The sequence below is a fragment of the Uliginosibacterium sediminicola genome (genome assembly GCF_039631295.1).
GTDB classification, from domain to species: domain Bacteria; phylum Pseudomonadota; class Gammaproteobacteria; order Burkholderiales; family Rhodocyclaceae; genus Viridibacterium; species Viridibacterium sediminicola.
Window position 1 is genome coordinate 167228 of sequence record NZ_JBDIVE010000001.1, and the last position, 55778, is coordinate 223005.

Annotated in this window: 54 protein-coding genes, 1 pseudogene and 1 riboswitch (2 of these 56 running past the window's edge); of the genes and pseudogenes, 23 read left to right on the forward strand and 32 right to left on the reverse strand. The window is 61.8% G+C overall.

Annotated elements, in window-relative coordinates:
* The 5 genes in view from ABDB84_RS00815 to ABDB84_RS00835 are tightly spaced (at most 8 nt apart) and all read right to left on the reverse strand, a layout consistent with a single transcriptional unit that may run on beyond the window.
* On the reverse strand, positions 1-1979 hold the 5' portion of the coding sequence (locus tag ABDB84_RS00815) for a type IV pilus secretin PilQ (RefSeq protein ID WP_345917765.1). The gene continues 157 nt to the left of window position 1, outside the view; the window shows 1979 of its 2136 coding nt (coding positions 1-1979); its start codon is at positions 1977-1979; the stop codon falls past the left edge of the window.
* On the reverse strand, positions 1976-2506 hold the full coding sequence (locus ABDB84_RS00820; RefSeq protein ID WP_345917766.1) for a pilus assembly protein PilP: 531 nt from the start codon (positions 2504-2506) through the stop codon (positions 1976-1978). The genes ABDB84_RS00815 and ABDB84_RS00820 overlap by 4 nt, the downstream gene beginning before the upstream one ends.
* A gap of 8 nt (positions 2507-2514) precedes the next feature.
* Positions 2515-3183 carry a type IV pilus inner membrane component PilO gene (locus tag ABDB84_RS00825; RefSeq protein ID WP_345917767.1) on the reverse strand — a complete coding sequence of 223 codons (669 nt, stop codon included), beginning with the start codon at positions 3181-3183 and terminating at the stop codon, positions 2515-2517.
* Positions 3180-3770, reverse strand: a complete 591-nt coding sequence (locus tag ABDB84_RS00830; protein ID WP_345917768.1) for a PilN domain-containing protein — start codon at positions 3768-3770, stop codon at positions 3180-3182. Before ABDB84_RS00830 ends, ABDB84_RS00825 begins: the two co-directional genes overlap by 4 nt.
* Positions 3767-4846, reverse strand: a complete 1080-nt coding sequence (locus ABDB84_RS00835) for a pilus assembly protein PilM (RefSeq protein ID WP_345917769.1) — start codon at positions 4844-4846, stop codon at positions 3767-3769. The genes ABDB84_RS00830 and ABDB84_RS00835 overlap by 4 nt, the downstream gene beginning before the upstream one ends.
* Before the next feature lie 269 nt (positions 4847-5115).
* Here ABDB84_RS00835 and ABDB84_RS00840 point away from each other — a divergent pair, with 269 nt between their 5' ends.
* Entirely contained in the window at positions 5116-7338 is a 2223-nt protein-coding gene (locus tag ABDB84_RS00840; RefSeq protein ID WP_428715063.1) for a penicillin-binding protein 1A, read from the forward strand.
* A 19-nt stretch (positions 7339-7357) separates the two neighbouring features.
* Here the strand turns inward: ABDB84_RS00840 and cyaY are convergent, their stop codons facing one another.
* Positions 7358-7693: an iron donor protein CyaY gene (cyaY, locus tag ABDB84_RS00845; protein WP_345917771.1), complete on the reverse strand. Its 336-nt coding sequence runs from the start codon at positions 7691-7693 to the stop codon at positions 7358-7360.
* Here cyaY and lptM point away from each other — a divergent pair.
* From lptM to ABDB84_RS00865, 4 genes are all read left to right on the forward strand, one after another.
* The gene (lptM, locus tag ABDB84_RS00850) at positions 7692-7880 is read left to right on the forward strand and encodes an LPS translocon maturation chaperone LptM (RefSeq protein WP_345917772.1); all 189 of its coding nucleotides are present in this window, start codon (positions 7692-7694) and stop codon (positions 7878-7880) included. The two genes, cyaY and lptM, sit on opposite strands and share 2 nt — an antisense overlap.
* A complete protein-coding gene (gene lysA / locus ABDB84_RS00855) occupies positions 7877-9148 on the forward strand; it encodes a diaminopimelate decarboxylase (RefSeq protein ID WP_345917773.1) in 1272 nt (423 codons plus the stop codon). Before lptM ends, lysA begins: the two co-directional genes overlap by 4 nt.
* Complete coding sequence (locus tag ABDB84_RS00860; protein ID WP_345917774.1) at positions 9145-9531, forward strand: RNA-binding S4 domain-containing protein; 387 nt, start codon at positions 9145-9147, stop codon at positions 9529-9531. The genes lysA and ABDB84_RS00860 overlap by 4 nt, the downstream gene beginning before the upstream one ends.
* Positions 9532-9664: 133 nt before the next feature.
* Positions 9665-10111 (forward strand): CBS domain-containing protein, encoded by a 447-nt coding sequence (locus ABDB84_RS00865; RefSeq protein WP_345917775.1) that lies wholly within the window; start codon positions 9665-9667, stop codon positions 10109-10111.
* Here the strand turns inward: ABDB84_RS00865 and ABDB84_RS00870 are convergent.
* Positions 10079-10492 (reverse strand): hemerythrin domain-containing protein, encoded by a 414-nt coding sequence (locus ABDB84_RS00870; RefSeq protein ID WP_345917776.1) that lies wholly within the window; start codon positions 10490-10492, stop codon positions 10079-10081. The two genes, ABDB84_RS00865 and ABDB84_RS00870, sit on opposite strands and share 33 nt — an antisense overlap.
* A 129-nt stretch (positions 10493-10621) precedes the next feature.
* Here ABDB84_RS00870 and queC point away from each other — a divergent pair, with 129 nt between their 5' ends.
* The gene (queC, locus tag ABDB84_RS00875) at positions 10622-11302 is read left to right on the forward strand and encodes a 7-cyano-7-deazaguanine synthase QueC (protein WP_345917777.1); all 681 of its coding nucleotides are present in this window, start codon (positions 10622-10624) and stop codon (positions 11300-11302) included.
* A gap of 24 nt (positions 11303-11326) precedes the next feature.
* On the opposite strand, the gene ABDB84_RS00880 is transcribed toward queC, so the two are convergent.
* On the reverse strand, positions 11327-12517 hold the full coding sequence (locus ABDB84_RS00880; protein ID WP_345917778.1) for an acetate/propionate family kinase: 1191 nt from the start codon (positions 12515-12517) through the stop codon (positions 11327-11329).
* A gap of 182 nt (positions 12518-12699) precedes the next feature.
* Between ABDB84_RS00880 and glmU the strand changes: the two genes are divergently transcribed.
* Positions 12700-14058 carry a bifunctional UDP-N-acetylglucosamine diphosphorylase/glucosamine-1-phosphate N-acetyltransferase GlmU gene (gene glmU, locus ABDB84_RS00885; protein ID WP_345917779.1) on the forward strand — a complete coding sequence of 453 codons (1359 nt, stop codon included), beginning with the start codon at positions 12700-12702 and terminating at the stop codon, positions 14056-14058.
* A gap of 194 nt (positions 14059-14252) precedes the next feature.
* Entirely contained in the window at positions 14253-15920 is a 1668-nt protein-coding gene (amt, locus tag ABDB84_RS00890) for an ammonium transporter (protein WP_345917780.1), read from the forward strand.
* Positions 15921-16057: 137 nt separating this feature from the next.
* On the opposite strand, the gene ABDB84_RS00895 is transcribed toward amt, so the two are convergent.
* The 6 genes from ABDB84_RS00895 to ABDB84_RS00920 all read right to left on the reverse strand — a co-directional run bounded on the left by ABDB84_RS00895 (position 16058) and on the right by ABDB84_RS00920 (position 21387).
* The gene (locus ABDB84_RS00895) at positions 16058-16555 is read right to left on the reverse strand and encodes an acyl-CoA thioesterase (protein WP_345917781.1); all 498 of its coding nucleotides are present in this window, start codon (positions 16553-16555) and stop codon (positions 16058-16060) included.
* A 37-nt stretch (positions 16556-16592) separates the two neighbouring features.
* A complete protein-coding gene (locus ABDB84_RS00900) occupies positions 16593-17327 on the reverse strand; it encodes an ABC transporter ATP-binding protein (protein ID WP_345917782.1) in 735 nt (244 codons plus the stop codon).
* Positions 17320-18090, reverse strand: a complete 771-nt coding sequence (locus ABDB84_RS00905; protein ID WP_345917783.1) for an ABC transporter ATP-binding protein — start codon at positions 18088-18090, stop codon at positions 17320-17322. The genes ABDB84_RS00900 and ABDB84_RS00905 overlap by 8 nt, the downstream gene beginning before the upstream one ends.
* The gene (locus tag ABDB84_RS00910; RefSeq protein WP_345917784.1) at positions 18087-19211 is read right to left on the reverse strand and encodes an ABC transporter permease subunit; all 1125 of its coding nucleotides are present in this window, start codon (positions 19209-19211) and stop codon (positions 18087-18089) included. The genes ABDB84_RS00905 and ABDB84_RS00910 overlap by 4 nt, the downstream gene beginning before the upstream one ends.
* Positions 19212-19244: 33 nt before the next feature.
* Positions 19245-20177, reverse strand: coding sequence for a branched-chain amino acid ABC transporter permease (locus ABDB84_RS00915; RefSeq protein ID WP_345917785.1), 933 nt, complete (start codon positions 20175-20177; stop codon positions 19245-19247).
* Between the two features lie 106 nt (positions 20178-20283).
* A complete protein-coding gene (locus tag ABDB84_RS00920) occupies positions 20284-21387 on the reverse strand; it encodes a branched-chain amino acid ABC transporter substrate-binding protein (protein ID WP_345917786.1) in 1104 nt (367 codons plus the stop codon).
* 237 nt (positions 21388-21624) lie between these two features.
* Positions 21625-21735: riboswitch (S-adenosyl-L-homocysteine riboswitch) on the forward strand.
* A 105-nt stretch (positions 21736-21840) separates the two neighbouring features.
* Here ABDB84_RS00920 and metH point away from each other — a divergent pair.
* From metH to ABDB84_RS00940, 4 genes and pseudogenes are all read left to right on the forward strand, one after another.
* Positions 21841-25530: a methionine synthase gene (metH, locus tag ABDB84_RS00925; RefSeq protein WP_345917787.1), complete on the forward strand. Its 3690-nt coding sequence runs from the start codon at positions 21841-21843 to the stop codon at positions 25528-25530.
* Positions 25531-25631: 101 nt separating this feature from the next.
* Complete coding sequence (locus ABDB84_RS00930; protein WP_345917788.1) at positions 25632-26981, forward strand: Fic family protein; 1350 nt, start codon at positions 25632-25634, stop codon at positions 26979-26981.
* Between the two features lie 2 nt (positions 26982-26983).
* Positions 26984-27229: pseudogene (locus ABDB84_RS00935) on the forward strand (vitamin B12 dependent-methionine synthase activation domain-containing protein); the annotation flags it as partial.
* Positions 27230-27551: 322 nt separating this feature from the next.
* Positions 27552-28568 (forward strand): restriction endonuclease, encoded by a 1017-nt coding sequence (locus ABDB84_RS00940; protein WP_345917789.1) that lies wholly within the window; start codon positions 27552-27554, stop codon positions 28566-28568.
* Positions 28569-28678: 110 nt separating this feature from the next.
* On the opposite strand, the gene ABDB84_RS00945 is transcribed toward ABDB84_RS00940, so the two are convergent.
* Complete coding sequence (locus ABDB84_RS00945) at positions 28679-29116, reverse strand: helix-turn-helix domain-containing protein (protein ID WP_345917790.1); 438 nt, start codon at positions 29114-29116, stop codon at positions 28679-28681.
* Positions 29117-29195: 79 nt separating this feature from the next.
* On the opposite strand from ABDB84_RS00945, the gene ABDB84_RS00950 reads away from it, so the two are divergent.
* Both ABDB84_RS00950 and ABDB84_RS00955 read left to right on the forward strand, forming a co-directional pair.
* Positions 29196-29708, forward strand: coding sequence for a DUF2938 domain-containing protein (locus ABDB84_RS00950; RefSeq protein WP_345917791.1), 513 nt, complete (start codon positions 29196-29198; stop codon positions 29706-29708).
* Between the two features lie 61 nt (positions 29709-29769).
* Positions 29770-29994: a DUF2798 domain-containing protein gene (locus tag ABDB84_RS00955; RefSeq protein ID WP_345917792.1), complete on the forward strand. Its 225-nt coding sequence runs from the start codon at positions 29770-29772 to the stop codon at positions 29992-29994.
* A gap of 532 nt (positions 29995-30526) precedes the next feature.
* On the opposite strand, the gene ABDB84_RS00960 is transcribed toward ABDB84_RS00955, so the two are convergent.
* Together ABDB84_RS00960 and ABDB84_RS00965 are read right to left on the reverse strand one after the other, a co-directional pair.
* Positions 30527-31288 (reverse strand): Crp/Fnr family transcriptional regulator, encoded by a 762-nt coding sequence (locus tag ABDB84_RS00960; RefSeq protein WP_345917793.1) that lies wholly within the window; start codon positions 31286-31288, stop codon positions 30527-30529.
* A 209-nt stretch (positions 31289-31497) separates the two neighbouring features.
* On the reverse strand, positions 31498-31896 hold the full coding sequence (locus ABDB84_RS00965; protein WP_345917794.1) for a hypothetical protein: 399 nt from the start codon (positions 31894-31896) through the stop codon (positions 31498-31500).
* A gap of 4 nt (positions 31897-31900) precedes the next feature.
* On the opposite strand from ABDB84_RS00965, the gene ABDB84_RS00970 reads away from it, so the two are divergent.
* Both ABDB84_RS00970 and ABDB84_RS00975 read left to right on the forward strand, forming a co-directional pair.
* Positions 31901-33547 carry a rhamnogalacturonan acetylesterase gene (locus ABDB84_RS00970; RefSeq protein ID WP_345918352.1) on the forward strand — a complete coding sequence of 549 codons (1647 nt, stop codon included), beginning with the start codon at positions 31901-31903 and terminating at the stop codon, positions 33545-33547.
* 364 nt (positions 33548-33911) lie between these two features.
* Positions 33912-35435 carry a hypothetical protein gene (locus ABDB84_RS00975; protein ID WP_345917795.1) on the forward strand — a complete coding sequence of 508 codons (1524 nt, stop codon included), beginning with the start codon at positions 33912-33914 and terminating at the stop codon, positions 35433-35435.
* Positions 35436-35448: 13 nt separating this feature from the next.
* Here ABDB84_RS00975 and ABDB84_RS00980 read toward each other — a convergent pair whose 3' ends face one another.
* On the reverse strand, positions 35449-36297 hold the full coding sequence (locus ABDB84_RS00980; protein ID WP_345917796.1) for a putative RNA methyltransferase: 849 nt from the start codon (positions 36295-36297) through the stop codon (positions 35449-35451).
* A gap of 206 nt (positions 36298-36503) precedes the next feature.
* On the opposite strand from ABDB84_RS00980, the gene ABDB84_RS00985 reads away from it, so the two are divergent.
* A complete protein-coding gene (locus ABDB84_RS00985) occupies positions 36504-36794 on the forward strand; it encodes a putative quinol monooxygenase (RefSeq protein ID WP_345917797.1) in 291 nt (96 codons plus the stop codon).
* 59 nt (positions 36795-36853) lie between these two features.
* Here the strand turns inward: ABDB84_RS00985 and ABDB84_RS00990 are convergent, their stop codons facing one another.
* From ABDB84_RS00990 to ABDB84_RS01030, 9 genes are all read right to left on the reverse strand, one after another.
* Positions 36854-37945 carry a lactonase family protein gene (locus ABDB84_RS00990; RefSeq protein ID WP_345917798.1) on the reverse strand — a complete coding sequence of 364 codons (1092 nt, stop codon included), beginning with the start codon at positions 37943-37945 and terminating at the stop codon, positions 36854-36856.
* 50 nt (positions 37946-37995) lie between these two features.
* Complete coding sequence (locus tag ABDB84_RS00995) at positions 37996-38880, reverse strand: 2-hydroxy-3-oxopropionate reductase (RefSeq protein ID WP_345917799.1); 885 nt, start codon at positions 38878-38880, stop codon at positions 37996-37998.
* Between the two features lie 51 nt (positions 38881-38931).
* The gene (locus ABDB84_RS01000) at positions 38932-39732 is read right to left on the reverse strand and encodes an aldolase/citrate lyase family protein (protein ID WP_345918353.1); all 801 of its coding nucleotides are present in this window, start codon (positions 39730-39732) and stop codon (positions 38932-38934) included.
* A 21-nt stretch (positions 39733-39753) separates the two neighbouring features.
* Positions 39754-40554: an ABC transporter ATP-binding protein gene (locus ABDB84_RS01005; RefSeq protein ID WP_345917800.1), complete on the reverse strand. Its 801-nt coding sequence runs from the start codon at positions 40552-40554 to the stop codon at positions 39754-39756.
* Positions 40555-40565: 11 nt separating this feature from the next.
* A complete protein-coding gene (locus tag ABDB84_RS01010) occupies positions 40566-41411 on the reverse strand; it encodes an ABC transporter ATP-binding protein (RefSeq protein ID WP_345917801.1) in 846 nt (281 codons plus the stop codon).
* A gap of 10 nt (positions 41412-41421) precedes the next feature.
* On the reverse strand, positions 41422-42318 hold the full coding sequence (locus tag ABDB84_RS01015) for an ABC transporter permease (RefSeq protein WP_345917802.1): 897 nt from the start codon (positions 42316-42318) through the stop codon (positions 41422-41424).
* A 20-nt stretch (positions 42319-42338) separates the two neighbouring features.
* Complete coding sequence (locus tag ABDB84_RS01020) at positions 42339-43379, reverse strand: ABC transporter permease (RefSeq protein WP_345917803.1); 1041 nt, start codon at positions 43377-43379, stop codon at positions 42339-42341.
* Between the two features lie 66 nt (positions 43380-43445).
* The gene (locus tag ABDB84_RS01025) at positions 43446-45047 is read right to left on the reverse strand and encodes an ABC transporter substrate-binding protein (protein WP_345917804.1); all 1602 of its coding nucleotides are present in this window, start codon (positions 45045-45047) and stop codon (positions 43446-43448) included.
* 36 nt (positions 45048-45083) lie between these two features.
* Positions 45084-46238, reverse strand: a complete 1155-nt coding sequence (locus ABDB84_RS01030) for a mandelate racemase family protein (protein WP_345917805.1) — start codon at positions 46236-46238, stop codon at positions 45084-45086.
* A gap of 298 nt (positions 46239-46536) precedes the next feature.
* On the opposite strand from ABDB84_RS01030, the gene ABDB84_RS01035 reads away from it, so the two are divergent.
* Positions 46537-47256, forward strand: a complete 720-nt coding sequence (locus ABDB84_RS01035; RefSeq protein ID WP_345917806.1) for a FadR/GntR family transcriptional regulator — start codon at positions 46537-46539, stop codon at positions 47254-47256.
* A gap of 81 nt (positions 47257-47337) precedes the next feature.
* Here ABDB84_RS01035 and ABDB84_RS01040 read toward each other — a convergent pair whose 3' ends face one another.
* From ABDB84_RS01040 to ABDB84_RS01060, 5 genes are all read right to left on the reverse strand, one after another.
* The gene (locus ABDB84_RS01040) at positions 47338-47910 is read right to left on the reverse strand and encodes a YceI family protein (protein ID WP_345917807.1); all 573 of its coding nucleotides are present in this window, start codon (positions 47908-47910) and stop codon (positions 47338-47340) included.
* A gap of 48 nt (positions 47911-47958) precedes the next feature.
* On the reverse strand, positions 47959-48519 hold the full coding sequence (locus tag ABDB84_RS01045; protein ID WP_345917808.1) for a YceI family protein: 561 nt from the start codon (positions 48517-48519) through the stop codon (positions 47959-47961).
* Positions 48520-48543: 24 nt separating this feature from the next.
* Positions 48544-49092, reverse strand: coding sequence for a cytochrome b (locus ABDB84_RS01050; RefSeq protein ID WP_345917809.1), 549 nt, complete (start codon positions 49090-49092; stop codon positions 48544-48546).
* Positions 49093-49251: 159 nt separating this feature from the next.
* Positions 49252-49863: a 3'-5' exonuclease family protein gene (locus ABDB84_RS01055; protein ID WP_345917810.1), complete on the reverse strand. Its 612-nt coding sequence runs from the start codon at positions 49861-49863 to the stop codon at positions 49252-49254.
* A gap of 83 nt (positions 49864-49946) precedes the next feature.
* Entirely contained in the window at positions 49947-50855 is a 909-nt protein-coding gene (locus ABDB84_RS01060) for a LysR family transcriptional regulator (RefSeq protein ID WP_345917811.1), read from the reverse strand.
* Positions 50856-51053: 198 nt separating this feature from the next.
* On the opposite strand from ABDB84_RS01060, the gene ABDB84_RS01065 reads away from it, so the two are divergent.
* The 5 genes in view from ABDB84_RS01065 to ABDB84_RS01085 are tightly spaced (each overlapping or abutting the next) and all read left to right on the forward strand, a layout consistent with a single transcriptional unit that may run on beyond the window.
* Complete coding sequence (locus tag ABDB84_RS01065; RefSeq protein WP_345917812.1) at positions 51054-52028, forward strand: ABC transporter permease; 975 nt, start codon at positions 51054-51056, stop codon at positions 52026-52028.
* Complete coding sequence (locus ABDB84_RS01070) at positions 52025-52939, forward strand: ABC transporter permease (protein WP_345917813.1); 915 nt, start codon at positions 52025-52027, stop codon at positions 52937-52939. The genes ABDB84_RS01065 and ABDB84_RS01070 overlap by 4 nt, the downstream gene beginning before the upstream one ends.
* The gene (locus ABDB84_RS01075; protein WP_345917814.1) at positions 52939-53931 is read left to right on the forward strand and encodes an ABC transporter ATP-binding protein; all 993 of its coding nucleotides are present in this window, start codon (positions 52939-52941) and stop codon (positions 53929-53931) included. The genes ABDB84_RS01070 and ABDB84_RS01075 overlap by 1 nt, the downstream gene beginning before the upstream one ends.
* The gene (locus ABDB84_RS01080) at positions 53928-54992 is read left to right on the forward strand and encodes an ABC transporter ATP-binding protein (protein ID WP_345917815.1); all 1065 of its coding nucleotides are present in this window, start codon (positions 53928-53930) and stop codon (positions 54990-54992) included. Before ABDB84_RS01075 ends, ABDB84_RS01080 begins: the two co-directional genes overlap by 4 nt.
* Positions 54989-55778 carry the 5' portion of an ABC transporter substrate-binding protein gene (locus ABDB84_RS01085; protein WP_345917816.1) on the forward strand. 260 nt of this gene lie beyond the right edge of the window, so the window shows 790 of its 1050 coding nt (coding positions 1-790); its start codon is at positions 54989-54991; its stop codon lies beyond the right edge, outside the window. Before ABDB84_RS01080 ends, ABDB84_RS01085 begins: the two co-directional genes overlap by 4 nt.

Sequence of the window (55778 nt, forward strand, 5' to 3'; positions counted from 1 at the left end):
TGATAAATCCCGCCCAGCACCACGGTGCCGCCGTTGTCGACCAGCACACGGGTACTGACGTGTTTGGTATCGATGGCCAGGCCCGAGGACGTGGACACCGAGCTGCTGACCGAGTCCTTGTTCACATCCACCGTCATGGCAATCCGGCCATCCGGCGTCACCTGCGGACGAACCTTCATCGACAGCACAGCCTTACGGTAGGAAACCGAGCAACCACTATTGCCCGAACAACTCTGATACGGCACATCCACGCCCTGCTCGATCACCGCTTCGTTCTGGTCAGCCGTCATCACACGCGGACGGGAAACCACCTTGCCACGACCATCAGCCTCCAGGGCGGAGAGTTCCAGATCGACAAAGCGCGTACCTGAGGAGTTATACAAGACCGCCGACAAGACCCCCGCCGACTTGCCATTGATCGAGGGTGCCGCAAGATTGACATTCTGGACGTTGGAGGTGTTCCAGGTGGCCTGGGTCGTGGTCAGCCCTGCGGCATACCCTGTGCCTTCAATACCCGCCCCCACCGTCAGCTTGGAATTGCCGCTGTAGGTATTGCCCAACAAACCCATGAAGCCCAGGCGCACACCCAGATTGCGGGCGAAGCTGTCGGAAGCTTCGACAATCTGCGACTCAATCAAGACCTGCTTGACGGCCACATCGATCTCGGAGAGCAGACGACGCACATCGTCGAGACGCGCCGGCACATCGGAGACGATCAGCTTGTTGGAACGCTCGTCCATCACCACCACGCCGCGCTTGGACAGGATGGTTTTTTCCTTGTCCTTGAGAATGCCGTCGTAAATCGCCTTGGCGCTGTGATAATTGATCTGGAAAGACTCGGTCCGCAACGGCTCGATATCGCCGATCTGCGCTTGTGAATCGAGCTCCAGCTTTTCACGCGCGGCCAGCTCGTCGCGCGGCGCCACCCAGATCACATTGCCGTTCTTGCGCATGTCCAGACCCTTGGCCTGGAGAATGATGTTCAGCGCCTGATCCCAGGGAATGTCCTTGAGGCGCAGGGTCAGCGAGCCGCTGACTGCATCGCTGGTCACGATGTTGAAGTTGGTGAATTCGGCAATCGCCGCGAGCACCGAACGGACATCGATGTTCTGGAAATTGAGCGAGAGCTTCTCACCATTGAACTTCTTGTTGCCGGCGCCTTGCACCAGCTTGTTGGGGTCTTCCTTCAAAGCTTTGACCTCAACCACGAACTGGTTATCGGTCTGGTAAGCATTGTGTTCCCATAGCCCCTTGGGCGTGATCACCATGCGCACCGAGTCGCCTTGAGCGCTGGTCACCACGGTATTCACCGGCGTCGCGAAGTCAGTCACATCCAGACGGCGGCTCAGGCGCTCGGGCACCGTGGTCTTGAGGAAATCGACGACCAGTGAAGCGCCTTGTTGGCGGATATCGATGCCGGCATTCGGGTCGGAGAGATCCACAACAATGCGCCCTTCACCATCCTTGCCACGGCGGAAACTGATGTCGCGCACACTATGCGTGCTGGCCCCCTGCTGTTCAGCGAAACGCGCTGCCGGAGCCGGCTCCTGACTTCTGGCAGGCAGATTGGCCAGCGTAATCAGCACTTCACGGCCATTGACCTGGGTGGTGTAAGTGAGCGGACGCAAGAGGTTGAGCACCACACGCGTGCGATCCGCAACCTGTACGAGATTGGCACTGCGCAAATCCCCCTCATTGAAGGAAACCGAACCCTGAGTGCCGTTGGCCGTGGCCGGAAAATCGATCGCGACCCGTGCCGGATTGGAGACACTGAAGCTGCCCAGGCTGCCAACCAACGGCTCCTTGAGCAAAACCTTGACCACCACATTGCCATTACTCTGGCTGGCCTGAACGGATTCAATCGAGTTCTTTGCCGGGGCTGCTGCCGGAGCCGCCGGCTGCTGTGCGCGAGCCGTTACGCTCGACAAGGCCGCCGCCATACAAAGCAGCACAATCTTTAGTTTTCGTTGGTATGTCATCGCCTTGCCTCCTGCTCCTGCAATTGCATGGAGCCGATACGTTCAACCCAGTCGCCGTTGGCGTCTTCCACCAACTCTTTCAGTGTCAATTCTGCGTCCGAAATCTTGGTGATCTGCCCGAAGTTCTGACCGATGTAGTTGCCGACATGAACCTGGTAGGTGGTCTTGTCTACCTGCAGCAAGGCCACCGGCTTACCCGCCTTGACCATCATGCCGACGAACTTCATGGACTCCAGCGGATAGGCCTCCAGCGGTTCGCGACGGCGATTGGTATCCGGACGGTTGGCAGAGCGCTTTTCCGGATCCAGCTTCGACGCCAGAAACGGATCAACGATCTTGTCCAGATCGAAATCCACGACGGGGAAAGTTTTGATTTGTGGCAGCGGAGGGATGTGGCCGCGCATACCAGCCTGCTCGTTCTGCATCCAGTTCTTGATGTCCTGATGCTCATCGCTGCCGCAGGCACTGAGCAAAGCCACGCCAAGCACCAAAGCACCGGCTCGGACGGCAAATCTAGGCGTTCGCATGGGCGTCCTCACTTCTTGTCCGCCTTTTTGTCATGGCGTTGCTTGGAAACCTCTTCTTCGTCCAGATAACGATAGGTCACCGCCGTGGCATCCATCTTGAGCGTACCCGCTGGCGCCGCTTCAATGGCGATGTCGCGCAGCGAAACGATGCGCGGCAGCTTGGCGACATCTGCCGCAAACACCCCAAGGTCCGCATACGTACCGGTGACGCGCAGGGAAATCGGCAGTTCGGCGTAGAAATCCTTCACGCCTTCGGTACCAGGGCGCCACAGCTCGAACTGCAGGCCGCGACCACGCCCTGCCCGATTGACATCGTCAAGCAGGGACTCCATCTCCGAACGATTGGGCAGCTGCTTCAGCAAAGCACCGAACTGGCGGTCGATATCGGCAAGCTGCTTCTGGAACTCTTCAAGATTGACAGCCTGGCGCTTTTTGAGCACCCACTCATCCTTGAGGCGAACCTCGTCCTGGCGACGCTGATCCAGAGTGAGCAGCTGGTCTTTCCAGTCAAACCACCAGGCGCAGGTAACCAGCACGATGAGCAAAGCCACCAGCATGGCGATCCGTGGCACCAGGGGCCAGACGCCGGGATCATTGGGATCGAGGTCGCGAAAATCATTGAGGACCTGCTGAACATTGATGCCGCGCAGGCGCTGAGTCAGGTTCGGCGCACTCATTTGCCAGGCTCCTTGTTCGTCACCGGTTTGCCATCCTGGTCAAGCGGCGTGCGCTCAATATTGACGAACAGGGTGAAATCGCCAACCCGGCGGCGGTTGAAATCGGCCGCCTTGATCTCGACCAGCTCGGGCTTTTCAAAGATCGGCGAAGCATCCAGATTCCTCATGAACTGCGAGACACGGGCATTCGATTGCGCGTAACCAACCAGCTGGATGCGTCCGCCGTTCTGCTTGATCAGGCGCAGGAAGACACCTTCGGGAACCTGCTTGCCCAGCTCGTTCATGATGTGCACGGTTTCAGCACGATTGCTCTGCAAGGACTCGATCACCTGCTTGCGCGACAACAGCGACTGGGTCTGCTCCTGCAAGCGCTTGATTTCGGCAATCTGCTTGTCCAGCTCGGCGATCTCGCGCTTGAGGAAATCGTTGGAGGAGTCCTGCGCCTCAATGCGCTGGTTGATCAGGGTGTGACCAACAAACCAGATGGCGCCTGCAAACAACGCCACCAGCCCCAGCAAGGTATAGAACTGCTGTCGGCGCTGCTTGCGCGCCTCTTCCCGGTGGGGCAAAAGATTGATGCGGATCATGCGTCAAACCTCCGCATCGCAAGGCCACACGCCACCATCAGGGCGGGCGCGTCGGCAGCCAGATTCTTGGGGCGGATGCGCTGCGAGAGCGTCATGCCGACGAAGGGATTGGCCACCTGGGTCGCTACCTGGGTGCGACCGGCGACGATCTGATCAAGCCCTGGCACGACCGCACAGCCACCCGAGAGGATGATGTAGTCGACCTGGTTGAATTGCGTCGAAGTGAAGAAAAACTGCAGCGCGCGCGACACTTCCAGCCCGAGGCTGTCCATGAACGGGCGCAACAATTCGTGTTCGTAGTTTTCCGGCAGGCTGCCGGTGCGCTTGGCGGCTTCGGCCTCTTCCTGGCTCATGCCGTAGTTGCGCATGATGTCCTGGGTCAGCTGGTAGCCACCAAAAGCCTGCTCACGCGAGTACAGCACCGCATCGTCACGCAGCACCGCGACTTTCATGACATTGGCGCCGATATCCACGGTCGCCACAATCTTGCCCGCGCCAGCATCTTTATCCAGACGGCTGCGCACGAGGTCGAAGGCAGCCTGCGCCGCGAAGGATTCGACATCCATCACGACGGCCTTGAGGCCCGCAGACTCGGCGGCGGCAACGCGGTCTTCAACTTTTTCCTTACGCGAGGCAGCAATCAGCACCTCGACTTCATCCGGATTGTTGGCCAGCGCGCCGAGCACCTGGAAGTCCAGATTGACCTCTTCGATCGCGAACGGGATGTACTGGTTGGCTTCGGACTCGACCTGCACTTCCATATCGAGTTCGCGCAAGCCCGCAGGCAGGGTGATTTTCTTGGTGATGACGGCGGAGGCCGGCAAAGCCAGCGAGACATTCTTGGTATTCGTCCCAAGCCGTTTCCAGCCCTTGCGGATCGCCTCGGCGACGGCTTCCAGGCTGGCGATATTGCCATCGCTGACGGCATCGCGCGGCAATGGCTCGATGGCGTAGCGCTCAAGGCGGTACTGGCCGGAAGTCTCTGAGAGCTCAACCAGTTTGACCGAAGAAGACGAAATATCCAGACCAATCAACGGCCTGGAGCGCCCTCCCAGCAAGGATGCAATGTCAATCACGCGAGGCCGTCCTGTAGAATATCATTTAAAATCCGGCAGTTACGTGCAATACCGCAAAACTACTTTAAATGCTAGCAGTAAGCAGTCAGAAGTGTAAAGCAAACTTGTTGCCAGCAACTTACATACGCTGACTTCAAGACGCGCCGCCTATAATCCTGCGACTACGATAACAGCACTCGGGTCATTTACGACCAGAACCTTCAAAACTCATGGCTTCCCTGCGCAAACCGCTTCTCATCTCTGCCGCACTTATCCTGGCGCTGGGCCTGATGGCCTGCTCAGCGGTCGCCATCGCGGCGGCATTTGCCTGGCCCAAACTGCCCGACCTGGCCGCACTGACCGATTACAAGCCACGCATCCCCTTGCGCATCTATTCTGCCGACGGCGCACTGATCGGAGAATATGGCGAGGAGCGGCGCAGCTATACGCCGATCAAGGCCGTTCCCGATTTACTCAAGCACGCCATCCTGGCAGCAGAGGACGACAGGTTTTACCAGCATGGCGGCGTCGATTTTGCCGGACTGGCGCGTGCCACCGCACTTAACCTGCTGGGCGGCGCTCGTCGGCAAGGTGGCAGCACCATTACGATGCAGGTGGCGCGCAATTTTTATCTCAGCCGCGAGAAAACATTCAGCCGCAAACTTTATGAAATCCTGCTCTCACTGAAGATTGAAAAAAGCCTCAGCAAAGACCAGATTCTCGAAGTCTATTTCAACCAGATTTACCTTGGGCAACGTGCTTATGGTTTTACGGCAGCGGCACAGATTTATTATGGCAAGAGCCTGCCCGAACTGACGGCCGGTGAATGTGCAATGCTCGCCGGCCTGCCCAAGGCTCCCTCGGCCTATAACCCGGTCGTCAATCCCGAGCGCGCCGCACAGCGCCAGCATTATGTTTTGCGACGCATGATGGAGCTGGGTTTCATCGATGCGGCCACACACGAGAAATCACTCAGCGAGCCGGTCAAGCTGGCGATTGGTAAATCACAGCAATCGGTGCAGCCGCTGATTTCAGTGCACGCTGAATTCGTCGCTGAAATGGCGCGTCAGATCGCCTACGAACAATTCAAGGACGAAGCCTATACGCGCGGCATCAAGGTCATCACCACAGTTTTGAAGAATGACCAGGTCGCAGCCTATCAGTCGCTGCGCCGTGGCGTACTCGATTATGAGCGCCGCCATGGTTATCGCGGTGCCGAGGCGCAGCTGGACCTGAGCGATGTAAAAAGCGATCAAGACGAACATCTTGAAGAGCTGATCGACGACTACCCCGATCAGGACGAGATCCGCACCGCCATCGTGCTGCGCGCAGAACCCAAGCTCCTGCATTTGTATCTGCGCGGCGGCGAGCTGGTCGACATCAGCGGCGACAGCCTCAAATACGCGGCGGCGATGATGGCCGCCAACGCCGCGCCGCAAAAGCAGCTGCGCCGCGGTTCGCTGATCCGCGTGGTGAAAACGGCCAAGGGCTGGGCGGTGACACAGCCGCCCGAGGTGGAAGCCGCCTTTGTCTCGCTGGACCCGAATACCGGCGCGATCCGCTCCCTGGTCGGCGGCTTTGACTTCAACCGCAACAAGTTCAACCACGTCACCCAGGCCTGGCGCCAGCCCGGATCGAGCTTCAAGCCCTTCATCTACTCGGCCGCCATCGAAAAGGGCTTCACCCCGGAGAGCGTGTTCGACGATGCGCCGCTGAATTTCTCGGCCAGCGATACGGGCAGCCAGGCTTGGTCGCCGGGTAACTACGACGGCAAATACGAAGGCCCGATGAGCCTGCGCACTGCGCTGGCCAAGTCGAAGAACATGGTCGCCATCCGCCTGCTGCAAGCCATCGGCCCGGCCTATGCGCAGGACTACGTGACTACGCGCTTCGGTTTTGATCCGAACAAGAACCCGCCCTACCTGACCCTGGCGCTCGGTTCCGGTGCCGTCACGCCCTGGCAGATGGCCAGCGCTTACGCCATTTTTGCCAACGGCGGCTATCGCATCCAGCCCTACATCGTCAGCGAGATCCGTGACGAGAAGGACCGTGTCGTGGCGCGCGTCGATCCGGCGGTGGCCGGCAAGCAGGCGGACCGCGTGCTCGACCCGCGCAATGTCTATCTGATGAACTCGATGATGCAGGACGTGGTGCGACGCGGCACCGCAGGCAAGGCGATGGCGCTTGGCCGCAGCGATCTGGCCGGCAAGACCGGCACCACCAATGACTACGTCGACGCCTGGTTCAGCGGCTACAACCCCGGCCTGGTGGGCATCGCCTGGGTCGGCCACGACCAGCCAAAGAAACTCGGCTCAGGCGAAACCGGCGGCGTGCTCGCCCTGCCAATCTGGATCGGCTACATGGACAAGGCGCTCAAGGGCGTGCCCGAGCAGAACATGGAAGTGCCACCCGGACTGGTACGCGTCAAGACGGACAAGGGCACCGAGGATCTGGTGTACGAGGAGAACATCCCCGGCGACAGCTCGGCGACGCCCGCCACGCCGCCCAACTGAGTTGCCGGCGCAGGCGGTCTCAGCGAGCCGGCAGGCGTAAAGTCGTGCCGGCTTGCTCGCTGAGCAGGCGGTTGAGCGCGGCGTAGAGGTCTTCACCGTCACGCGTATTGAGCCAGCGACCGTTTTCGGGGCGATAATGGAAGCCGCCCGAGCGCGCTGCCACCCAGATTTCACGTGCCGCCGCATGGCGATTGATGACCATCTTGCTGCCATTGGGAAATTCCAGCTCCAGAATGCCGCCGGGCCGCGACTCCAGATCCAGGTCGATGTCGGCGTCGTCAGCGGCGCTTTCAATGTCTTGCTCCAGTTGCGCCATCTGTGCGTCGGCGATATCCAGAAATGCGTTCTCGTCCATGAGCGAGCAGCTCCTTGCTAACATTAGGTTTTATTCAAACAACGATACCAGCATGCGCTTGATTCTCTCGATCTGTCTTCTCTCGCTGGCGCTTTCCGCCTGCGGCATCAAGGGCGCGCTGTACCTGCCTGCGCCCGATCATAACAAGCCCACTGGCGAACCGTCTGCAGCGAAAGTGGCGCCATGAGTGTTGCGCCCCTGCCCCATGTCATCCCGACCCTGAGCCAAGGCGCTGCCGGACTGCAGCTGGAACAGGTTGCGCTGAGCGACATCGCCGCACAATTCGGCAGCCCGACCTATGTCTATTCCCGCGCCGCGCTGACGGCTGCCTGGCACAACTGGGTCAGCGCCCTCGAAGGCCGCAACGCCCTCGTCTGCTACGCCGTCAAGGCCAATAGCAATCTGGCCGTGCTGAACGTGTTTGCACGCCTCGGCGCCGGTTTCGACATCGTCTCCGGCGGCGAGCTGGCGCGTGTGCTGGCGGCCGGCGGTCGTGCCGACCGCGTGGTGTTCTCCGGCGTCGGCAAGAGTCGTGCGGAAATGGCGCAAGCCCTGCGCGCCGGCATCCACTGTTTCAACCTCGAATCCGCGCCCGAGCTCGATCGCCTTGAAGCTGTGGCCGCCGAACTGGGCCTGCAGGCAGCCATTGCCTTCCGCGTCAATCCGGCCGTCGATCCGAAGACCCATCCCTACATTTCCACCGGCCTGCGCGACAACAAATTCGGCGTCGCCTTCGAAGATGCGCTAGCGCTGTATCGCAAAGCCGCGGCATCCAAGCATCTGCGCATCAGCGGTATTGCCTGCCACATCGGCTCGCAACTGCTCGATCCGGCGCCGATGGCCGAGGCGGCCGCCAAGGTTCGTGGCCTCGTTGAACAGCTGGAACGCGAAGGCATCCACCTCGATCACATCGATCTGGGCGGCGGTCTGGGCATCCGCTATAGCGATGAAGTGCCGCCGACGGGCCGCGATTATCTCGCCCCCCTGCTCGCCGCCATGGCGGGGCGCCCCGAGCAGCTATGCTTCGAGCCCGGCCGCTCCCTGGTCGGCAATGCCGGCTTGCTGCTGACCCGCGTGGAATTCCTCAAGCCCGGCGCGACCAAGAATTTCGCCATCGTCGATGCCGCGATGAACGACCTGGCGCGCCCGGCGCTCTACGATGCGTATCACGAAATGCTGGCCGTGCAGCCACGCGACACGCCACCGGTCTCCTATGAAATCGTCGGCCCGATCTGCGAAAGCGGCGACTTCCTCGGCCACGAGCGCGCCCTGTCACTCGCCGAGGGCGACCTGATCGCCATTCTCTCAGCCGGCGCCTACGGCATGACCATGAGCTCCAACTACAACACCCGCGGCCGCTGCGCCGAAGTGATGGTCGATGGCGATCAGCTGCACCTGATCCGCCCACGTGAGAGCATCGACAGCCTGTTTGCGACGGAGCGCGTATTGCCGTGAGTGGCGAGGAAGGCGTACGCATCGACAAATGGCTGTGGGCGGCGCGTTTCTTCAAGACGCGCACGCTGGCGACGGACGCCATCGAAGGCGGCCATGTGCAGCTCAACGGGCTGCGCATCAAGCCTTCGCGCAATGTTAAAGCCGGCGACCGCATCGAGCTGGTGGCCGGCGATCAGCAGTGGGTGTTGATCGTGCAGGCGCTGGCAGACAAACGCGGCCCGGCCAGCGTGGCGCGCACGCTCTACGAGGAAACGGCGGAGAGCATTGCAGCGCGGCAGGCACGCATCGAACAGCGGCGCCTGCAGCATGAACCGGCCGACGATCTGCGCGGCCGCCCGACCAAGCGCGACCGCCGCGCCATGACGCGCGTGCGCTGGGACTGATTGCGCTGCACGGAACATCTCCGATTGCGCAGGCTATGCACATGCGCTAGTGTGAGTGCTCGATGTTCTGGTTTGGCTGATGCGTGCGCACAGCCGCTGCCGGACTCATGAACCGCCGCCACGGAGACCAAACATGAGCACCACGACAGTCAAGGAAATACTCGCCGGAAAATCTGCAGAAATCCTCAGCGTCACGCCGGACATCTCGGTCTATGCCGCGCTGGAACTAATGGCCAAGGCCGACATCAGCGCTGTGCTGGTGCTCGAAGGCGAGCGTCTGGTAGGCATCTTCACCGAACGCGACTACGCCCGCAAAGTCATCCTGCGCGGCCGCAGCTCTCGTGAATCAAGCATCGGCGAGCTGATGACGCAGAACCTGCTGACCATCTCGCCCAACCATACGGTCGACGACATCATGTCCATCATGACCGAGAACCGCTTCCGTCACCTGCCGGTGGTCGATCACGGCAAACTGGTCGGCATCGTCACTATCGGCGATGCCGTCAAAGCCGTCATGGAAGAACAGCGCCAGACGATTGCCCAGCTCTCAAGTTACATCGCGGGTGATCTCACCACCTGAGTGGCCGAACACCGACTCCATCAGGTAATCCTCCTTGCGCCCATGCTGGGCCAGCATGGTGCGCAAGCGCAGGGATTCGCCGAGGTAGCTGCTCACATCGCACACGGCCAGTGCGCCCCCCATGTAATCCATCATCCCGTTCATCTGATGATGTTCGCGGCGCATGATCGCCACCGAGGTGGAGTTAGCGAAGGACAGGCGCTCGAAAGCGGGGAACAGCTCGTCTTCTTCCGCTTCGAAATGCGCACGCATCGAAGTGCGGAAGCGGCTATAGGTCTCCTCGGCCTGCGTCCAGTCCTCGCGCTGCACCAGCTTGTCCAGCGTCATCAGCAACTCGTCGCAGCGACGGTGCATGTCTTCGAACAGTTCGGCAACCAGCATGGCTCGCTCCTCGCTTGTATTCTTGAGGCCCCATTCTGCGCCGCCAGACATAGGCTTAATTGAGGCAGATCAAGCCCTCAGTGGGCGATAATCGCTACTTCGAATGTCTGTTCCTTCACGTGCTACACCATGAAATCTGATCGCGCTGTTGTCCTGCTCTCGGGCGGACTTGATTCTGCAACCTGTCTGGCCATCGCTCGCGATGCCGGGCTCGAAACCTATGCCTTGTCGGTCGCCTATGGCCAGCGCCATGCCGCCGAGCTGGACGCCGCGCAGCGCGTCGCGGCCGCCCTTGGGGCGCGCGAACATCGTGTCGCCAATGTCGATCTGGGGCAGTTCGGTGGCTCGGCGCTGACCGACAGTTCGCTGACCGTGCCGGTCGATGGCATCCAGCCGGGCATCCCGATCACCTATGTGCCAGCACGCAATACCGTGATGCTGTCGCTGGCGCTGGGCTGGGCCGAAGTGCTTGAGGCGCAGCACATTTATGTCGGCGTCAATGCGGTGGATTATTCCGGCTATCCGGATTGCCGGCCGGAATTCATCGCCGCCTTCGAGCGCATGGCTCAGCTGGCGACCAAGGTCGGTGTCGAGGGTTTGTCACTGCAGATTCATGCGCCGCTGATCGATCTCTCCAAAGCCGAGATCATCCAGCTGGGCACTGGTCTGGGGGTCGATTACGGGATGACCGTATCGTGCTACAAGGCCGACGCGGCAGGCCGCGCCTGTGGCCAGTGCGACTCCTGCCGCCTGCGCAGCGCAGGCTTTGCCGAAGCCGGACTGGCGGACCCGACGCGCTATCAGGGCTGATCGCGCGCAGGGCCCGAACGCTTGCTACGCCACCAGAGCGGTGGTGTGGTAAGCGATCATCCACTCTTCATTGGTCGGCACCACGGCGACCGTGACCTTGCTCTCGGCACTGCTCACAATCGCCGTCTTGCCGCGCTGCTTGTTGGCTTGCGGGTCAATCGCCGCGCCCAGCCAGCCGAGGTATTGCACGATCTCGGCGCGCACTTCACAGCCGTTTTCACCGATGCCGCCGGTGAACACCAGCGCGTCCAGACCGCCTGCCGCCATCGCCAGCGAACCGATCTCGCGCGCCACGCGATAGCAGAACAGCTCGATCGCCTGACGTGCTTCCGGCGCATCGCTGGCTTCGAGCGTGCGCATGTCCTGGCTGATGCCGGAGACGCCAAGCAGGCCCGATTCCTTGTAGATGAAACGCACCAGATCATCGGCGGTGTAACCGTGTTGTTCGACCATGTACAGCAGCACGCCGGGGTCGATGGAGCCGGTGCGGGTGCCCATCATCACGCCTTCAGCAGCGGTAAAGCCCATCGAGGTTGCCACACACTTGAGGTCGCGCAGCGCCGAGATCGAACCACCATTGCCGAGGTGGGCGATCAGCACCGCACCACGGGCCAGCTTGTCGCCGAGCAGGGCCGGCAGCTGACGCGAGACGAAATCGTAAGAGGAACCGTGGAAGCCGTAGCGCTTGACGCCTTCAGCCGTGATCTTGCGCGGAATCGCGTAGGTCTGCGCCACCCAGGGCTGGGTGCGATGGAAAGCGGTGTCGAAACAGGCCACTTGCGGCAGCTTCGGGTACTTGGCGGCCAGCGTGCGGATCGGGCGCAGATTGTGCGGTTGATGCAGCGGACCCAGGGGAATGAAGGTCTCAAGCTTGGCGAACACCTCAGGCGTCACCAGCACCGGTGCGCTGTAATCCTCGCCACCATGCAGGACGCGATGGCCAACGGCCTCCAGCTCGATATTGCGGCCTTCCACCCATTCGAGCAGATGGTCCAGCGCGATCTGATGCGCGGTTTCAAGATCAGCGCCCGGCGTCGGAATCTCGGTGTCGAGCAGGGTCTTGCCGTCAATGTCCTTGGCGACGAAGCGGATGTCGGCGCCAATGCCATCAATCTGACCGCGGAAGATGGACGGAGCGCCTTCGGTCAAGGGCGTCTCGAACATTGCGAATTTCAGGCTGGAAGAGCCCGCATTGATCACCAGTAGCGCTTTCATCAAAACCTCGAAACCTGTGAGCCGGGTTTCGCCGACATGGCAACCCGGGCATGATTCATTGTAGCTATCGTAAACCCTAGCAATCATGACACGAATCAAAGTACGCGGCAGTGCAGCACGGCACAGGCGCCACGCTGCGCGGTGATAAGATTGCGCGCTCGACGTCGCCAGCGGATCCGTTCATGCAGGTCATCATTCTCGCAGCAGGTCAGGGCAAGCGCATGCACTCGCGCCTGCCCAAAGTCCTTCAACCGATTGCCGGGCAAGCCATGCTCAAGCATGTCATCAATACAGCCCGCGCACTGCAGCCGGAGAGCATCTGCGTGGTCTTCGGTCACGGTGGCGATCAGGTGCGCGCAGCCCTGCCCGATGCCGACCTCGCCTGGGCCGAACAGGCGCAGCAGCTGGGCACCGGCCATGCCGTGCAGCAAGCCATGCCGCACATCGCCGACCACGGCCTTGCGCTGATCCTCTACGGCGACGTGCCGCTGACGCGCGCGGACACCCTGAGCGGACTGGTGCAGGCCAGCGCTGGCGAACATCTGGCCCTGCTCACCGTCACCCTCGAAGAACCCAAAGGTTATGGCCGCATCGTGCGCGACGATGCCGGCAAGGTGTTGGCCATCGTCGAGGAGAAAGACGCCAGCCCGGCGCAGCGCGAGATATGCGAAGTCAATACCGGCATCCTCTGCGTGCCGGTCGCCAGACTACGCGGCTGGCTGGCGCGTCTGTCGAACAACAACGCGCAGGGCGAGTACTACCTCACCGACATCATCGCCATGGCGGTGGCCGATGGCGTGCAGGTCAAAACCTCGCAACCGGCAGCGGTTTGGGAGACGCTGGGCGTCAACAACAAGCAGCAGCTTGCCGAGCTGGAACGCATCCACCAGCGCAACATCGCCAATCGATTGCTCGAAGGTGGCGTGACCCTGATCGACCCGGCGCGCATCGACGTGCGCGGCGAGCTGCGCTGCGCCAACGATGTCGAGATCGATGTCGGTTGCATTTTCGAAGGCACGGTCGAACTGGGCGAAGGCGTGCGCATCGGCGCCTACTGCGTGCTGCGCAATGTCAGCATCGCCGCCGGCACCCAGCTCTCGCCCTTCTGCCACCTCGACGGCGCGCAGGTCGACACGCATTGCAGCATCGGCCCCTTCGCCCGCCTGCGCCCCGGCACCCAGCTGGGTCAGGATGTGCATGTCGGCAATTTCGTGGAGATCAAGAACAGCCACCTGGGCGACGGCACCAAGGCTGGCCATCTGGCCTATGTCGGTGATGCCGAGGTCGGCCGCGAGGTCAATATCGGCGCCGGCGTGATCACCGCCAATTATGACGGCGTCAACAAGCACCGCACCCTCATCGGCGACCAGGCCTTCATCGGCTCGGATTCGCAACTGATTGCGCCAGTCAGCATTGGCGAGGGCGCCTTTATCGCAGCCGGTTCGACCATCTCGCGCAATGCGCCCGAGAAGGAATTGACCCTGTCACGCGCACGCCAGGTCACCCTGCCCGGCTGGAAGCGCCCGGTCAAAAAGAGCTAAGCCCTCAAGGCAGCGGGCACCGGCCGCGTGCATGGCACGCACCCGCTGCACCTTGTCCGCCAGGGCAAGCCAATAAATCCGGGCAAAACAGCACACTCCCGTCAAACCTGAGCGTGGCTTGCTTGTTGCTTGAACACCCCGCCCCAATTCAGCGCGCGCGCTCCGGGGATGGCTTCTTGCAAACGAGGATAGTGATGCTCAGATTGATCCGCTTGTTCGTGCTGATGTGCGCCGCTCTCAGCGGCATCGCATCGGCCGCCAGTTTTCCCGTATCCCGCATCAACTTCGAGAGTGGCAAAGCCGAGCTGACGCTCGAAGCGATGAGCACGCTGAGCAGCCTCGCGGTCTATCTGGCGCAAACGCCGAGCGCCGAAGTCAGCATGTTCAGCTATGCCGCCGACAATGGCAGCGACAGCCTCAACCTGGCACAGCTGCGCGCCGCCAGCATCCGCAACAGCCTCAGCGCAGCCGGCATCAAAGAGCCGCGCGTCAATCTGGTCGTCAATGCCATGGAGGCCGGTGGCAGCGGCGCGGATCAGGTCGAACTCTCCGCCGCACCGGCGGCCAGCGCGCCCGACACCGCGGCGGCGACACCAGCCCTGCCCGACCCCGAAACGCTCAGCGCGCCAGGCACCGTGAACAAGGAGCGCATCAATACCGGCGACACGGCCTGGATGCTCTGCGCCACGGCCCTCGTCCTGCTGATGACGATTCCCGGTCTGGCACTGTTCTACGCCGGCATGGTGCGCAAGAAGAATGTGTTGGCAACGATGATGCAAAGCCTCGCCATCACCTGCCTGGTCACCGTGCTGTGGTGGGCCTGCGGCTACAGCCTGAGCTTCACGCCGGGCAGCGGCCCGTACCTGGGCGGCTACACCCGCGTGATGATGGATGGCCTGGTCTTCATCAAGGATGCCGGGCGTCTGTCGGTCTCGCATCTGGCGCCAAATATCCCCGAGTCGGTGTACGCGATGTACCAGCTGACCTTCGCCATCATCACCCCGGCGCTGATCTGCGGCGCCTTTGCCGAACGCATGAAGTTCTCAGCGATGCTGTGGTTCATGCTGCTGTGGTCGGTGCTGGTCTACGCGCCAGTGGCCCACTGGATGTGGGAGCCCTCGGGCTGGCTGGCCACCATGGGCATGCTCGATTTTGCCGGCGGTACGGTGGTGCACGTCAATGCCGGCATCGCCGCGCTGGCCTGTGTCATTGTCATGGGGCCGCGCCTGGGCTATGGGCGCGAATCGATGGCGCCGCACAACCTGGGCCTGACCATCACCGGCGCCGCCCTGCTGTGGGTCGGCTGGTTCGGCTTCAACGCCGGCTCTGCCGTCGCCGCCGACGGGCGCGCGGGCATGGCCATGCTGGCGACCCAGCTGGCCACCGCATCGGCCGCCCTGAGCTGGATGCTGGTCGAATGGATACTCAATCGCAAGCCGACCGTGCTGGGCATGGCCACCGGCGCCGTAGCGGGTCTGGTGACCATCACGCCGGCCTCCGGCTTCGTCGACCCGACGGCAGCGCTGATCATCGGCGCGCTCGGCAGCGTGGCCTGCTGCCTGGCCTCGACCAAACTCAAGCGCATGTTCGGCTATGACGATTCACTCGACGTGTTCGGTGTGCATTGTATCGGCGGCGCCGTCGGTGCCGTGCTGACCGGAGTCTTCGCAGACAAACAGATCGGCGGCGTCGAGGGCAGCCTGCAGGTGCAGCTGCTGGGCGTGGGCGCAACCCTGGTGTATTCCTTCGTCGTCAGCTGGGTGATCCTCAAGCTGATCGATCTGATCATGGGGCTGCGGGTCGATCAAGGGGACGAACAAGTCGGACTGGATGTCGCCCAGCATGGCGAACAGGTGCTGTAAGCCGGCCTCAGCGCATACCGGGCGAACATTCGCACAGCCCACGTGACAGGGCCGCCGGAAAAGCTGTTGCATAGCTTTATCCGGCGGCCCTTTGATTCCCAGGCTATTCGCCAGCCTTCCCTGCCGCGCAGGCGGCGCTAGGCTGACGCGGCGCTGCTATTGATTTCGCGGTGGCGACGTTCAAGTTCCTGGCGCAGCTGGCGGCGCATCTGCGCGGCTTCGGCACGGCGGCATTCGTCGGGCGTCACGGGCGTAAGCGGCGGCACCTTGGTCGCCTTGCCCTGTTCGTCGACCGCCACCATCGTGAAGAAGCAGCTATTGGCATGGCGTACGACACGGCTCTGGATGTTCTCGGTAATCACCTTGATGCCGACTTCCATCGAGGTATTGCCGGTGTAGTTGATCGAGGCCAGGAAGGTCACCAGCTCGCCGACGTGGATCGGCTGGCGGAACGTCACCTGATCCACCGACAGGGTCACCACATAGCGCCCGGCGTAGCGACTGGCGCAGGCATAAGCCACCTGGTCGAGCAGCTTGAGGATGGCGCCGCCGTGCACATTGCCGGAGAAATTCGCCATATCAGGCGTCATCAGCACGGTCATCGCCAGCTGGTGTGAAGGCAGGTGTTCAGTCATGCGGCAGATTCCGTTTCTTCAGCGTTTCTCAGATTACTCAAGCCGCTTCGCCCAGATAGGCGCTGCGTACTTTGGGGTCATGCAGCAGCGCTTCGCCCGTGCCGGAGAGCGTGATCAGGCCGCCATCCATGACATAGGCACGCTGCGAAAACTTCAGCGCCAGATTAGCGTTCTGCTCGACCAGCAAAACGGTCACGCCTTCGCGCACGACCGATTGCACGACCTCGAAAATCTTCTCGACGAACAGCGGCGCCAGACCCATCGAGGGCTCGTCGAGCAGCAGCAGCTTGGGGCGCGAAAGCAAGGCGCGACCAATCGCCAGCATCTGCTGCTCGCCGCCCGACAGCGTCCCGGCAACCTGATGCAGGCGCTCCTTGACGCGCGGCAGCATCTCGAACACGTGTTGCATATCGGCCTCGATGCCCGCCTTGTCGCTGCGGATGTAAGCGCCCATGCGCAGATTTTCTTCGACCGTCAGCCGCGTGAAGATGCCCCGCCCTTCCGGCACCAGGGCCAGGCCGCGTACGACACGCAGATGCGGCGGCACGCTGTTGATGCGCTCGCCCGCGTAGAGCAGCTCGCCCTCGGCAATCGGCAGGATGCCGGCGATGGCATTGAGGGTGGTGGTCTTGCCGGCACCGTTGGCGCCGATCAGCGAGACCAGCTCGCCGCTGTGCAGCTCCAGATCAATGCCTTTGACGGCCTCGATCTGCCCGTACGAGACACGCAGATTCGACAGGCGCAGCAGGGGTGAAGTGGTGTGATCAGGCATGTGTTCCTGCTCCCAGATAAGCCTCGATCACGGCGGGGTCACGCTGCACCACGGCCGGTACATCCTCGATCAGCAATTGTCCAAAATTCAGTACCGCGACACGGTCGCACAAGCCCATCACGAGCTTGACGTCGTGCTCGATGAGCAGCACCGTCACACCATCGTGGCGGATGGTTTCGATCAGCTTGCGCAGCTGCGCCGTTTCGGTCGCATTCATGCCGGCAGCCGGTTCGTCGAGCGCCAGCAGTTGCGGTTCGGTGGCCAGTGCGCGGGCAATTTCGAGGCGGCGCTGATCACCGTAGGAAAGATTCTTCGACACGGTGTTGGCAAAGCGCTCGATGCCGACGTACTTGAGCCATTCATAGGCGCGCTCGGTGACCACACGCTCCTCTTCACGCACATGCTTGCTCTGCATGAGGATGCCGAACAGTCCGGCATGCGTGCGCGTGTGATGGCCGACCATCACGTTCTCCAGCGCCGTCAGCTCGCGGAACAGACGGATGTTCTGGAAGGTGCGCGCGATGCCACGCTCGACGATCTCGTGCGGCACGCCAAAGGGAAGTTCGGAGCCGCCAAACACGAACTCGCCGGCGTCCGGCACATAGGCGCCGCTGAGCACATTGAAAAAGGTCGTCTTGCCGGCACCATTCGGACCGATCAAGCCATAGACCTCACCCTTGTTGATCGACAGCGACACATCGGAGAGCGCCTGCAAGCCGCCAAAGCGCTTGTTGATGCCACGGGCTTCAAGCAGCTTGATCATGCGGCACCTCCCGACTTTACGTCCGACTCAGCTGCTTTTACCCCCAGCAACTCCGGCCGCGAATAGCGCGAATGCGCAGGGATCAGGCCGGCGGGCCGCAACATCATCATCAGGATCAGCGCCATCGCATGCACCAGCATGCGCAGGATTTCGGGGTCGAGCAGCACCTTGCCGAACAGCGCACTCTGCATCGGGATGGCATAGCTGCGCAGCGCCTCGGGCAACCACGAAAGCACCAGGGCGCCGACGATCACCCCGGCGATATTGCCCATGCCGCCGAACACCACCATCGCCAGCACGGTGATCGACTCCATCAGCGAGAAACTCTCGGGGCTGACGAAGCCCTGGAACGCACCGAACAGGCCACCTGCCACGCCGCCAAAGGTTGCGCCCATGGCAAAAGCCATCAGTTTGAGGTTGCGCAGATTGATGCCGACCGCCTTGGCCGCCAGATCGTCATCACGAATCGCCGCCCAGGCACGCCCGATGCGCGACACCTGCAAGCGCTGCACCAGCAGCACCGAGAGCACGACGAAGCAGAGGAAGACGTAGTAATAGACCAGCAAGGGATGGATCGAGAAATCCTCACCGATGCGGATGCGTTTGGAGACATCGAAGCCGAAGATCACCAGGGAGTCGAGCATGTTGATGCCCTGCGGCCCGTTGGTGATGTTGATCGGGTGGTTCAGATTGTTCATGAAGATGCGCACGATCTCGCCGAAACCCAGGGTGACGATGGCGAGGTAATCACCACGCAGGCGCAAGACCGGAAAGCCGAGAATCACCCCGGCCAGCGCGGCAAAGGCCGCCCCTGCCGGCAGGACGATCCAGAACGGCAGATGCAGGCCGAAGTGCGGACTGGCGAGGAAGGCCCAGGTGTAGGCACCCACCGCGTAGAAGGCGATGTAACCCATGTCGAGCAGACCGGCGAAACCGACCACCAGGTTGAGGCCGATGGCGAGCATCACGTAGAGCAGCGCAAAGTCGAGGATGCGCACCCAGGCAGGCCCGACCGAGATGGCCAGCAGCGGCGCGGCCAGGATCAGGGCGAGCACGATGTAACGCGCCAGCGCCGGATGACGCGTATTGAAGTAAGGAATCAGACTGGCTAGATCGTTCATGATTTTCTTTTTTTAAGTCCCCTGTGCGCCCGCTCAGGCGCGATCCGCAACACGCTCGCCGAGCAGTCCCGTGGGGCGGAAGATCAGCACCGCGCCCAGGATCACAAAGGCGAAGATGTCCTGGTAGCTCGAATTGAAGAAGCCGAAACTGAACTGCTCGATGTAGCCGGCGCCAATCGACTCCACCAGCCCCAGCACGATGCCGCCAAGCATGGCGCCGGCCAGGTTGCCGATGCCGCCGAGCACCGCCGCAGTGAAGGCCTTGAGACCGGGAATGGTGCCCATGGTGCTGTGCGCGATGCCGTAGTTGGAGGCGATCATCACCCCGGCGACGGCGGCCAGGGCCGAGCCGATCACGAAGGTCAGCGCGATAATGCCGTTCGCATTGACGCCCATCAGCGCCGCGATGCGGTGATTCTCGGCCGTGGCGCGCATGGCGCGGCCGATACGCGTCTTGTTCACCAACAGAGTGAGGGCCAGCATCAGCAGGCCGGAAGAGATCACGATGACGATCTGCACCGGCGTGATGAACACCCCGTCGATCAGCTGCAGCGGCGTCGTCGAGATCAGCTGCGGGAAGCTGTAGTAATTGCGGCCCCAGATGATCATCGCCGCGGTCTGCAGCAGGAAGGAGACGCCGATGGCGGTGATCAGCGGCGCCAGGCGCGGCGCATTGCGCAGGCGTCGATAAGCGGCGCGCTCCATCACATAGCCCACAAGCATCGCCGCCGGAATCGACACCGCCATGCCGAAGGCGAGGGTCGGTAGCGCACCGAGATTCGGCCAGGTGTGCTGGGCAAAGCTGATCGCCTGGAGTGCAATCAAGGCACCGACCATGAGCACATCGCCGTGTGCAAAATTGATCAAGCCAAGAATGCCGTAGACCATCGTGTAGCCCAGTGCGACCAGGGCATACATGCTGCCGACGACCAGCCCGTTGATGATTTGCTGCAGTAGGGTTTCCATGCTTGGCTACTCGCAAGAAGCGAGCCCGGAAAAATAAGGGTGGATGAAAGCTGCTCTCAAAAAAATGGCGCGACCAATGCCGCGCCATTTCCCTCGTTGAAACCGCTTACTTGAGCGGCTCCCACTTGCCTGCCTTGAGCGTGTAGACGGTGACCACGCCGTCCTTCAGATCGCCCTTCTCATCGAACTTGATGGTGCTGGTGACGCCCTTGAACTGGATTTTCTTGAGCGCCGGCAAATACTTGGCCGGCTCCACCGAGCCTGCCGCCTTCATCGATTCGATGATCGCCGAAGCGGCATCGTAGGCGTAGGGCGAGTAAGCCTGCACCTCGGCATCAAAGCGCTTCTTGAAGCGCGTACGGAACTGGGTCATCTGATCCAGCGGCACGCCAGGCTGGGTGCAGTAAGCACTGCCTTCGGTGATCGAATCGCCCGCGAGCTTGATCAGCTCGGGCGTACACCCACCGTCCCCCATCAGGAAGGTGGCCTTGATGCCCAGCTGCTTGATCTGCTTGGCCATCGGCCCGCCTTGCGGGTCCATGCCGCCGAAGAAAATGACCTCGGGGTTCTGCGCCTTGACCTTGGTGAGAATGGTCAGGAAGTCGGTTGCCTTGTCGGTCGTGAATTCACGCGTCGTCACCGTGCCACCGCCAGCCTTGACGGCCTTGTCGAACTCATCGGCGAGCCCCTGGCCGTAGGCCGAGCGGTCGTCGATCACGGCGACCTTCTTGCCCAGCTTGCTGAGCGCGAACTTGGCGGCCGCCGGGCCTTGCTTGCCGTCATGCGCCATGACGCGGAAGACGTTCTCGAAACCTTGCTGGGTCAGTGCTGGATTGGTAGCCGAGGGCGAGATCATGACGATGCCGGCCTGGTTGTAAATGCGCGAAGCGGGAATCGTGGTGCCGGAATTCATGTGCCCGACAACGCCCTTCACGCCTGCATCAACGAGGCGTTGCGCGACAGCAGTGCCTTGCTTGGGGTCAGCCTGGTCGTCTTCACCGACCAGCTCGAACTTCACTTTCTTGCCAGCAATCGTCACGCCTTTGGCGTTGTAGTCCTCGATCGCCAGACGCACACCGTTTTCGGTGTCCTTGCCCAGATGCGCCTGAGCACCGGTGAGCGGCGCCGAACTACCAATCTTGACGATCAGGTCTTCGGCCTGCGCCGCGCCCATCGCCAGTACGGATAAAGCAATAATGGTTTTCTTCATGAACACCTCCGCAACACACAATTGAAGTCCGGATAGACCCGCCTAGCTCCTGCGTGCCCCCGAGCTGAAACCTGCAGAGGGATGTTACAGAAATTGCGGCATGAACAGAACGTCGATCACCGCAGCATCGCGCAATTTGCGGCGCCCACTCTTGATCCAGCACCAACTGTATGCACGCGGCACCCACGGGTGCTGCAAAAACTGGCATCGCCAGGCCTGCAAAGGTAGAATGCGCATCTGTCCGAGGAGCGCTGCGAGGCAGGCCGATCGATCATGCGGCCCCACCCCAGGCTCGGACCCCGCCGCACCAAGCTGTGCGACGGCCTGATTCAACGGCGCTCACCGCTTCATGCAGATCATGTGTGGATTGCCGGTGAGCCTGTCATACGCCACCTGTGGCCCCACACCCTTGCCGGTCTGCCTGAGCGCTGAATGCAACGCCCGGAGATACCCATGCAAGCCGACCGCACGACAGAACTCAAGCAGCTCCTCGCCGAACGCATCCTCGTCCTCGACGGCGGCATGGGCACCATGATCCAGCAGTACAAGCTCGGCGAGGCGGACTATCGCGGCACACGCTTTGCGGACTTCCCGCGCGACCTCAAGGGCAATAACGACCTGCTCCTGCTCACCAAACCCGAGGTCATCGGCGAAGTGCACCGCGCCTACCTCGACGCAGGCGCAGACATCATCGAAACCAACACCTTCAACGCCACGCGCGTCTCGCAAGCCGAATACGGTCTCGAAGAAGTTGCCTACGAACTCAACGTCGCGGGTGCCAGGCTCGTGCGTGAGATCTGTGATGAATACACCGCGAAAAACCCGGCCAAGCCGCGCTTTTGCGCTGGCGTCATCGGCCCGACCTCGCGCACCCTGTCGATCTCGCCGGACGTCAACGACCCCGGCTTCCGCAACATCAGTTTTGAAGCGCTGGCCGAGGACTACTACCAGTCCGCCAAGGGCCTGATGGAAGGCGGCGCGGATCTCTTGCTGATCGAGACGGTGTTCGACACGCTCAACGCCAAGGTCGCCGTGTATGCGGTGCAGAAGCTGTTCGAGGACCTCGGCCGTCGGCTTCCGATCATGATCTCCGGCACCATCACCGATGCTTCGGGCCGCACCTTGTCCGGTCAGACCGCCACCGCTTTCTGGAACTCGCTGGCTCACGCCAAGCCGATCAGCTTCGGCCTCAACTGCGCGCTGGGCGCCAAGGAACTGCGCCAGTACGTCGCCGAGATTTCCGGCGTCGCCAACACCTACATCTCGGCCCACCCGAACGCCGGCCTGCCGAATCCGCTCGCCCCCACCGGCTACGACGAAACGCCCGAGCAGCTCGCGGGCGACATCAAGGAGTGGGCCGAGTCTGGCTTCCTCAATATCGTCGGCGGCTGCTGCGGCACCACGCCCGCGCACATCAAGGCGGTGGCTGATGTCGTGGCGAACATCAAGCCACGCGTGATCCCCGACATCGAAGTGCGCCAGCGCCTCTCCGGCCTGGAGTCCTTCACGATCGGCAAGGACAGCCTGTTTGTGAACGTCGGCGAGCGCAACAATGTCACCGGCTCCAAGGCCTTCGCGCGCATGATTCTCGAAGGCCGCTTCGACGACGCACTCGCCGTCGCGCGCCAGCAGGTCGAGAACGGCGCCCAGGTCATCGACATCAACATGGACGAAGCCATGCTCGATTCGAAGGCAGCGATGGAGCGCTTCTTGAAGCTCATCGCCTCCGAGCCGGACATCAGCAAGGTGCCGATCATGATCGACTCCTCCAAATGGGAGGTGATCGAAGTCGGCCTGCAGTGCATTCAGGGTAAGGGCATCGTCAATTCCATCTCGATGAAGGAAGGCGAAGCCGCCTTCCTGCATCACGCTAAGCTGTGCATGCGCTACGGCGCGGCAGCGGTGGTGATGGCCTTCGACGAGAAGGGCCAGGCCGACACCTACCAGCGCAAGATCGAGATCTGCCAGCGCGCCTACGATCTGCTGATGACGATTGGCTTCCCGCCGGAAGACATCATCTTCGACGCCAACATCTTCGCCATCGCCACCGGCATCGAAGAGCACAACAACTACGCCGTCGACTTCATCGAAGCCGTGCGCTGGATTCACACCAACCTGCCCTACGCCAAAACCAGCGGCGGTGTGTCCAACGTGAGCTTCAGCTTCCGTGGCAACGACCCGGTGCGCGAGGCGATTCACACCGTCTTCCTCTACCACGCCATCAAGGCGGGCCTCAGCATGGGCATCGTCAACGCCGGTCAGCTCGGCGTGTATGACGACCTCGACCCGGTGCTGCGCGAGAAGGTCGAAGACGTTGTATTGAATCGTCATCCCGAAGCAGGCGAACGCCTTGTCGAGTTCGCGCAAACCGTGAAGGGACAAGCCAAGGAAAACGTGCAGGATCTTGCCTGGCGCGAATGGCCGGTCGAAGAACGCTTGTCGCACGCGCTGGTCAAAGGCATCACGCAATTCGTCGTCGAAGACACCGAGGAAGTCCGCGCCAAGCTGCTGAGTGAGGGCAAGCCGCCGCTGGCCGTCATCGAAGGCCCGCTGATGGCCGGCATGGCCGTGGTCGGCGATCTGTTCGGCGCGGGCAAGATGTTCCTGCCGCAGGTGGTGAAATCCGCCCGCGTCATGAAATCCGCCGTCGCGCATCTGATCCCCTATATCGAGGAAGAGAAGAAGCGCACCGGCGCCGCCGGCAAGGGCAAGATCATCATGGCCACGGTGAAGGGCGACGTGCATGACATCGGCAAGAACATCGTCGGCGTGGTCTTGAGCTGCAATGGCTACGAAGTCATCGACCTCGGCGTGATGGTGCCGACCGAGAAGATTTTGCACGCCGCCAAGGAACACGGCGCACAGGTCATCGGCCTGTCCGGCCTGATCACGCCCTCGCTCGAAGAGATGAGCTTTGTCGCCAGCGAAATGCAGCGCCAGGGCTTCGACATTCCGCTGCTGATCGGTGGCGCCACCACCAGCCGTGCCCACACCGCAATCAAGATCGCGCCGCACTACGAGCAGCCGATTGTGTACGTGCCCGACGCCTCGCGCGCCGTAGGCGTGGTCACCAGCTTGCTCAGCATCGACGGCCGAGCCAGCTTCGTCGCCGAGATCGCAGCCGACTACGAGAAGGTGCGCCAGCAGCACGCAGCCAAGGCCGGCGTGAAGCTCGTCAGCCTGGAAGCAGCACGCGCCAACAAGTTCAAGTGGAATGCCGACGCGAGTTACGTTCCCGCGAAACCCTCGCGCCCCGGCATCCAGCGCCTGCGCAATATCGACCTCGCTACGCTCGCCGAGTACATCGACTGGGGCCCCTTCTTCCAGACCTGGGACCTCGCCGGCCCCTACCCCGCGATCCTCACGGATAAGGTCGTCGGCGAGACCGCGACCAATGTCTTCAAGGACGCGCAGAAGATGCTCAAGACGGCGATTGATCAGCGCTGGATCGAAGTGCACGCCGTCTTCGGCCTCTTCCCCGCTGCGGCGCAGAACGACACGGTGCTCATCTATGGTGACGAATCACGCGGCGAAGTCGTCGCGCAATGGCACGGCTTGCGCCAGCAACACGAGCGCCCCGCAGGCAAACCCAACTACTGCCTCAGCGACTTCATTGCGGATGCCGACAGCGGCACGCCCGACTGGATCGGCGCCTTCGCCGTGAGCGCCGGCCGTAACCTGGAGAAGCGCGTCGCCGAATACGAAGCGCAGCACGACGATTACCACGCCATCATGCTCAAGGCCATCGCCGACCGCTTCGCCGAAGCCGCCGCCGAATGGCTGCACCAGCGCGTGCGCAAGGAATACTGGGCTTACGCGCCCGACGAAGCACTGAGCAACGACGAAATGATCGCCGAGAAATACCAGGGCATTCGCCCCGCCCCCGGCTACCCGGCCTGCCCGGATCACACCGCCAAGGGCGAGCTGTTCAAGCTGATCAACCCGACGGAAGCCATCGGCCTGGAACTCACCGAAACCTTCGCCATGAATCCGGCGGCGGCCGTTTCAGGCTTCTACCTCGCCCACCCCGAAGCGCACTACTTCGCCGTGAGCAAGATTGCGGACGACCAGATGAAGGACTGGGCTCAGCGCGCGGGGTTCAGTGAGGCGGAGGCGAAGCGTTGGCTGGCGCCTTTGCTTTAGGCCACTTGTAGCGTTTACTATTTTTAGTTCAGATTAGTAGACTTCACTAGAAGGGCCGTGCTAATTTCTACTAATCAATATCATGATTAGTAGAAACCGGCATGCGCATTCCCCGCATCACCCCTTCGTTTGAAGCGCTGCTCAGCAAGCCCGAAACCCTGGGACTGCTTGCCCAGCACGCGAATCCCTTGCCGGCCGGCCGCTATCTCCATCAGGAGGAACTGCGCTATCGCTCCCCCCCGGAAGGCCTCGACCATGAACAATGGTGGGGCGCGACCTGCCTGGGCCGCCTCCCCCTGCTGTGCGAACTCCCGCTCAACGACAAACTCGGGCGCCCCTTCCGCTTCGCCACGCCACAGCCCGTCCTGATCGACCTGCATCACATCGACCGCGATGCAGCAGGCCAGATCCGCGCACCGGAAGGCGCGCCGATCCATGAGAACAAGCAGCGCTATCTACTCGCCTCGCTGATCGAGGAAGCCATCACGTCCAGCCAACTCGAAGGCGCGGCCACCACGCGCAAGGTCGCGGCAGCCATGTTGCGCGAAGGACGAGCGCCCCGCGACCACAGCGAGCAGATGATCTTCAACAACTATCACGCGATGGAACATCTGCGCGAACTACGCAACGAGCCCATCACACCGCAGCACATCCTCGAACTGCACCGTATCCTCACCGTCGACACGCTCGACAACCCCGACGACGCAGGTCGCCTGCGGAGCAGTAACGATGTTGAAGTCGTCGACCAGCGCAATGGCGACATACTGCATACCCCGCCAGGCTTCAGTGAGCTGCCGCAGCGCCTCGAAACGCTATGCGCATTCGCCAACGCAAGCGAACACAGCACCCCGTTCGTGCATCCCGTGCTGCGCGCGATCCTGCTGCACTTCATGATCGGCTACGACCACCCCTTCGTGGACGGCAATGGCCGCACCGCACGTGCGTTGTTCTACTGGGCCATGGCCCGCAGCGGCTACTGGCTGATGGAGTTCGTCTCCATCTCGCACATCATCAAGAAAGCGCCGGCCCGCTACGTGCGCGCCTACCTGCACACCGAAACCGATCACGGCGACACCACCTACTTCCTGATCCACCAGCTCAGCACCATCCGCCGCGCGATTGCAGCGCTGCACGAATACATCGCGCTCAAAACCGCTGAACGGCAGGCCACCGAAAACATGCTTGCGCGAGAAACACCGTTTTTGCGCTTCCGCCTGAATCATCGCCAGATCGCCATCCTGACCAGCGCCCTCAAGCACCCCCAAGATGCCATTCGCATCGACGCGCACCAGAACACGCACGGTGTGGTGTATCAAACTGCACGCGCCGACCTGCTCGACCTCGAATCCCTCGGCCTGCTCATCAAGAGCAAGCGCGGCAATGCCTATGAGTTCTACCCGGCCGCAGACCTGCAAGCGCGCATCAAGAGCCTTGCGGATCAGCAGCTTTAAGGTGCCAGGACCACACGGCCAAGGGCGAGCTGTTCAAGCTGATCAACCCGACCGAAGCGATTGGTCTGGAACTCACCGAAACCTTCGCCATGAACCCGGCAGCGGCCGTGTCAGGCTTCTACCTCGCCCACCCCGAGGCGCAGTACTTCGCCGTGAGCAAGATTGCGGACGACCAGATGAAGGATTGGGCGCAGCGCGCGGGGTTCAGTGAAGGTGAGGCCAAGCGGTGGTTGGCGCCGTTGTTGTGATGTCTTCGCAGGAGGAATGAAACGGGCCGCGATTGCGGCCCGTTTTACATCGGGTGCGGATAGTCGTAGGGCTAAACTACTCCGGAGACTGCGCCAGCCACCAGAAGGCGACTTCACGCGTACATTGATGCAATGGTAGTGCTCAGCCGTGTTTAGTAATTGGGAGGCGAGTGCCAACCATCTCGGCGGCCCCTCCAAGGAGTTCCGCCTAGGCGCTATGCGAACAGGCGGCTAATGTAGGCTTGGTGGGACAATACGACGGAACAACTAGCGTTCCACAAGACCGGAACATCTGGAGCACGTAATCCTTTCGAGGTCACTTATGGGTGCAATCTGGTTTCCAGCGGGAAGATTAGCCGACTGTTTACACGAGCTTGTTGGATACAAGGCCGGTATTGCCGCCTCTCTTCGTAATCTATGCGATCTCCTCGAAGGGACGAGGTATCCCGATATCGTGCTCGAGTCTGAAGAGCGGATGGTTCGCGTCCGTGCTGAGGAATATGAAAATCTATTCTTCACCCTGCTCGAAAGAATTGGGCATACCGATACGAGGCACAACGGAATATTTGACCTTTATGACTTGCTAGATCAGCTAAAGCAAAAACATGGGGAGCAGTTTGTTACCACCCTGACAAAGATACAAACGCAGAGCCTATTCTCCAGACTGGACAACGTCGGCCCCATTGATCCTTTTCCCATTATCGAAGCCGCGAGAAAGAAACTTGGCCCACAAGGCGGCTTAGCGATGATGGAGATTTTTGACATGCATCAGCGAATCAATGAACTAAGCCCCTACACATCCGAAAGATACGTCCAGTGGGATGATGTAATTCCACTGGATGGTTTGTACGAACGGCCATCCAACAAGGCAAACCATGGCGAATTCATTGACCAGAGATTTATCGACTACCTCGCCGCAAATGTCGCTCAACTATATGAAATGCACTGGCGTAGATTTGAAGAGCTCATTGCTGAGTATTTTCATCGAATCGGTTACAAGGTGGAGCTTGGGCCAGGACAAAATGACGACGGAGTTGATATTCGAGTTTGGAGACCAGAGGAAAACGGACAGGGCGTCGGACAACTACATATTGTTCAATGCAAACGCCAACGGGACAAAATTGAGAAAGTAGTTGTGAAAGGTCTTTACGCAGATGTGATGCATGAAAATGCAGCATGGGGCGTAATCGTCACAACCTCCTCCCTTGCAAAAGGAGCAAAGAAAACTATCGAAGCAAGGGGATATCCAATCCAAGAAGTTGACGGCAATAAAGTTGCCGAATGGTTAACCACACTCCGCACACCAGGAACTGGAATCGTCCGACGCTCAAGTTCCTAAGGCCGTAACCCGGAATGCGTGCCCCAATCGTAGGGTGGGTTCGCGAAGCAACCCACCGCTTTCCGATTACTCATGACGGCGGGTTGTCGCTACGAGCCCAGCCTACACCTTCACGTCTTCTGACGCCGTGCAACGCGCGCGGGCACCTTGTCCGGACTGACCACGGCCCCCACCGCAGCCAGGCCCAGCAAGCGCCTGAAGGTCGGGCATTCCATATGACTGGGCGCCTTGCACGCAGCAGCGTGGCGCAGGCCGTCGCGCATTGCGGTGAGGCGACGGATGTTGCGGTCCAGCTCGTCGGCCTTGGTGCGCAGCAGGGCTCGGTCGATCCGGGGGGCGCCATCGGGCGCGAACATCTGCGCGATCTCGTCGAGCGAGAGGCCGGAGGCACGGCCGAGGGCGATGAGTGCAAGGCGTTCGAGCACGTCAGGGTTGAAGAGGCGGCGCAGGCCGCGACGACCGACGGAGACGATGAGGCCTTTCTCTTCATAGAAACGCAGTGTCGAGGCAGGCACGCCTGACGCCTTGGCGACTTCCGAAATATCCATACAAAGCCCTTGACCTCAAGTTGACTTGAACTCCTAAGCTAGCACTACAGCCTCACGGAGGCCAGCTTTGGAGAGATTCATGGACAAGGTATTGCTCGGCGACCTGTTCGCCACCGTGCTCACCGGCATCGGCGCCACGGCGCTGATGGATGTGTGGGGCGTCATCCGCCACCCGCTGCTGGGCGTGCCCGCGCCGGACTATGGCCTCGTTGGTCGCTGGCTGGCCTGGATGCCGCGCGGACGCTTTCACCACACAGGCATCGCCAAATCAGAGCCCATGCGGCATGAGGGACTGATTGGCTGGACGGCGCACTACCTGACCGGCATCAGCTTCGCGAGCTTGCTGGTACTCACCTACGGGACGGACTGGTTGCACGCGCCGCGTCTTGTGCCAGCACTGCTGGTGAGCCTCGTGACGCTCGCAGCGCCTTTCCTGCTAATGCAACCGGGCATGGGCGCAGGCATCGCAGCATCGCGCACGCCGCGCCCGAATGCGGCGCGCCTGCATAGCCTTATCTCGCATCTGGTGTTTGGTGTCGGGCTGTATCTCTCGAGCTGCGCGGTGCAGCGTCTGCAGCCCCTCTTCGTCTGAACGACGCGCGGGCTCACCGGACCCACGCTACAAACTTTTCCCCCACGTACAGGATCATGTCATGCGCATTCCTTCCCGCTTCGCCCCCATCCTCTTCAGCGCCTTGCTGTCGGCCATCATGGTCTGCATCGTGTCGGCCTTCGTACTGGTCGTCTCGCAGGGCATCCACGCTGGTTTGCCTGCTCAGTGGCTGAGAAGCTGCCTCACGACTTGGCCGGTAGCGTTCCCGACGGTAGCCATCGTTGCACCCTGGGTGCGACGCATTGTCGGGCGACTGACCGCGTAGCGCGTAAGGTGGATCCGCGCAGCAAGCCACCGCTTTCCGATCACTCACTACGGAGGGTTGTCGCTGCGCTCCGAACCCACCCTACCCCAACCGTGCAATCTTCTGCGCGGCCAACTCGACATGCGCTTCCAGCGCCGCCACGCAGGGCGCGAAGCGCAGGCTGAATAGTCCTGTCAGCTTCACAGAGTCCATGAATAGATAGTGATATGCCCATTCGCGCTATCTCTTCGCCCATCCTGGTCCCAAGAGCGGTGGCGCCAACTGACATAAACCCGCATCTTCAATGGGTTAGATGACCCGCTGGCACGCATCACTCGGAGAGTTTCCGGGCAAGAGGCTTCGCCTTGAATAGATGTGCGAATGGATACATGAATAGATAAAGCCTGAAATACGAAGCCTGTGTCGACGACGACCGTCTGCCAGTTGGCTCGGCATCGTCAGGCGGCTGAGGGCGTGAGCTGGGTTGGCAAAGCGACACATCGTTTTTCCGGCGCGCCTTATAAGCCACCGCGCGACGACGCCACGCAAGCCCTCAAAGCTTCACAACAGGAATACTGCCCGCATCCTTGATCAGCTGCCGCTGTGGCAGGTAGGGGAGCAGGAGGTCGGTTTCCTTTTTGACTACTTCGTAGCATTCGCAGCTGAGGGCTTCGAGCTTGGCGCGGTCGAGCACGCGGATGGATCCGCGTCCGTAGGAGATGGCGCCGAGTTCGCGCAGCTTCAGCGCGGCCTGGGTGACGCCCTCGCGACGCACGCCGAGCATGCTGGCGATGAATTCCTGCGTCATCGTCAGGTGGTTGTGTGACAGACGATCCATCGACAGCAGCAGCCAGCGGCACAGCTGCTGGTCTATCGAGTGGTGGCGGTTGCAGACTGCAGTCTGCGCGATCTGGGTGATCAGCGCCTGGGTGTAGCGCAGCATCAGGACCAGCAATTGGCCGTGGCGCTGGAATTCTTCTTTCACCCGTGCGCGCGGCAAGCGGTAGGCGTAACCGGCGCTCTGCACCAGGGAGCGGCTGGGCGTGCTCTCACCGCCCATGAACAGGGTGATGCCCAGCAGGCCCTCGTTGCCGACCACCAGGATGGCCGTGGATTCGCCACTCTCCATGACGTACTGCAAGGAGACGATGGAGTCGGTCGGGAAATAGACGTGGCGCATCGCACGCCCGGATTCATACAAGACTGCGCGCAGAGGCAGGGGCACGAGTTCCAGATGCGGGAACAGCCGCCCCTGCACTTCAGGCGACAAAGCCGCCAGCAAATGATTCTGGCTTGGCTCGGGACGTACAGACATGGCAATACCTTGGTAAGCCGGCCTTCAGCAATGGAAGGCCGAAACCCTTGGACCTTACAGGGCATTGCCATGCGGCTCGGTGCGCTAGCACACATAAGCGCCCTGCCCGCCCGCAAAGTCTCGCCTGTGCAGACCCGCTGGGGGCGCGAAGCCAGCCACCGCGCACGCAGGAACCCGTCATTGGGCGGAAGCTCCGGAGGCGTTCAGCCCTACCTGGCGTAGCAGCCGTATTTTTCTCCTTCATCTTTGTCTGTGTGCAAAGAATGGGCTCTGGCGTAAAAAGCACAATTGCGATCAAGACAAGCCAATGGAATCTCCTTAGGGTGTGAAAAGAAACAGGCCGCTTGCGGAAAAAACTGTGCACACCTGGAGGAAGACATGATGCATGAAATGCAAAAGGGATTATGGTGGAGGCTTCTTGGCGCCACTGTATTGGCCGTAACGCTATCGGCGTGCGGTGGCAGCAGCAGCGATGGCACGGCCAGTACGTCGAGTTCAAGCGCGGGCTCGGCGGCTAGTTCAAGCGCAAGCTCAAGTTCAAGTTCAAGCGCCAATGCAAGCAGCAGCGCGAGTGTGAGCAGCGCATCGGGAACGGCGGCGGTCACCATTCATATGATTGGTGACTCGACGATGACCACCTATACGGCAGATCGACGTCCGCAGTACGGCTGGGGCGAGAAGTTTGCGCCATTCTTCAATAACAATGTGACGATCAAGAACTGGGCTGCGGGTGGTCGTAGCTCGCGCAGCTTCTACTATGAATCGGGCATGTGGGATGTGGCCAAGGCGGCCATCCAGAGCGGCGATTACGTGATCATCCAGTTTGGTCACAATGACCAGAAGTACGGGGACACAACATCAACCGGGCCCTACGCGACTTATGGCACTTACGCGATCTGCAGCGATTCGACCGTGACCGACGGCGAGAATTGCACCGGCGGAAGCGATGTGGTTGATACGACGACAACGCGCGAGGAGCACTCGTATTACCAGTTCCTCAAGCGTTATGTGACGGAGGTGCGCGCCAAGGGCGGCATTCCTGTTCTGATGACCTCCGTTGTGCGCCGCTACATGAGCGCTGGCGTGGTGACTGCTGAGGGGCAGCACGATCTGAGTGCGGTCAAGAAAGGCACCGAGGCGAATCCGCGTGGCAACTATCCTGCAGCGATGAAGGCGGTAGCAACAAAATACAATGTCCCAATCGTCGATATCACCGCCGGTACAAAGTCCGTGGTCGAGGCCTATGGCAGCGCTGCAGTGGTAACGCCGTATCTGTTCTATCCGGACGACACGCACCTTAACGGCCTCTATGCCACGCTGGTGGCGAAGATGGCGGTCGATGGGCTCAAGACCAATGGCGTGCTGAGCAGTTATATGCTCAGCAATCCCCAGGTGGTGACGAGTGCGTCGACGGTGAGCTTCTCTGACACCTATGCCAACAACACGAGTTCGCAGTTCTTCAATCTTGCCGGTATGGATCTTTCGCCGGCTGCGGGCACGGTGACGCTGACTGCACCGAGCGGTTTCAAGCTTTCGACGGATCAGACGAGCTGGAGCACTTCGCTCGATGTGAGCTATACCGGCAGCGCCTTCACCAAGACTGTGTATGTGCAGTTTGCGCCCACGGCAGCACAGAGCTACAGCGGCTCGATCGCGATCACACTTGGAGCAAGCTCGATGGGTGCGGTGGCTGTCAGTGGTAAGGGGCTGGCTGCGCTGACCGGAACGGATTCGTCCGGCCTGTGGGCGATGATGAACGCATCGCTCAGCGGCAGCGCGACCGGACTGGCGACGGTGAGCGACGCGGTGGTGTCTGCCAGCATCACCTCTTCGTCGACCACCACGGGGACCATCAACAGCACGAACTACACAGTCAATCGCTACACTGCAACGGGCATTGCTGCAGCCGACAGTACGCGTTACATCGAATTCCTGGTGGCGCCAAGCTCCGGGACGCTCACGGTAACCACGATCTCGTCGTACTTCGGGGGCAGCGGCGGCTCGGGGGTGTACGTTGACATCCTGTATTCGACCGATGGATTCGCGACATCAACTACGCTGGCAAGCAAGGTCAATCCGCCGTCCAACACCAGCTCGGCGGGCTACGTGATGAACCAGTACCCGTACTCCGGGCTGACAATCCCCGTAACATCAGGCAAGACGCTATCGGTCAGGATCTATCCGTATTACAAGGATTCCACCTCGACGAATAAATTCCTCTCGATTGCCAACATGACGATCCAGGGAACGGTGCAATAGGCATTGCAGCGCTATTGATTCAAGGCCGGGCGAGTCCCGGCCTTTTTCGTCAGCTCCTGCAAGAAACCATGTCCTGGCGGGTGCCGGATAAAGTGCGCATCAGCACCCAGGGGGATTCGCACAGCAGCCCCCTGAGCAAACCATGCAAGCCCTCAGCGCTTCACGACGATCTGATGCGGCGCGACCCCTTCGTAGATGACGATTTGAATATCCCCACGGCGAATGATTTGATGCCGCCCCTTTTCGACGCTTGGCCCGCCCTGCCCTGACAAGGCCTGCATGTCTGTAACGCAGCGCTGCAAAAGTGCGATGCGTCCATTTTTGGCGCTAACTTTGTCCAGGGGGCTCGAACATGCGGGTAAAAATGCGAAGTATTGTATTGGTGGCGGTGCTGGCAGGGTTTGCGCCGCTCTCTCAGGCGTGTTCCCGGTTTGACCTCCCGTGCAAGGCGAAGGAGGCTGCTGCGGCTGCCGCTGCCAAAGCGGCGGAGGAGGCCGCTGCGGCTGCGGCGGCGGCGAAAGCGGCGGCAGAAGCCGCAGCAGCCAAAGCGGCTGCAGAGTTTAATGCGGCCATGAATGCCACGAAGTCCGCTTTGCAGGCAGAAGGCATGCAGGCCTTGAGTGATGCGGACAAATTGGCCGATCCGGATTTGTGGATGACGACCTATGCGGCAAGCGCCCTGCCCAAGGTGGCGACGTATTCGGTTCCCGATGCGGCGGAGGCTGCGCGCGTGGCGGTGAATGATTTTCTGGGAACGCCGAGCGCGACGGATCCGTTTGGTGCCGCTGCGGGCGGAAAAAAGCTGTGGACGATCAGCCAGGCGGTGCTGAGCAATTGGCACAAGGCCGGCAGTAGCGTGGCGGCATTTGATCCGACTACTGCAGGGATTGTCAGCAGCACGAGCTATGGCCCGCAGTTGAAAGCCATCTTGCCGTTTGCGGTGCCGGACGGAGCGTATTTTTCCTGGTCACTGGGCGCGAAGGTCTTGGCCGAAGAGCTGGCAGTGCCAATCCCGACAGCGCTTGGCTTGATGGAACTCAAGCAGAACACGGCGATTACCTTCCCCTTTGTGTGGGGTGGCGCGAGCGCGATGAGCAATGCGCTGGAGAAATACAACGCGGGCCGCGTGAACTTCAGTGTGAGTGCTCTGGTTAGCGCCGGCACGAAGAACCCGATCGGGGCGCTGGCGACGAAGCTGGAAAGCGCGCTGGAGGTCAATTTCAACATCAGTTGCGCGACGACGAGCAGCAATTGCCAGTTGCGTTACATCAGCCTGGCAGTACCGAAAATACAGGTGAAAAAGTCGCTGAAGTCGAGTGCGCTTACCGCATTGAAATCCTTGAAAGCCACCCTGGCGAATCCTTTGGCGAAGTATGCGCCTGCTTTGATGCCGGTTCTGGAAGGAGCCATTGCAACAAGCGGAGCATTGGTCAGCTTCCAGAGTCAGGCCTTTGGCGCGCCCAATGCAGCGGCAGCGAGCACGGTAAAGCAGAGTGTGGTCACCAACAGCAAAACGCTGGCGGCGGTGAATGCCAGTGCCACGAAGCTCAATGCAGCGAATGCTTCGAAGTGGGCGCTGACGACGGATTGGTTGGCCACAAATGAGGTTTCGCTGCAGTTGTTCTGGTACAACGACGACGACGCGGCCGGGGTGTTCTCGCGTGGCTGGACGAAGAAGAGCGCAAAGCTTGACATGATTGTCCTCTCGGACACGGCCAAAGTGTATTACGAGGCCAAGCTCTCAACGCGCGTGGCGCCAGCAAGTCTGGCGGCATCATTCCAGGCGCCCGCTGGGGCCACGATCGGAGTGCAATTCCCGATGACAGACAATGGCCGCAAGGTGAAGGAAAAGCTGAGCGAGTACGCCATTTCTGTGACGGGCTCTTAAGACGCCAAGCCATTTAGCCCATGCGCGCAAAGCGGCTGACGAGCACATCCACCGTCAGTGATATTTCCGTCAGCGCCGCGGCTCTGGCGCGGCCTTCGGCGGTGGCGCGGTAGAGGTGCGGGGTCATGCTGAGCAGGTCGGCGATCTGTTCAGCGCCTGCGATATCCACACGACATGAAACGATTTCTCTGGACAAGCGCGTGAAGCCAGCCGGCGCGGCGGCTTCTTCGCTGCGGGCGGGTTTCAGGGTAGGGTAGATGACTTCGCGCAATTCGCGCAGATGGTCCGGCCCGGCGTCGACTTGCAGCAGCACGCCGCCGGGTTTGAGTACGCGCGCGAATTCGGCATACACCGGGAAGCCGAACATGCACAGCAGGCAATCGACTGTGGCGGGCAGCACCGGTAACGCCGCATTGCTGCCGACAACCCAGGCTGTCTGCTTGTCCTGCTTGGCCGCCGCCTGCACGGCCCATTTCGAAATATCCAGACCGAGTAGCGACAATGATCGATCTTCGCGCAGAGCCGCGCTAGCGAGCTGGCGCAGGTAGTAGCCTTCGCCACACCCGGCATCGAGGCCGCTGAGCGTCTGGCCTGCAGTGTGATCGGCCAGCACGGCGCGACTGACTGCATCGGCAATCGGCGCATAGTGGCCGGCGCTGAGATAGCGACGGCGCGCGGCGACCATCTCCTTGCTGTCGCCGGGATCGAGCGAACGCTTCTTTTGCACCGGCAGCAGATTGGTATAGCCCTGACTGGCAATGTCAAAGCAATGCCCGTCAGCACACCTCCAGCTCGCGCCTTGGCGGCGCAATGCTTTGTTGTCGAGCGGACAGGCGAGCGCCTGAAACGGAGTGATGGCCATCGAGCGTGCTTCTATGAGTGGAGACCGGTGATACGGACAGTGCGCCAGATGTTAGCCGAAAAGGCGCCCCTGTCTTGGCCGCGCGATTAAGATCGACGCACCCTGCGCGCCAACAAAACTGCGGCGGCGGACGGCGCGTATAGTGACTTCCCCGGGTGACCGCGCCAGCACGGCCAGATCAGCCCAAACCATTCGCAGGAGCATTCATGAACAGCCCTATCGCCATTGTCGCCACCATTACCACCCAAGCCGAGCATGCCGAGACCGTCGAGCTTGCCTTGCGCAAGGCCGTGCCCCAGGTGCGCGAAGAGCCGGGCTGCGAGCAGTATGTGCTGCATCGCGACCTCGCCGACGCCAATCGCTTTGTCATGGTCGAGCGCTGGCGTGACGGTGCGGCCCTGGTGGCACATGCCCAGGCGCCAGCCTTCCTCGCCCTGGCCAAGGCGCTCGATGGCATCGCCGAGCTGCAGATCAGCAAGCTCTCGCCCCTGGTCTGAGACGAAAAAAAAGCCCACCGGAGTGGGCACAAATTGAGCGCGTGTCGCTTCAACACGGCTCAAGGCAGGTCAATGATCTCCACCCAGTTGGGGCCTTTGCCGGTGGCGTAGCGGCCAAGGCTGCTCAGCTGACCGCTGCCGGCTTCGATGCGGTACACACTGAGTTGATGCGACTTCTGCCCAACGGCGAGCAAGTACTTGCCATCGGGAGAGATGTTGAAGCCGCGCGGCTGCGTCTCAGTCGGCCACTGTCCGATCAAGCTCAGCAAGCCACTCACAGGATCGACGCGAAAGCCCGACAAGCTGCTCGATGTGCGTTCGGAGGCGTAGAGGAACTGCCCGTCCGGCGTGAGGTGCAGATCGGCCGCCGCCAGCTTGCCTTCGACCCCCGGCGGCACCACGCTGAGCGATTGCAGCAGCCGTGCCTCGCCGGTGTCCGCATTGCGCGAGAGCACATGCAGACGCCCATCGAGTTCGCCGAGCAGGTAAATCAGTGGCAGCTTGGGCGCGAAGACGAAGTGACGCGGCCCCGCTCCGCCCGGCAGTTGCAGCGCCGGGCTGGCTGCGGGCTGCAACACGCCTTTCTGCGCATCGAAATCCAGGCGCATCAGCTGATCCGCGCCCAACACGCTAGCATACACATGGCGATTTCGCGGATCAGCGCTGACCTGGTGGGCCATCGGACCGGTCGCCACGATTTGCGTCGCCGGCAATGGCACACCCCGCTCGTCAAGCGGACTCACACTCAGCTTGTTGCCGCCATACGAAGCGGCAAACAGGAAGCGACCACTGCGGTCGAGCGCGATATTGGCCATGTTGTCCGGCAGCGGTGTTGCGCCCTGCTCGCTGAGCAGCCCGCTCTTGGCATCGATTTTCAGCGTTACGACGCGATAGGGGCGCGAGCGCAGCGCCGCATACAGGCGCTGCTTGTCGGCCGCCACATGCATCGGCATCACGGTGCCGCCGACCGGCTGCGTCTGCAAGGGACTGAGTGCGCCCTGCGCATCGAGCGCGAACACTGAGATGTCCTGGCTTTCCGCATTGGAGACATAGACAAAACTCGCCGCCACGGCAGAGGACGCCGACAAGGCTGCCACGATGCTCAAGGCGAGGACTGACGAGAAGCGCAGCAAGACAGGTGTGCCAGACATGATTCTCCTTTGTGAGGTAATGGGTAGACGCGCAAGGAACGACTGTCGGCTTACTGGCCGATCTCGAAATTGGCCATCAGCTCCAGCGCACGCACCATGCCGGAGTGATCCCAGGCTTCGCCGCCATGTGCGGCACAGCTATTGAACAGCTCTTGCGCCGTGGCCGTGTTGGGCAGCGAGATGCCCAGCGCGCGCGCGGTGGACAGCGCAAGATTGAGATCCTTCTGATGCAGGGCGATGCGGAAGCCCGGCGCGAAATTACGCTTGATCATGCGTTCGCCATGCACTTCGAGAATGCGCGAATTGGCAAAGCCGCCCATCAGCGCCTGGCGCACACGGGCCGGATCAGCACCAGCCTTGGAAGCGAGCAGCAGCGCTTCGCCGACCGCCTCGATGGTCAGCGCGACGATGATCTGATTGGCTACCTTGGTGATCTGGCCGGCACCGACCTCGCCCACCAGAGTGATGTTCTTGCCCAGCTTCTCGAACAGCGGACGGGCGCGCTCGAAGGCGGCTTCCTTGCCGCCACACATGATGGTCAGGGTTGCTGCCTTGGCGCCGACATCGCCACCCGACACCGGCGCATCGACGTAATCGGCGCCCAGCGCGGCGATCTTTTGCGCAAATTCCTTGGTCGCCACCGGCGAGATGGAACTCATGTCCACCACCAGCTTGCCCGCCGTGAGCGCGCTGGCCACACCTTGCTCGCCGAACAGCACGGCTTCGACATGCGGCGTGTCCGGCACCATCAGGATGATGATGTCGGCCTGCGCAGCGACCTCGGCAGGCGAGGCGCAGGCGATGCCACCGGCATCGATCAGCGCTTGCGGCACTTCACTCAAAGTGTGCAAGTACGCGGGATAGCCGGCCGCGATGAGGTGAGAGGCCATCGGCGTACCCATGATGCCAAGGCCGATGAATCCGATTTTTTCCATGTCCTGCTCCTGAATCCAGTCTGTAGTGGAATACGTTCTTGAAAAGCCGGCTCAAGCCGCCTCGCCATGTGCCTGAGCAAAATTGGCCTTGAGCGGTGCGAAGCGCGCAGCCAGCTGCTCCGAAGCGCGTGCCAGCAAGGCGATGTCGGCACCGACGGCGGTGAAGGCGCAGCCCCAGGCGATGTACTGACGTGCCTGCGCTTCGTCGCCGGTGAGAATGCCGGCCGGCTTGCCGGCCGCGCGGATGCGTGCAATGGCATCGGCAATCGCGCGCTGCACTTCGGGGTGGCCGGGGTTACCGATGTGCCCCAGTGCGGCGGACAGATCGCCGGGGCCGATGAAGATGCCATCGACGCCCTCGACCGCCGCAATCGCTTCGATTTGCGCCAGCGCTTCGCCGGTTTCGACCTGCACGATCACGCACAGCTCCTCGGCAGCGCGTTGGTGGTAGTCCTTGATACGGCCAAAGCGCGAGGCGCGCGACAGGCCGGTGAAGCCGCGCACTCCACCGTCTGCCGGATAGCGCGTGGCCGCCACCGCTTCGGCAGCTTCCTGCGCGTTCTGCACCTGCGGAATCAGCAGGGTTTGCGCGCCGAGGTCGAGCACTCGCTTGATCAGCACTTTGTCATTCCAGGCGACACGCACCACGGCACTGCTGCCGCCGTCGCTCAGTGCCTGCAGCTGCTGGTGAAGCAGGAAGGTTTCATTCGGCGAGTGTTCGGCATCAAGCACGATCCAGTCAAAACCGGCGCCGCCAATCACCTCGGTACTGACGTGATTGGACAGATGTGACCACAGGCCGATCTGCAATTGCCCGCTGCGCAAGCCGCGCTTGAAACGGTTGGGAATCATTTCCACGATGAGGCTCCTTGCTCAGACGGTGGCAACAGCATTGAGGTCGGCCGCGCCGTGTTCAGCCATCTCGCGGCTGTAGTGACGGCTGGCTTCAACCAGCATGCGGGTATAGGGATGCTCGGGCGCTGCGCCGGCAAGACCGGCACTGTCGACCAGATCGACGATGCGGCCCTGCTGCATCACCGCGACGCGTTCGCACAGATGCGCCACCACACCCAGGTCGTGGGTGACCAGCAGATAGGTGAGGCCTTCACGCTCGCGCAGCTCGGCGAGCAGGTTGAGGATTTCAGCCTGCACCGACACGTCGAGCGCCGAGGTCGGTTCGTCGAGCAGCAGGATGCGCGGCTCAAGAATCAGCGCACGCGCAATCGCCACACGCTGCCGTTGCCCGCCCGAGAGCTGGTGCGGATAGCGGTAGCGAAAACTCGTCGGCAAACCGACCTTGATGAGGATCGCGTCAATGCGCCGGCTCGCATCGCTGATGCCGTGGATCGCCAGGGGCTCGGCCAGCGCGGTTTCCACCGTGTGACGCGGATGCAGGGAACCGTAAGGGTCCTGGAAGACCATCTGCAGCTTGCGGCAGCGCGCTTTGTCCAGCGTGCGGCCCAGCGCTTCGCCATTGATGGTGAGGCGCCCGCTCCAGTGTGTGTATTGACCGGCGAGACAGCGCAGCACGGTGGTCTTGCCCGAACCGGATTCGCCGACCAGGCCGAACGCCTCGCCTTCTGCGACGTCGAAACTGACGTCATGCAAGACCTGGTTGGCTGCGGCACCTTCGCCGAAGCTGAGGTTGAGTGTATCGACTGCAATCATTGCCATGCTGTTTCTCCTCAGGCCGTCAGCCAGGCTTGGTCGCGCTGCAACACCGGCAGACGCGGACGACGCTGATCCACGCTGGGCAGCGCAGCGAGCAGGCCTTGTGTGTAGGGGTGTTGCGCTTTGTCCAGATCCGCCGCGGCAATCGCCTCGACCACCCGTCCGGCATACATCACCAGCACGCGGTCGCAGAAGCTGCGCACGAGGTTCAGATCGTGGCTGATGAAGATCAGGCCCAGACCGCGCTGGCTGACCAGATCATCAAGAGTGGCCAGTACTTGCAGGCGCACCGAGACATCCAGCGCCGAAGTCGGCTCGTCGGCAATGACGATCTCCGGCTCGGTGATCAGCATCATCGCGATCATGATGCGCTGGCCCATGCCGCCCGAAACCTCGTGCGGATACATGCGCGCCACGCGCAAAGGCTCGCGGATGCGCACCGCCTCGAGCATCGCCAGCGTGCGCTGCTCCGCCTCGCGCTTTGACACCTTGTGATGCGCCAGATAGGCCTCGGCAATCTGCTCGCCGACACGCATCACCGGGTTCAGCGAGTACTTCGGGTCCTGCATGATCATCGAGATGCGGCGGCCACGGATGTCCTGCATGGCGCGCTCCGGGCAGGCCAGCAGATCGATATCACCAAAGCGCATGTGGGTCGCGCTGATGCGCGCACTCTGCGGATGCAGACGCAACAGCGCACGGCCCACGGTGGATTTGCCCGAACCGGATTCACCGACGATGGCGAGCTTCTCGCGCCCCAGATTGAAGGACACGCCACGCACCGCATCGACCAGGCTGCCACCGCTCTTGAAGCTCACCCGCAAGTCTTCGACCTGCAGCAGATGCTTGTCTTGATTCATGCCCTGCTCCTTATTCGCTGCGCGGGTCCAGCACGTCGCGCATGCCGTCACCAAAGAGATTGAAGGCCAGACTCACCAGCATGATCGCTGCGCCGGGCATGGCAACCAGCCACCAGCATTCGAGCATGTAGCGGCGGCCCGCCGAGATCATCGCGCCCCACTCGGGAATCGGCGGTTGCGCACCAAGACCCAGAAAGCCCAGCCCGGCGGCGGTGAGGATGATGCCGGCCATGTTCATCGTCAGACGCACCACCACAGATGACAAACACATCGGCGTGACGTGACGCAGCAGGATGCGCAAGCTGGAAGCGCCTTGCAGCTGCACCGCCACGATGTAATCGGCACGCCGCAGCGACAGCGTCTCGGCACGCGCCAGACGCGCAATCGGCGGCCAGGCGGTCAGCGCGATGGCGATCACCGCGTGATCCAGCCCCGGCCCGAGGGCGGCGACGAAGGCCAGCGCCAGCACCAGGCCGGGGAAGGACACGAAAATGTCGGTGACGCGCATGAACACCGTATCCACCCAGCCACCGAAGTAGCCCGACACTACGCCGACCGCCAGGCCCACCGGACCGACGATGATGGTCACCAGGGAGATGATGTAGAGCGTGACGCGCGAGCCATACACGAGGCGGCTGAAAATGTCGCGGCCATATTCGTCGGTGCCGAACCAGTGCTCGGCACTCGGCGCCTTGAGCGTGTTGTAGAGGTCTTGCGTCAGCGGGTTGTGCGTCGCCACCCAGGGCGCCGCCGCGGCCACCAGCAGCAAGGCAAGGATGACCACCAGGCCGGCACAGGAGAGCGGATTGCGCAGCAGCTTGCGCAAGCCCTGAGCGACGTTCTGGCGCAGCGCCTGCAGCGAAGACTGCGGCGCGCCATTGTCATTGGCAACTTTTGGAGCATTCATGGTCATGGTCGCATTCATCATCAGCGGGTCCTGGGATCGAAGACCTGGTAGAGCGCATCGGCCACCAGATTGAGAGTCACGAAAATGATGCCGATCAGGAGCACGCAGCCCATCACGGCGTTCATGTCGCCCAGCAGCAAGCTGCTGGTCAGATAGCTGCCAAAGCCAGGCCAGGCGAAGACGGTTTCGATCAGCACCGCACCTTCGAGCAGGCCGCCGTAGGCCAGCGCAACAATGGTCAGCAGCTGCACGAGGATGTTGCGGAAGGCGTGGTGCCAGACCACCTCGAACTCGGAGAGACCTTTGACGCGCGCGGTGATGATGTATTCCTGATTGAGCTGGTTGAGCATGAAGGAACGGGTCATCCGCGCGATGTAGGCCATCGAGTGCAGGCCGAGGATGCAGGCCGGCAAGGTGATGAAGCGGATGGCGCTGCCGAACACTTCCCACTCGCCAGCGAGGGCGGCGTCGACCAGCAGCAGCCCGGTGCGGCGTTCGACCAGACCGTCATAGGCCAGATCGACGCGACCGGCACCACCGGCCCAGCCCAGCCAGGCGTAGAACACGATCAGGCCCATCATGCCGAACCAGAACACCGGCACCGAATAGCCACAGAGGCTGATCACGCGCACGATCTGGTCGCCCCAGCGACCGCGGCGCGTAGCGGCATACACACCCAGCGGCACGCCAAGGCCGGTGCCGAACACGATGGCCAGGGTGGCCAGTTCGATGGTGGCCGGGAAGACGCGGGCGATGTCGGTGGTCACCGGATTGCCGGTCATCAGGGCGCGGCCCAGATCACCGTGCAGAAGGTCGCGCAGGTAGTACGCGAATTGCATGTAAAGCGGCTGATCGAGCCCCAGCTGGTGATAGACCTGCTGATAGGTCGACTGATCCGCATCCGAACCGACGATGGACAGCACCGGATCGAGCGGCATCACGCGACCGATGAAGAAGGTCAGTGCCAGCAAACCCAGCAAGGTCACCGCCACCACGGTGAGACGACGGCCGATAGCGGCCAGCCGACGGCTGTTCAGCCCCGGCAAAATCAAAGTGCTCATTGGATGACTCCGCAGTGAAGCTTGTCACGACACGCCCTGCGGCGTGCCGTGGCAACGATCAGGATCTCAGCGTTGCTTGTAGACGTCGCGCCAGTGGGTGGTTGCTGAAGGATGCGTGTGGTAGTTGCGCACGTCCTTCTGCAAGACCACGGTGTCGATCATTTGCGACACCGGCTGGATCGGGCCGACTTGCTGGTCGTAGAGCTTCTGCACGTCCTGGTACATGGCCAGCTGCTTTTTCTCGTCCGTCTCGACTTCGGCCTTGTCGATCAGCGCGTTGATCTCGGGGCTGCTGAACGAGGTGCGCCAGCCCTGGAAGTTGGACAGCTTGGCTTCATCGCGGTTGTCCGGGTTGTACACCAGGGAGCGCAGGCTGCTGTGCGGATGCGGCTCGGCGCCACCACCGCCACGACCGACAATGATCTCGAACTGGCGATCACGCATGGCGCCATAGACCTGGTTGCCGGTGCCCGGAATCACGCTCGCTTCGATGCCGCCGAGCGCCAGGGTCGATTGCAGATTGGTGGCGATATTGATGAAGGGCGGATCGGAGAGCACGCGAATGGTGGTCTTGAAGCCATTCGGGAATCCGGCCTCGGCGAGCAACTTGCGCGCGACCGGTACATTGAGCTTGTAGCCGGGCTCCGGCAAGGTTGCCGGCAAGCCCAGTTGCACCGGGCGCTGGTGGAGGATGCCGTAATTGGGCATTACCGTTTTGTTGATGCCCTCGTAATCGATGAGGTTGCGGATCGCCAGACGCACGCGCTTGTCGGCAAACTTCGGATCTTTCACGCTGAGCGCCACGTAATACACATTGCCGCGCTGTACCGATTCGATGGCGATATTGGGGTTCTTCTTGACGGCTTCCACATCCGGCACCGACATGCCATTGGCAATATCGATATCGCCACGCTCAAGCATCAGTCGCAAGGTTTGCGACTCGGTCATGTGACGCAGCAGCACGCGGCGCAGCTTGGGCGCGCCACGCCAGTAGCCGTCGAAGCGTGTCATCGTCAGCACATCTTTCTGCCGCCACTCGTTGAGCGCAAAGGGACCGGAGCCGGCTTCATTGGTGGTCAGCCAGGTGCGGCCGAGATCACCATCTTTCTCGAACTGCAGCACCTTCTTGCTGTCGAGCACGAGTGCGCTGACCGAAGTGCCCAGGGTGTAGATCACCAGCTTGGGGTCGGTTGGCTCGGGCAGATCGATCACCAGGGTTTGCGCATCGGTGGCACGAATCTGCTTGTCGACATTCTGCGCCGTGAAGCCATAGCCCTTCCACACCGAAGCGAGCGCCAGATTGAGCTTGAGCACGCGCTGCAGCGACCAGGCTGCATCCTGCGCCGTCAGCGGATTGCCGCTGTGGAACTTGACACCTTTGCGGATCTTGAAGCTGATGCTGCGCTTGTCGGCCGACACTTCCCAGCTCTCGGCCAGCGCGGGCAGCACTTTGTAGGTGTTCTTCGGATCCAGCTCGACGAGCGAGTCGTAGAGATTGGCATTGATTTCGACAACATCATTGCCGGTTGCCCCTGCGGGGTCCAGCGACAACAGGTTGTTCATGCTCATGCCGACGATCAGCTGATCGTTGGGCGTCTTGGCCAGCGCTGGCGTGCCAAGCATCGACACGGCCAGCGCACAGGCGGCAAGCAGGGTGGGCATCTTCATCACGATTCTCCTTTGGTGATAAACCGGCGCGCTTTATCAGTAGTTTTCTAGCGTGTGCGCGGCGATGTAGTCGAAATTGATGTCCTCGCCGAGCCCCGGCTTTTGCGAGAGGTGAACATAGCCCTCGCTGTCCATCGGGTCGGCCAGGCTGTTGAGGTAAGCCGGCACTTCGTCGTAGTCGAGGAAGGGGTGCAGCAGACCACGCTCGTACCAGGCGCAGTTCTTGATCGCCGCGCAGACGGCGAGATTCGCCGCGCCATTGCCATGCACCTCGCAGTTCATGCCGAAAGCATCGGCCATGTAGGCGACCTTCAGCGTCGGCGTGATGCCGCCGACGCCGGGCACACCGGCACGGGTGATGGTGGCGGCACCAGACTTGATCCACTCGGCGCGAGTGTGATGCTTGCCGCCCATGTATTCGGGGCCGAGGATGGGGATGTCCAGCTGCTGGGTGAGCCAGACATAGGACGACATGCTCTGCTCGTCCATCATCTCCTCGAACCAGGCGAAGTTGAGCTTTTCCAGTGCGCGGCCGATCTTCAGCGCTTCGGTCCGGCTGTACCAGTGATAGCCGTCGAGCATCAGGTCGATGTTCGGCCCGACAGCCTCGCGCACGGCCGCACAACACTTGATGTCCATGTCGACACTCGGCGCGTACGACACCGGCGGCATCCAGGTGTGCAGCTTGATCGCCTTGTAACCGCGGGCAACCAGCTTGAGGGCGAAATCGGCGTATTCCTCAGGCGTTGACAAACCGCCCTTGAGCTCATCGCCACACATGGTGCTGCCGTAGGCCGGCACCTTGTCACGATAGCCGCCGATCAGCTTGTAGACCGGCTGACCAAGCTTGCGCCCCGCCAGATCCCATAGTGCCTGATCGGCCACCGCCATCGCCCGGTCGGTCAGCTGCCCGGCGCTGCCGCGCTGCCAGTGCGCCAGGTCTTGCCAGATCTGTTCGCGCATGAAGGGATCGGCGCCGATCATCACCTTGCGGAAAAAAGCATCCAGCACGTGTTTGCGCACCACCTCGACCGGGCCGAAGGCATGGCCCTGACTGCCATCGTCACAGGTGATGGTCAGCATGGCCATTTTGGCGTCCTTTTCCGGACCCGGATGAGAATGCCCCGCGCTATCGACCAAGCGTTTGCTGGGATAGGTAAAAACGGTGCCGCGTAGACTTTCGATCTTCATGAATGCTCCTGGAAGCGGTGAGCGGAAACGACAGACATCAGTCGTCATACAAGTTGAGCGGATAGTAGTGAGACGACAAAGCCTCTGTCAAATCCACCAAACCCTTAATCGTTAACCCTAATAAAGCTGCAAGCCAATGAATAAAAGCGCTAAATCTGGCTGACTGGCGGCTCGGCAAGCCGCTATGCAAGCACAAGATCACTTGCTAACATGTGTAACAAGAAACAAGTACTCCGCCCGTCCCAGACCGAACTCATCATACAAGCAAGCTCACGCAGGATACGAGTTGAATACCACCATGCAAACGATGCGACGCCGCGAGACCCTGACCGTCCAGCTCACCCGCACCCTGTCCGAGCGTATTGCCGCCGGCCAATACGCCGTCGGTGCGCGCCTGCCCAGCGAAACGGAAATGATCAACGAATTCGGCGTCAGCCGCACCGTGGTGCGCGAGGCCATCGCCAATCTGCGCGCCAATGGACGCGTCACCACCATGCAGGGGGTCGGTGCATTTGTCATGCAGCAGGACAAGAGCGACGGCTTCCAGATCGATACCGCCAATCTCTCGGCCGTGCAGGAGATGGTCTCGGTGCTGGAGCTGCGCATCGCGCTCGAAAGCGAGGCCGCCGTGCTCGCCGCCCAGCGCCGCAGCCCTGAACAGCTGGCCAGCATGCGCGAGGCGCTCGCCGAGATGCAGGCGGCGATCACGCGCGGCGAGGATGCCGTGCAGAGCGACATGAAGTTCCACCGCAGCCTGGCCGAAGCGGCAGGCAACCCGCACTTCCTCAAACTGTTCAATTACGTCGGCGAGTTGCTGATCCCGCGCGCACGCCTGCAATCGGTCAAGCTCGATGCGGTGCCGATGCAGGAGTATCTGGCGCGCATCCAGCGCGAGCATGAACAGATTTGCTACGCCATCGAGAAGCAGGACCCGGAAGCGGCACGTGCCGCGCTACGCATGCACCTCTCGGAGAGCAAATCGCGCCTGCAGCGCAGTATCGCCCAGCTGATCGCGTAAGACAGCGCGCGCAGCACCAAATGAAAAGCCGCCGGATCTGCATCCGGCGGCTTTTTTGTTGCAGCGACTACGGGGGATAAATCAGTTGCTCTTGATCGCCTCGACGACCAGGGTCAGCGTGACTTCGTCCGACACATAGGGCACATAGGCCGCCATGCCGAAATCGCTACGCTTGATCTTGGCCACGGCGACGGCGCCGATGGCATCACGCTTGACCATGCCATTCGGTTGCAGCACGTAGTGGGTGACGGTCAGCGTCACCGGCTTGGTGATGCCCTTGACCGTCAGATTGCCTTCGATCGAAGCCGGCTTGTCGCCATCGAACTTCACTGCAGTGGACTTGTAGGTGATGGTCGGGAACTTGGCGACGTTGAAGAAATCCTCGCCTTGCAGGTGGCCATTGAAGACGTCCCAGCCGGTATTCACCGACTTGGCTTCGATGCTGACATCCACGGCGCCAGTCTTTGCGGCGCGATCCAGCGTGATCTTGCCGCTGGTCTTGTCAAAGCGATGCAGCTGGGTGCTGAAACCCATGTGGTTGTACTCGAAGCGCGGCGCGGTGTGCGTCGGGTCGATATCAAAGGTCTCGCTCGCCGCAAAGCTGGAGAAGGAGAACACCGACAGGGCTGCCACGAGGGCGATTTTCTTGATCATGGGGCACATCCTTTATTGAAATGGTCTGAATGAAAACTGCGGAACTGCTTACTTCTTTGCTGCGGCAACCAGGCGGAAACGGATCTGCACCTCGTTGGCCACGGTGCCGAAATCGGCCCACATGCCCTCGCCGATGCCGAAGTCCGCGCGCTTGATGGGCAAGACGCCTTCAAACACGCCATTGGCGCCATCCTGTTTGAAGCTCACCGGTGCCACCACATCCTGGGTACGCCCCTTGATGCTCAGCTTGCCCGCCACTTCAAAACGGCTATTACCCAGCGGCTTGACCGCGCTCGACACGAACCGCGCCGTCGGGAAGGCGGCGGTGTTGAACCACAGCTTGCCGCCAACTTCGCCATTGCCTTCGGCCGAACCAACGTCAATGCTCGCCACTTCGATGTCGAAAGCCGCGCTGGCCTTGGCCGGCTGGGCCGGGTCAAAAGCCAGCTGTGCCTTGAAGCGCTTGAAGCTGCCCTCGACCGGTACATTCATCTGCTTGTAGGTAAAGCCGAGCGCGCTCTTGTCGGCCAGCAACTGGCTGTATTCAGCCGCGCCGGCGGACAGGGAGACCAGCAGACCCAGCGCGAGCGCTGCACTATGCAATTTCATTTTCGTTCTCCGTAAGGTGGCGAATCAGGACTTCTTGAGGAAGGGCAGCATGCGTGCGAGCACATCGTCGCGATCGATCAGGTGGTGCTTGAATGCGGCACCCGCATGCATCAGCACCAGGCCGAGCATGCCGAAGTTGAGCAGCTCATGCAGTTCGGTGAGGCTGTGGCCCAGCTCCGGGTCCTTGCCGATCAGGTCGGGGATCGGCAAGACGCCGAAGTACACCGTCTGGAAGCCCTTGGCCGAGCTCATCAGCCAGCCCGAGAGCGGAATCGCCAGCATCAGCACATACAGCAGACGGTGCGTCCACTCGGCGGCGGCGTGCTGCCAGGCCGGCATGCCAGCAGGCGCAGCCGGTGCGCCGTGAATGGCGCGCCACAGCAAGCGGAACAGCGCCAGCGCGAAAATCGTGACGCCGGCCCATTTGTGCCAGGAGTAGTACTGCAGCTTGGCCGGCGAAAACGGCAGATCGCTCATGTAGAAACCGAGCGAAAGAGTGCCTGCAATACCGAGGGCCACCAGCCAATGGAGGCTGATCGCAGTGCGGTTATAGGTTTTGGGGCTGGAGGTCATGGCTCAGGGCACAGTGAATTGAACTGAGTGCCACTCTAACCAAACCGCTATTTGAGATTAATAGAGCTCAAAGCAATTAATTATTGCAGTAACCGCATCAAACAAACGGGAACCTTTACAAATCGCCTGCTACAGAAGCCCTGAAACACCCGCGCAAACTCAGGCCTCCAGCAGCTCAGGGCGCGTGCGGCGTAGCGCTTCGAGCACTTTATAGGCGGCGTAGGCGTCGTTGGCGGCATACAGCAGCTGCTGCGCCGACAGCTGCGGCAAAGCCCAGTTGGAAGTGGTCACGTGCTTGGACTTGTGGAAACGCTGCCCCAGCACCAGACCGACCGCCGCGCGCACGCCCATGTCGCCGCTGTAACCGTCCTTGCGGAACAGACTGTCCAGATCGAGCATCGCGGCCGGACGCAGGCCCAGCTTGCGCTGCATCTGGCTACGGTCGGACGACAAACCGAAACCTGCCTTGAGCAAGGATTCGGACTGCAGCAGTTCGAGCAGCGCTTCGCGCCCTTCGGGTCGATGCACCTGGAAGATGAAGGCGCGCTCCGCAATCGCGAACTGCACCACATGCGGTCCCTGGCTGGTCTCGCCCGGCTTGAAGGTCGGCTTCGACTCGGTATCAAAGCCCGTCATGCCCGCCGCCTTGATCTGCGCGCAAGCTGCGGCAAAGTCTTCCATGCTCACAGGTACTTCGATCTGCGCCAGCGTAAGCGCTGGAAAAGGCTCCAGCAATGCAGTTTCAGCCTTCGATGGCCCGGTCTTTTTCATCAGATTTCAATCACCCGGTACGGCTCGCCTGCGCGAGCCTCGTTAATAACAATGATAAAAGCATTCTCAACAGCCGCCCGCACTCAAGGCTGCTCGGCCGCGGAACCCTTCGCCAGCGCCTGCTCGATGCTGTCGATCAGCGCTTGTGCTGCGCGCGACAGCGGCACGCCGGGCAAGGTGATGATGCCGTACTCCGCCGCCGAGTCCGGCAAGAACGGGCGAATGACAATCGACTTTTGACTGAAGTAGCGTGCGATCATCGTCGGCACGATGGCGATCCCCAGACCTTGCGCAGCACAGGCACAGGCGGTCTCGACCGAATGCACTTCCAGCCGGCAGCGATAACCAGACACCTCGCGGCGCAGATTGTGTTCGAGCTCGTTGCGGTTGACGCGCTGGCGCCCGAGCAGGATCAGATCGCAGGCGGCCAGATCAGCCAGCTCGATGCTCGGCCGCGCCGCCAGCGGATGCTTGCGCGGAATCACACAGGAGCTGCTGCTCCGGGTGATCGGCCGACAGCTGAAGCTGCGGTCTTCAGTCGGCAGGCGCACGAAGCCGAAACTGGCCACGCGGTTGTGCACCATGCGTTCGATGTCGGCATACGGGCCGCACAGCACCTCGACGGTCACCCGCGGATGTGCCTTCATGAAGGCGGCGAGCACCGGCGGCAGCATGGTATTGGCCATGCTGCTGGGCAGCGCAGCACGCACCAGCCCCTGTGCAGCGCTGCCCGAGCGCGCATCGCTGATCTTGTTGCGCAAGCGGCTGACGCCCTGGCTGATCTCCTCGACTTCCTCGATCAGCTGGTAGGCCTCGGGACGCGGCACCAGGCGCCCCTTGTCGCGCAGGAAGAGCTGCAGACCGATCTCTTCTTCCAGCGCGCTGAGCTGACGACTGATTGCTGATTGCGAGAGACCCAGGACGTTCACCGCGGCATTGGTGGAGCCCGCTTCCATGATGGTCTTGAAGACTTCGAGCTGTTTGAAATTCATGCTTGCCTGGTGGTCCGGAAAACGCTGTTGCACGCCCGCGCGGCTGCCGGAAAACGCATAGCGCGATGCACTCCACTCATAGTATTGCGCCTGTTCGGGCAATGTATATAGTTTTTCACACCCGCTTCCTCACAGAGAAGATCCGATGAAAACATGCCACCTCGCAAAGTCGAGCATGTATCGGCAGAAAGTAGCGCGATGAGCGTCTTCATCATCCGCCGCTTGCTGCAGAGCCTTGCCGTACTCAGCGTTACTGCCTTGCTGGTCTTCCTTGGTGTATATGCCATTGGCGACCCCACCGAGATGCTCATCGCACCCGATGCCAGCGCGGCCGAGCGCCTACAGGTCATCACCTCGCTGGGGCTGGACAAACCACTCTGGCAGCAATTCATGCACTTCGTGTGGAATGCGCTGCATGGCGATCTGGGCCGCTCCTTCGTGTTCAACCAGCCTTCGATCAGCCTGATCCTGCAGCGCCTGCCGGCCACCCTCGAACTCACCCTGGTCGCGCTGCTGCTGGCGCTGGGTCTGGGTATTCCGCTAGGGCTGATCTCCGGCCTCAAGCCGGGCAGCCGCCTTGATGCCGGCATCATGACCGGATCGATCTTCGGCTTCAGCCTGCCAAGCTTCTGGCAAGGCATGATGCTGATCATGGTGTTCTCGGTGTGGCTCGGTTGGCTGCCCTCGACGGGACGCGGCGAGATCGGCAGCTTCCTCGGCATCCACTCCAGCCTGTTCACGCTCGACGGTCTCTCGCACCTGATCCTGCCCGCCGTCAATCTCTCGCTGTTCAAACTCTCCCTGGTGATCCGCCTCACCCGCTCTGGTGTGCGCGAGACCATGTCGCTGGATTTCATCAAGTTCGCCCGCGCACGCGGCCTCTCCGAGGCGCGCATCGTCGGCGTGCATGTGCTCAAGAACATCATGATCCCGCTGATCACCGTGGTCGGCATGGAGCTGGGCAGCATGCTGGCCTTTGCGGTGGTCACCGAATCGATCTTCGCCTGGCCGGGCATCGGCAAGCTGCTGATCAACTCGATCATGAGGCTCGATCGCCCGGTGGTCGTCGCCTACCTGCTTGTCATTGTCACGCTGTTCATCCTTATCAACCTGCTTGTCGACCTGCTCTATTCGCTGATCGATCCACGCATCCGCCTCGGAGGCCAGCGATGAAGCCCGCTCTCTCATGGTTCGCCCGCCTGCGTAACGGCAATACGCCCAGCGGCCGCATGCTCGCCGGCATCCTCGCTAGCCCGCTGGCCACACTGTCAGCCTGTGTCTGTCTGCTGCTGCTCTTCGCTGCACTCTGCGGGCCCTTTCTGGTGGCGCAGAACCCCTACGATCTGGCCGCGCTGAATATCCTCGACTCGAAACTGCCGCCCGGCAGCAGCGGTTTCGAAGGCGCCAACTACTGGCTGGGCACCGACGGTCAAGGCCGCGACATGCTCTCGGCGATGGTCTATGGCTTGCGCACCAGCATCGGCGTCGGTGTCTTCTCCGGCGTGCTGGCGATGGCGGTTGGCACCTTGCTTGGGCTGATCGCCGCCTACTTCGGCGGCCGCCTCGACAGCCTGATCATGCGCAGCGTGGACCTCATGCTGGGCCTGCCCACCATCCTCGTCGCGCTGATGTTGCTGGCGGTGCTCGGCCAAGGTGTCGGCAAGGTGATCTTCGCGCTGACCCTGGTGCAGTGGGCACATTTCGCACGCACCGTGCGCAGTGCGGCCTTGGTCGAAAAGCAGAAGGACTATGTCGAAGCTGCCATCACCCTGGGCATCAGCACGCCGCGCATCTTGCTGCGCCACCTGCTGCCGAACTGTCTGCCGCCGGTGATCGTCGTCGGCATGCTGCAGGTGGCCAGCGCCATCTCGGCCGAGGCAACGCTGTCCTTCCTCGGCATCGGCCTGCCGATCACCGAACCCTCGCTGGGCCTGCTGATCGCCAATGGTTACGAAACCCTGATGTCCGGCGAATACTGGATCAGCTTCTATCCGGGCATGCTCCTGCTGGTCCTGGTGTTCAACATCAATATTGTTGGCGACCGCGTGCGCGAAGTTCTCAACCCCAGAACAGGAGAACGCTGATGAGCAGCCCTGAGATCCTGCTCGACGTCGCGCATCTGTCGACGCATTTCGAAACCCGGCGCGGCGTCATGAAGGCGGTGGACGACATCAGTTTCCGCATCCATGAGCGCGAGATCGTCGGCCTCGTTGGCGAATCCGGCTCGGGCAAGTCGATCACCGGTTTCTCGATCCTCGGCCTGCTCGACCCACCGGGGCGCATCGTCACCGGCAGCATCCGCTTCAAGGGCCAGGACCTCGTCGGCCTGCCCGCCGCACAGATGCGCGCGCTGCGCGGCAAGCGCATCGCAATGATCTTCCAGGACCCGATGATGACCCTCAATCCGGTGCTCAGCATCGGCACGCAGATGATGGAAACCGTGCTGGCGCACGACAAGGTCTCGCGCGCAGAAGCGCGGCAGCGCAGTCGCGACGCGCTGGGCATGGTCGGCATCGCCTCGCCGGAAGAGCGCCTCGATGCCTATCCGCACCAGTTCTCTGGCGGCATGCGTCAGCGTGTGGCAATCGCCATCGCCCTGCTGCACCGGCCGGACCTCATCATCGCCGACGAGCCAACCACCGCGCTGGACGTGACCATCCAGTCGCAGATCCTGTTCGAGGTCAAACGTCTGGCGCGCGAGTTCAACATGGCGCTGATCTGGATCAGCCACGACCTCGGCGTGGTCGCCGGCCTGGTCTCGCGCATCATGGTGATGTATGCCGGCCGCATCGTTGAAGCCGGCCCGGTGTCCAGCGTGCTCGACCAGCCCGCGCATCCCTACACCGCCGGCTTGCTGGCGGCGATTCCGGCGATGACCCCCAAGGGCATGCCGCTGCAGCCGATTCCCGGCATGGCGCCGGCGCCCAATCTGCGCCCGGCCGGCTGTGCTTTCCAGGACCGCTGCCGCCACGCCGATGCGGCCTGTCAGAGCACCCCGCCGACCGGCATGCTGGGTGAGCAATACTGGCAATGTGCCCACCCGCTGATCCACACCTCGCACAAGGAGCCGGCATGAGCACGCCGCTGATCGAAGCGCGTCAGGTCTCGCGCCGTTTCTCACGCGGACTGGACGCCGCCGAGCGCCTCGCCCGCTGGCTGGGCGCACCGCTCGACGAACAGGTGGTGCACGCCGTCGACGAAGTCAGCCTCAGCGTTGCCGCCGGTGAAGTGCTGGGCCTGGTCGGCGAATCGGGCTGTGGCAAATCGACCCTCGGCCGTGTGCTCGCCGGCATCATGCCCGCCAGCGCGGGTGAGGTGCGCTGGCAAGGCGAGCCGATCACTTCGCTGTCGGGCGACGCGCACAAGGCCATGCGCCTGGCGATCCAGATGATCTTCCAGGACCCGATGTCCACGCTCAACCCGCGCATGCGCGTGCTCGACCTGATCGGCGAAGCGCCACGCGTGCACGGTCTGGTCAGCGCCGCACAGACACGCGACTACGTCGCCAGCCTGATGCAGCGCGTCGGACTCGACCCTTCCTACATTGACCGTTACCCGCACCAGTTCTCCGGCGGCCAGCGCCAGCGCATCGGCATCGCCCGCGCGCTGGCCGTGCATCCGCGCCTGCTGATCTGTGACGAGTCGGTGGCGGCGCTGGATGTATCGATCCAGGCGCAGATCCTCAACCTGTTCATGGAACTCAAGCAGAGCGAGGCGCTGACCTACATTTTCATCAGCCACGATCTGGGGGTCATCAAGCACATGTGTGACCGTGTGCTGGTGATGTACCTGGGCCGCGTGGTCGAGACCGCCAGCACCGAAACTTTGTTCGCCCGGCCGCTGCACCCCTACACCCAAGCGCTGCTGCGCGAACAGCCGAGCCTGCAGCTGCGCGCGCAGGACTTCACGCCGATCCAGGGCGAGATCCCGTCGCCGCTCAATCCGCCGGCCGGCTGTCATTTCCACCCACGCTGCCCATACGCCGAAGCGCGCTGTCGCAGCGAGCGCCCGCAGTTGCGCGAGGCCGACAGCGGCCACCACATCGCATGCCATTTCGATATCAGCGTCTACACCCCCGCCGCTCCCACTGCGCTCAACCCGGCCTGGAACCTGGCCACCTCCGGAGATCACCCATGATCAACATCCTGCGTCCCCTCGCCACGGCCATGCTGGCACTCGGCCTCTGTGCCGCAGCCCATGCAGCCACCCTGACCATTGGCAGCTCGACCGAGCCGGCTTCGATCGATCCGCTGTTCTCGCGCACCGGCAACAACCAGAACATCGCGCAGCAGGTCTTCGACCGCCTCGTCGATAGCGACCTGCACATGCAGATCAAGCCGGGGCTGGCGATCAGCTGGTCGCAGGTGGCGCCGCTGATCTGGCAGATCAAGCTGCGCAAGGGCGTCAAGTTCCACGATGGCGCGAACCTGACGGCCGAGGATGTGATCTTCTCGCTCAATCGCGCCAAGAACGTGCCCAACAGCCCGGCGCCCTTCTCGGGCAATGTCGCCGCCATCGACAGCATCAGCGCCAGCGATCCGCTGACCTTGCTGGTGCATACCAAGCAGCCGACCCCGGACCTGATGGAGCAGATCGGCTTTGTCTACATCCTCGAAAAGAAGGTCGCCGAAAACGCCAGCGTCGAGGACTACAACAGCGGCAAAGCCGCCATCGGCACCGGCGCCTATCGTTTCCGCGAATGGGTGCCCAGCGATCACCTGAGCCTTGAACGCAATGATGCCTACTGGGGCGGCAAGCGCGATTTCGACAAGGTGATGATCCGCTTCATCTCCAGTGACGCCAGCCGCGTTGCGGCGCTGCGCTCGGGCGCGGTGGACCTGATCGATGCGGTGCCGCCCGGTGATGTGAAGAGCCTCTCCGAGATCAAGGGACTGAAGCTGTTTTCGGTCGAATCGGCACGCC

Excerpts from the sequence above, each read along its gene's own strand:
- ABDB84_RS00980 (WP_345917796.1), bottom strand. The coding sequence starts at position 36,297 with ATGGCCATCACTCCGTTTCAGGCGCTCGCCTGTCCGCTCGACAACAAA.
- ABDB84_RS01035 (WP_345917806.1), top strand. The coding sequence starts at position 46,537 with ATGCAAACGATGCGACGCCGCGAGACCCTGACCGTCCAGCTCACCCGC.
- ABDB84_RS00895 (WP_345917781.1), bottom strand. The coding sequence starts at position 16,555 with ATGACTGAACACCTGCCTTCACACCAGCTGGCGATGACCGTGCTGATG.
- ABDB84_RS00880 (WP_345917778.1), bottom strand. The coding sequence starts at position 12,517 with ATGAAAGCGCTACTGGTGATCAATGCGGGCTCTTCCAGCCTGAAATTC.
- ABDB84_RS01050 (WP_345917809.1), bottom strand. The coding sequence starts at position 49,092 with ATGACCTCCAGCCCCAAAACCTATAACCGCACTGCGATCAGCCTCCAT.
- ABDB84_RS01080 (WP_345917815.1), top strand. The coding sequence starts at position 53,928 with ATGAGCACGCCGCTGATCGAAGCGCGTCAGGTCTCGCGCCGTTTCTCA.
- lysA (WP_345917773.1), top strand. The coding sequence starts at position 7,877 with ATGAGTGTTGCGCCCCTGCCCCATGTCATCCCGACCCTGAGCCAAGGC.
- ABDB84_RS00965 (WP_345917794.1), bottom strand. The coding sequence starts at position 31,896 with ATGGTGACCGCCGCCGTTCCCGATGCGCTGCTCACACTCGCGCTGCTG.
- amt (WP_345917780.1), top strand. The coding sequence starts at position 14,253 with ATGCTCAGATTGATCCGCTTGTTCGTGCTGATGTGCGCCGCTCTCAGC.
- cyaY (WP_345917771.1), bottom strand. The coding sequence starts at position 7,693 with ATGGACGAGAACGCATTTCTGGATATCGCCGACGCACAGATGGCGCAA.
- ABDB84_RS00995 (WP_345917799.1), bottom strand. The coding sequence starts at position 38,880 with ATGGAAAAAATCGGATTCATCGGCCTTGGCATCATGGGTACGCCGATG.
- ABDB84_RS01040 (WP_345917807.1), bottom strand. The coding sequence starts at position 47,910 with ATGATCAAGAAAATCGCCCTCGTGGCAGCCCTGTCGGTGTTCTCCTTC.
- ABDB84_RS00865 (WP_345917775.1), top strand. The coding sequence starts at position 9,665 with ATGAGCACCACGACAGTCAAGGAAATACTCGCCGGAAAATCTGCAGAA.
- ABDB84_RS00915 (WP_345917785.1), bottom strand. The coding sequence starts at position 20,177 with ATGGAAACCCTACTGCAGCAAATCATCAACGGGCTGGTCGTCGGCAGC.
- metH (WP_345917787.1), top strand. The coding sequence starts at position 21,841 with ATGCAAGCCGACCGCACGACAGAACTCAAGCAGCTCCTCGCCGAACGC.
- ABDB84_RS01065 (WP_345917812.1), top strand. The coding sequence starts at position 51,054 with ATGAGCGTCTTCATCATCCGCCGCTTGCTGCAGAGCCTTGCCGTACTC.
- ABDB84_RS00970 (WP_345918352.1), top strand. The coding sequence starts at position 31,901 with ATGATTGGTGACTCGACGATGACCACCTATACGGCAGATCGACGTCCG.
- ABDB84_RS01070 (WP_345917813.1), top strand. The coding sequence starts at position 52,025 with ATGAAGCCCGCTCTCTCATGGTTCGCCCGCCTGCGTAACGGCAATACG.
- ABDB84_RS01045 (WP_345917808.1), bottom strand. The coding sequence starts at position 48,519 with ATGAAATTGCATAGTGCAGCGCTCGCGCTGGGTCTGCTGGTCTCCCTG.
- ABDB84_RS00910 (WP_345917784.1), bottom strand. The coding sequence starts at position 19,211 with ATGAACGATCTAGCCAGTCTGATTCCTTACTTCAATACGCGTCATCCG.
- ABDB84_RS01015 (WP_345917802.1), bottom strand. The coding sequence starts at position 42,318 with ATGAATGCTCCAAAAGTTGCCAATGACAATGGCGCGCCGCAGTCTTCG.
- ABDB84_RS00955 (WP_345917792.1), top strand. The coding sequence starts at position 29,770 with ATGCGCATTCCTTCCCGCTTCGCCCCCATCCTCTTCAGCGCCTTGCTG.
- ABDB84_RS00900 (WP_345917782.1), bottom strand. The coding sequence starts at position 17,327 with ATGCCTGATCACACCACTTCACCCCTGCTGCGCCTGTCGAATCTGCGT.
- ABDB84_RS01055 (WP_345917810.1), bottom strand. The coding sequence starts at position 49,863 with ATGAAAAAGACCGGGCCATCGAAGGCTGAAACTGCATTGCTGGAGCCT.
- ABDB84_RS00930 (WP_345917788.1), top strand. The coding sequence starts at position 25,632 with ATGCGCATTCCCCGCATCACCCCTTCGTTTGAAGCGCTGCTCAGCAAG.
- ABDB84_RS00975 (WP_345917795.1), top strand. The coding sequence starts at position 33,912 with ATGCGAAGTATTGTATTGGTGGCGGTGCTGGCAGGGTTTGCGCCGCTC.
- ABDB84_RS00985 (WP_345917797.1), top strand. The coding sequence starts at position 36,504 with ATGAACAGCCCTATCGCCATTGTCGCCACCATTACCACCCAAGCCGAG.
- lptM (WP_345917772.1), top strand. The coding sequence starts at position 7,692 with ATGAGCGAGCAGCTCCTTGCTAACATTAGGTTTTATTCAAACAACGAT.
- ABDB84_RS01060 (WP_345917811.1), bottom strand. The coding sequence starts at position 50,855 with ATGAATTTCAAACAGCTCGAAGTCTTCAAGACCATCATGGAAGCGGGC.
- ABDB84_RS00870 (WP_345917776.1), bottom strand. The coding sequence starts at position 10,492 with ATGCTGGTTGCCGAACTGTTCGAAGACATGCACCGTCGCTGCGACGAG.
- glmU (WP_345917779.1), top strand. The coding sequence starts at position 12,700 with ATGCAGGTCATCATTCTCGCAGCAGGTCAGGGCAAGCGCATGCACTCG.
- ABDB84_RS01025 (WP_345917804.1), bottom strand. The coding sequence starts at position 45,047 with ATGAAGATGCCCACCCTGCTTGCCGCCTGTGCGCTGGCCGTGTCGATG.
- ABDB84_RS00840 (WP_428715063.1), top strand. The coding sequence starts at position 5,116 with ATGGCCTGCTCAGCGGTCGCCATCGCGGCGGCATTTGCCTGGCCCAAA.
- ABDB84_RS00940 (WP_345917789.1), top strand. The coding sequence starts at position 27,552 with ATGGGTGCAATCTGGTTTCCAGCGGGAAGATTAGCCGACTGTTTACAC.
- ABDB84_RS00945 (WP_345917790.1), bottom strand. The coding sequence starts at position 29,116 with ATGGATATTTCGGAAGTCGCCAAGGCGTCAGGCGTGCCTGCCTCGACA.
- ABDB84_RS00960 (WP_345917793.1), bottom strand. The coding sequence starts at position 31,288 with ATGTCTGTACGTCCCGAGCCAAGCCAGAATCATTTGCTGGCGGCTTTG.
- ABDB84_RS00905 (WP_345917783.1), bottom strand. The coding sequence starts at position 18,090 with ATGATCAAGCTGCTTGAAGCCCGTGGCATCAACAAGCGCTTTGGCGGC.
- ABDB84_RS00825 (WP_345917767.1), bottom strand. The coding sequence starts at position 3,183 with ATGAGTGCGCCGAACCTGACTCAGCGCCTGCGCGGCATCAATGTTCAG.
- ABDB84_RS00920 (WP_345917786.1), bottom strand. The coding sequence starts at position 21,387 with ATGAAGAAAACCATTATTGCTTTATCCGTACTGGCGATGGGCGCGGCG.
- ABDB84_RS00950 (WP_345917791.1), top strand. The coding sequence starts at position 29,196 with ATGGACAAGGTATTGCTCGGCGACCTGTTCGCCACCGTGCTCACCGGC.
- ABDB84_RS01030 (WP_345917805.1), bottom strand. The coding sequence starts at position 46,238 with ATGAAGATCGAAAGTCTACGCGGCACCGTTTTTACCTATCCCAGCAAA.
- ABDB84_RS01020 (WP_345917803.1), bottom strand. The coding sequence starts at position 43,379 with ATGAGCACTTTGATTTTGCCGGGGCTGAACAGCCGTCGGCTGGCCGCT.
- ABDB84_RS01075 (WP_345917814.1), top strand. The coding sequence starts at position 52,939 with ATGAGCAGCCCTGAGATCCTGCTCGACGTCGCGCATCTGTCGACGCAT.
- ABDB84_RS00820 (WP_345917766.1), bottom strand. The coding sequence starts at position 2,506 with ATGCGAACGCCTAGATTTGCCGTCCGAGCCGGTGCTTTGGTGCTTGGC.
- ABDB84_RS00990 (WP_345917798.1), bottom strand. The coding sequence starts at position 37,945 with ATGTCTGGCACACCTGTCTTGCTGCGCTTCTCGTCAGTCCTCGCCTTG.
- ABDB84_RS01010 (WP_345917801.1), bottom strand. The coding sequence starts at position 41,411 with ATGAATCAAGACAAGCATCTGCTGCAGGTCGAAGACTTGCGGGTGAGC.
- ABDB84_RS01000 (WP_345918353.1), bottom strand. The coding sequence starts at position 39,732 with ATGATTCCCAACCGTTTCAAGCGCGGCTTGCGCAGCGGGCAATTGCAG.
- queC (WP_345917777.1), top strand. The coding sequence starts at position 10,622 with ATGAAATCTGATCGCGCTGTTGTCCTGCTCTCGGGCGGACTTGATTCT.
- ABDB84_RS01005 (WP_345917800.1), bottom strand. The coding sequence starts at position 40,554 with ATGGCAATGATTGCAGTCGATACACTCAACCTCAGCTTCGGCGAAGGT.
- ABDB84_RS00830 (WP_345917768.1), bottom strand. The coding sequence starts at position 3,770 with ATGATCCGCATCAATCTTTTGCCCCACCGGGAAGAGGCGCGCAAGCAG.